This window comes from Pseudomonas sp. RW3S2, assembly GCF_014268955.1.
In the GTDB taxonomy this organism is placed as follows: domain Bacteria; phylum Pseudomonadota; class Gammaproteobacteria; order Pseudomonadales; family Pseudomonadaceae; genus Aquipseudomonas; species Aquipseudomonas wayambapalatensis.
On sequence record NZ_JABWRM010000023.1, the window covers coordinates 1 to 57,494 of the forward strand.

General features: G+C 64.2%; 49 protein-coding genes (1 of these 49 running past the window's edge). 28 read left to right on the plus strand and 21 right to left on the minus strand.

Annotated elements, in window-relative coordinates; genetic code table 11:
- Positions 1-128 precede the first annotated feature (128 nt).
- On the plus strand, positions 129-1,562 hold the full coding sequence (locus tag HU748_RS23655; protein ID WP_186722172.1) for a PLP-dependent aminotransferase family protein: 1,434 nt from the start codon (positions 129-131) through the stop codon (positions 1,560-1,562).
- On the opposite strand, the gene HU748_RS23660 is transcribed toward HU748_RS23655, so the two are convergent.
- Together HU748_RS23660 and HU748_RS23665 are read right to left on the minus strand one after the other, a co-directional pair.
- Positions 1,555-2,751: a cyanate transporter gene (locus tag HU748_RS23660; protein ID WP_186664372.1), complete on the minus strand. Its 1,197-nt coding sequence runs from the start codon at positions 2,749-2,751 to the stop codon at positions 1,555-1,557. The genes HU748_RS23655 and HU748_RS23660 overlap by 8 nt on opposite strands.
- The gene (locus HU748_RS23665) at positions 2,748-3,206 is read right to left on the minus strand and encodes a nucleoside deaminase (RefSeq protein WP_186664370.1); all 459 of its coding nucleotides are present in this window, start codon (positions 3,204-3,206) and stop codon (positions 2,748-2,750) included. Before HU748_RS23665 ends, HU748_RS23660 begins: the two co-directional genes overlap by 4 nt.
- Before the next feature lie 207 nt (positions 3,207-3,413).
- Here HU748_RS23665 and HU748_RS23670 point away from each other — a divergent pair, with 207 nt between their 5' ends.
- The gene (locus HU748_RS23670; RefSeq protein WP_186711473.1) at positions 3,414-3,851 is read left to right on the plus strand and encodes a carboxymuconolactone decarboxylase family protein; all 438 of its coding nucleotides are present in this window, start codon (positions 3,414-3,416) and stop codon (positions 3,849-3,851) included.
- Between the two features lie 37 nt (positions 3,852-3,888).
- Here the strand turns inward: HU748_RS23670 and HU748_RS23675 are convergent, their stop codons facing one another.
- Positions 3,889-4,902 (minus strand): AraC family transcriptional regulator, encoded by a 1,014-nt coding sequence (locus HU748_RS23675; RefSeq protein ID WP_186722173.1) that lies wholly within the window; start codon positions 4,900-4,902, stop codon positions 3,889-3,891.
- Between the two features lie 169 nt (positions 4,903-5,071).
- Here HU748_RS23675 and HU748_RS23680 point away from each other — a divergent pair, with 169 nt between their 5' ends.
- Genes HU748_RS23680 through HU748_RS23690 form a run of 3 tightly spaced genes read left to right on the plus strand, consistent with a single transcriptional unit; the run spans position 5,072 to position 7,715 of the window.
- Positions 5,072-6,256, plus strand: coding sequence for an acetyl-CoA C-acyltransferase family protein (locus tag HU748_RS23680; protein ID WP_186664364.1), 1,185 nt, complete (start codon positions 5,072-5,074; stop codon positions 6,254-6,256).
- A gap of 13 nt (positions 6,257-6,269) precedes the next feature.
- Complete coding sequence (locus tag HU748_RS23685) at positions 6,270-7,118, plus strand: 3-hydroxybutyryl-CoA dehydrogenase (protein WP_186722174.1); 849 nt, start codon at positions 6,270-6,272, stop codon at positions 7,116-7,118.
- 12 nt (positions 7,119-7,130) lie between these two features.
- Positions 7,131-7,715 (plus strand): TetR/AcrR family transcriptional regulator, encoded by a 585-nt coding sequence (locus HU748_RS23690; protein WP_186664362.1) that lies wholly within the window; start codon positions 7,131-7,133, stop codon positions 7,713-7,715.
- A gap of 40 nt (positions 7,716-7,755) precedes the next feature.
- On the opposite strand, the gene HU748_RS23695 is transcribed toward HU748_RS23690, so the two are convergent.
- Positions 7,756-8,748: a bile acid:sodium symporter family protein gene (locus HU748_RS23695; protein WP_186664360.1), complete on the minus strand. Its 993-nt coding sequence runs from the start codon at positions 8,746-8,748 to the stop codon at positions 7,756-7,758.
- A gap of 127 nt (positions 8,749-8,875) precedes the next feature.
- Here HU748_RS23695 and ampC point away from each other — a divergent pair, with 127 nt between their 5' ends.
- Both ampC and HU748_RS23705 read left to right on the plus strand, forming a co-directional pair.
- On the plus strand, positions 8,876-10,015 hold the full coding sequence (ampC, locus tag HU748_RS23700) for a class C beta-lactamase (RefSeq protein ID WP_186722175.1): 1,140 nt from the start codon (positions 8,876-8,878) through the stop codon (positions 10,013-10,015).
- A gap of 492 nt (positions 10,016-10,507) precedes the next feature.
- A complete protein-coding gene (locus HU748_RS23705) occupies positions 10,508-10,843 on the plus strand; it encodes a hypothetical protein (RefSeq protein ID WP_186664356.1) in 336 nt (111 codons plus the stop codon).
- 86 nt (positions 10,844-10,929) lie between these two features.
- Here the strand turns inward: HU748_RS23705 and HU748_RS23710 are convergent, their stop codons facing one another.
- The 3 genes from HU748_RS23710 to HU748_RS23720 form a co-directional block, all read right to left on the minus strand.
- A complete protein-coding gene (locus tag HU748_RS23710; protein WP_186664354.1) occupies positions 10,930-11,124 on the minus strand; it encodes a hypothetical protein in 195 nt (64 codons plus the stop codon).
- A gap of 141 nt (positions 11,125-11,265) precedes the next feature.
- Entirely contained in the window at positions 11,266-11,586 is a 321-nt protein-coding gene (locus HU748_RS23715) for a YbjQ family protein (protein ID WP_186708985.1), read from the minus strand.
- Between the two features lie 60 nt (positions 11,587-11,646).
- Positions 11,647-12,534 carry an EamA family transporter gene (locus HU748_RS23720; RefSeq protein ID WP_186722177.1) on the minus strand — a complete coding sequence of 296 codons (888 nt, stop codon included), beginning with the start codon at positions 12,532-12,534 and terminating at the stop codon, positions 11,647-11,649.
- A gap of 269 nt (positions 12,535-12,803) precedes the next feature.
- Between HU748_RS23720 and HU748_RS23725 the strand changes: the two genes are divergently transcribed.
- Positions 12,804-14,201, plus strand: a complete 1,398-nt coding sequence (locus HU748_RS23725) for a cytosine permease (RefSeq protein ID WP_186664349.1) — start codon at positions 12,804-12,806, stop codon at positions 14,199-14,201.
- A gap of 58 nt (positions 14,202-14,259) precedes the next feature.
- Here HU748_RS23725 and HU748_RS23730 read toward each other — a convergent pair whose 3' ends face one another.
- Complete coding sequence (locus HU748_RS23730; RefSeq protein ID WP_272979759.1) at positions 14,260-15,027, minus strand: class II aldolase/adducin family protein; 768 nt, start codon at positions 15,025-15,027, stop codon at positions 14,260-14,262.
- A gap of 144 nt (positions 15,028-15,171) precedes the next feature.
- Here HU748_RS23730 and HU748_RS23735 point away from each other — a divergent pair, with 144 nt between their 5' ends.
- From HU748_RS23735 to HU748_RS23760, 6 genes are all read left to right on the plus strand, one after another.
- A complete protein-coding gene (locus HU748_RS23735) occupies positions 15,172-17,124 on the plus strand; it encodes an FAD-dependent oxidoreductase (RefSeq protein WP_186722179.1) in 1,953 nt (650 codons plus the stop codon).
- Between the two features lie 42 nt (positions 17,125-17,166).
- Entirely contained in the window at positions 17,167-17,769 is a 603-nt protein-coding gene (locus HU748_RS23740) for a cupin domain-containing protein (RefSeq protein WP_186722181.1), read from the plus strand.
- A gap of 84 nt (positions 17,770-17,853) precedes the next feature.
- On the plus strand, positions 17,854-19,161 hold the full coding sequence (locus HU748_RS23745) for a phosphate ABC transporter substrate-binding/OmpA family protein (protein WP_186722183.1): 1,308 nt from the start codon (positions 17,854-17,856) through the stop codon (positions 19,159-19,161).
- A 73-nt stretch (positions 19,162-19,234) separates the two neighbouring features.
- Entirely contained in the window at positions 19,235-20,098 is an 864-nt protein-coding gene (locus HU748_RS23750) for a LysR substrate-binding domain-containing protein (protein ID WP_186722185.1), read from the plus strand.
- A gap of 117 nt (positions 20,099-20,215) precedes the next feature.
- Entirely contained in the window at positions 20,216-21,133 is a 918-nt protein-coding gene (locus tag HU748_RS23755; protein WP_186664339.1) for an AEC family transporter, read from the plus strand.
- 47 nt (positions 21,134-21,180) lie between these two features.
- Positions 21,181-21,792, plus strand: a complete 612-nt coding sequence (locus HU748_RS23760; protein WP_186722188.1) for a cell wall hydrolase — start codon at positions 21,181-21,183, stop codon at positions 21,790-21,792.
- Positions 21,793-21,807: 15 nt separating this feature from the next.
- On the opposite strand, the gene HU748_RS23765 is transcribed toward HU748_RS23760, so the two are convergent.
- A complete protein-coding gene (locus HU748_RS23765) occupies positions 21,808-23,976 on the minus strand; it encodes a TonB-dependent siderophore receptor (protein WP_186722190.1) in 2,169 nt (722 codons plus the stop codon).
- 256 nt (positions 23,977-24,232) lie between these two features.
- Here HU748_RS23765 and HU748_RS23770 point away from each other — a divergent pair, with 256 nt between their 5' ends.
- The 3 genes from HU748_RS23770 to HU748_RS23780 all read left to right on the plus strand — a co-directional run bounded on the left by HU748_RS23770 (position 24,233) and on the right by HU748_RS23780 (position 26,331).
- Positions 24,233-25,093, plus strand: coding sequence for a CAP domain-containing protein (locus HU748_RS23770; RefSeq protein WP_186722192.1), 861 nt, complete (start codon positions 24,233-24,235; stop codon positions 25,091-25,093).
- A 164-nt stretch (positions 25,094-25,257) separates the two neighbouring features.
- Complete coding sequence (locus HU748_RS23775; RefSeq protein WP_186664331.1) at positions 25,258-25,644, plus strand: VOC family protein; 387 nt, start codon at positions 25,258-25,260, stop codon at positions 25,642-25,644.
- A gap of 90 nt (positions 25,645-25,734) precedes the next feature.
- Complete coding sequence (locus HU748_RS23780) at positions 25,735-26,331, plus strand: hypothetical protein (RefSeq protein WP_186722194.1); 597 nt, start codon at positions 25,735-25,737, stop codon at positions 26,329-26,331.
- Between the two features lie 8 nt (positions 26,332-26,339).
- On the opposite strand, the gene HU748_RS23785 is transcribed toward HU748_RS23780, so the two are convergent.
- A complete protein-coding gene (locus HU748_RS23785) occupies positions 26,340-26,936 on the minus strand; it encodes a lytic transglycosylase domain-containing protein (RefSeq protein WP_186664327.1) in 597 nt (198 codons plus the stop codon).
- 175 nt (positions 26,937-27,111) lie between these two features.
- Between HU748_RS23785 and gspG the strand changes: the two genes are divergently transcribed.
- The gene (gspG, locus tag HU748_RS23790) at positions 27,112-27,537 is read left to right on the plus strand and encodes a type II secretion system major pseudopilin GspG (RefSeq protein WP_186664325.1); all 426 of its coding nucleotides are present in this window, start codon (positions 27,112-27,114) and stop codon (positions 27,535-27,537) included.
- A gap of 11 nt (positions 27,538-27,548) precedes the next feature.
- Complete coding sequence (locus HU748_RS23795; RefSeq protein ID WP_186708943.1) at positions 27,549-28,739, plus strand: type II secretion system F family protein; 1,191 nt, start codon at positions 27,549-27,551, stop codon at positions 28,737-28,739.
- A gap of 19 nt (positions 28,740-28,758) precedes the next feature.
- Here HU748_RS23795 and HU748_RS23800 read toward each other — a convergent pair whose 3' ends face one another.
- On the minus strand, positions 28,759-29,673 hold the full coding sequence (locus HU748_RS23800) for a tyrosine-type recombinase/integrase (RefSeq protein ID WP_186708941.1): 915 nt from the start codon (positions 29,671-29,673) through the stop codon (positions 28,759-28,761).
- 169 nt (positions 29,674-29,842) lie between these two features.
- Between HU748_RS23800 and HU748_RS23805 the strand changes: the two genes are divergently transcribed.
- Both HU748_RS23805 and HU748_RS23810 read left to right on the plus strand, forming a co-directional pair.
- Positions 29,843-30,490, plus strand: a complete 648-nt coding sequence (locus tag HU748_RS23805; RefSeq protein ID WP_186708991.1) for a DUF1345 domain-containing protein — start codon at positions 29,843-29,845, stop codon at positions 30,488-30,490.
- 269 nt (positions 30,491-30,759) lie between these two features.
- Positions 30,760-31,020 carry a DUF1652 domain-containing protein gene (locus HU748_RS23810; RefSeq protein ID WP_186664320.1) on the plus strand — a complete coding sequence of 87 codons (261 nt, stop codon included), beginning with the start codon at positions 30,760-30,762 and terminating at the stop codon, positions 31,018-31,020.
- On the opposite strand, the gene HU748_RS23815 is transcribed toward HU748_RS23810, so the two are convergent.
- From HU748_RS23815 to HU748_RS23850, 8 genes are all read right to left on the minus strand, one after another.
- Entirely contained in the window at positions 31,017-33,089 is a 2,073-nt protein-coding gene (locus HU748_RS23815; protein ID WP_186722196.1) for an EAL domain-containing protein, read from the minus strand. The genes HU748_RS23810 and HU748_RS23815 overlap by 4 nt on opposite strands.
- 175 nt (positions 33,090-33,264) lie before the next feature.
- Complete coding sequence (locus tag HU748_RS23820; RefSeq protein WP_186722198.1) at positions 33,265-34,758, minus strand: efflux transporter outer membrane subunit; 1,494 nt, start codon at positions 34,756-34,758, stop codon at positions 33,265-33,267.
- A complete protein-coding gene (locus tag HU748_RS23825) occupies positions 34,755-37,865 on the minus strand; it encodes an efflux RND transporter permease subunit (RefSeq protein ID WP_186708926.1) in 3,111 nt (1,036 codons plus the stop codon). The genes HU748_RS23820 and HU748_RS23825 overlap by 4 nt, the downstream gene beginning before the upstream one ends.
- Positions 37,862-40,960, minus strand: coding sequence for an MdtB/MuxB family multidrug efflux RND transporter permease subunit (locus HU748_RS23830; protein WP_186722199.1), 3,099 nt, complete (start codon positions 40,958-40,960; stop codon positions 37,862-37,864). Before HU748_RS23830 ends, HU748_RS23825 begins: the two co-directional genes overlap by 4 nt.
- Positions 40,957-42,228, minus strand: a complete 1,272-nt coding sequence (locus tag HU748_RS23835) for an MdtA/MuxA family multidrug efflux RND transporter periplasmic adaptor subunit (protein ID WP_186722200.1) — start codon at positions 42,226-42,228, stop codon at positions 40,957-40,959. The genes HU748_RS23830 and HU748_RS23835 overlap by 4 nt, the downstream gene beginning before the upstream one ends.
- Positions 42,229-42,439: 211 nt before the next feature.
- Positions 42,440-42,940, minus strand: a complete 501-nt coding sequence (tpx, locus tag HU748_RS23840) for a thiol peroxidase (protein WP_186664309.1) — start codon at positions 42,938-42,940, stop codon at positions 42,440-42,442.
- Between the two features lie 123 nt (positions 42,941-43,063).
- The gene (locus HU748_RS23845; RefSeq protein ID WP_186664307.1) at positions 43,064-44,344 is read right to left on the minus strand and encodes a serine/threonine transporter; all 1,281 of its coding nucleotides are present in this window, start codon (positions 44,342-44,344) and stop codon (positions 43,064-43,066) included.
- 280 nt (positions 44,345-44,624) lie between these two features.
- Positions 44,625-45,824, minus strand: coding sequence for an amino acid aminotransferase (locus tag HU748_RS23850; RefSeq protein WP_186664305.1), 1,200 nt, complete (start codon positions 45,822-45,824; stop codon positions 44,625-44,627).
- A 322-nt stretch (positions 45,825-46,146) separates the two neighbouring features.
- On the opposite strand from HU748_RS23850, the gene HU748_RS23855 reads away from it, so the two are divergent.
- The gene (locus HU748_RS23855; RefSeq protein WP_186722201.1) at positions 46,147-46,644 is read left to right on the plus strand and encodes a hypothetical protein; all 498 of its coding nucleotides are present in this window, start codon (positions 46,147-46,149) and stop codon (positions 46,642-46,644) included.
- Positions 46,645-47,663: 1,019 nt separating this feature from the next.
- Here the strand turns inward: HU748_RS23855 and HU748_RS23860 are convergent.
- The gene (locus HU748_RS23860) at positions 47,664-48,689 is read right to left on the minus strand and encodes an Ldh family oxidoreductase (protein WP_186722202.1); all 1,026 of its coding nucleotides are present in this window, start codon (positions 48,687-48,689) and stop codon (positions 47,664-47,666) included.
- Between HU748_RS23860 and HU748_RS23865 the strand changes: the two genes are divergently transcribed.
- From HU748_RS23865 to HU748_RS23890, 6 genes are all read left to right on the plus strand, one after another.
- Positions 48,677-48,946, plus strand: coding sequence for a hypothetical protein (locus HU748_RS23865; RefSeq protein ID WP_186722203.1), 270 nt, complete (start codon positions 48,677-48,679; stop codon positions 48,944-48,946). The genes HU748_RS23860 and HU748_RS23865 overlap by 13 nt on opposite strands.
- A gap of 157 nt (positions 48,947-49,103) precedes the next feature.
- Complete coding sequence (locus HU748_RS23870; protein WP_186664299.1) at positions 49,104-49,916, plus strand: type 1 glutamine amidotransferase; 813 nt, start codon at positions 49,104-49,106, stop codon at positions 49,914-49,916.
- Between the two features lie 403 nt (positions 49,917-50,319).
- A complete protein-coding gene (gene kdgD, locus HU748_RS23875; RefSeq protein WP_186664298.1) occupies positions 50,320-51,231 on the plus strand; it encodes a 5-dehydro-4-deoxyglucarate dehydratase in 912 nt (303 codons plus the stop codon).
- A gap of 102 nt (positions 51,232-51,333) precedes the next feature.
- Positions 51,334-52,689, plus strand: a complete 1,356-nt coding sequence (locus tag HU748_RS23880) for an MFS transporter (RefSeq protein WP_186722205.1) — start codon at positions 51,334-51,336, stop codon at positions 52,687-52,689.
- Positions 52,690-52,768: 79 nt separating this feature from the next.
- The gene (gene garD / locus HU748_RS23885; RefSeq protein WP_125930023.1) at positions 52,769-54,322 is read left to right on the plus strand and encodes a galactarate dehydratase; all 1,554 of its coding nucleotides are present in this window, start codon (positions 52,769-52,771) and stop codon (positions 54,320-54,322) included.
- A gap of 57 nt (positions 54,323-54,379) precedes the next feature.
- Complete coding sequence (locus tag HU748_RS23890) at positions 54,380-55,960, plus strand: aldehyde dehydrogenase (NADP(+)) (RefSeq protein ID WP_186722207.1); 1,581 nt, start codon at positions 54,380-54,382, stop codon at positions 55,958-55,960.
- A 182-nt stretch (positions 55,961-56,142) separates the two neighbouring features.
- Here the strand turns inward: HU748_RS23890 and HU748_RS23895 are convergent, their stop codons facing one another.
- Positions 56,143-57,494 carry the 3' portion of a pyridoxamine 5'-phosphate oxidase family protein gene (locus HU748_RS23895; protein ID WP_186722209.1) on the minus strand. The gene runs 703 nt beyond the window's last position, so 1,352 of the gene's 2,055 nt are visible here — the last part of the coding sequence; its start codon lies beyond the right edge, outside the window — the gene reads right to left on this strand; the stop codon is at positions 56,143-56,145.

Genomic DNA, 57,494 nt, shown 5'->3' on the forward strand with positions numbered 1-57,494 from the left:
GGGCAAGTCGGAGCGCCGCGCGGGCGGCGCTCGATCTCACAGGCGCAAAAGAACCCCCGCCGAACAACAAAACTTGCGAGCCGCCACCCGAAATCGGAAGCTAGGCCGTCCCCCATCCGGATAGCCCCATGGAACTACACATTCGCCTGGAGGGCCGCAAGGGCCTGGCCGAGCAGCTCTACCAGCAGCTGCGCAGCGCCATTGACAGCGGCCACCTGGCAGTCGGCACCCAGCTGCCTCCCACGCGCCTGCTGGCCGAGCAGTTGCGGATATCGCGCAAGACCGTGGCCGAAGCCTACTCGCGGCTGACCTACGACAACCTGCTCAGCGGCGTGGTCGGACGTGGCACCTTCGTCAGCCCACGCCGGGCCCTGCAAGCCAGCGACGTCGAGCCGATTGCCCTGGCCGCCGCCAGCAGCCTGGAACGCTGGCAGCAACGCGCCACCGTGCTCGGCCGCTCCGCGCTCGAGGCGCCCTCGCGTTACGACTTCGTCGGCGGCGTATCGGCCAAGAGCCAGTTTCCCTTCGATCAATGGCGCGCCTGCCTGCAGTACGCCCTGCGCTGCAGCCAGCGCCACAGCGAGCGCCAGTTCCCGGCCCAGGGCCTGCCCGAGCTGCGCGAAGCCATCGCCCATCACATTGCCTTCGCCCGCGGCGTACATTGCAGCGCCGCCGATGTGTTGGTGTGCAACGGCGCCCAGCAGGCGCTGGACCTGATCGCCCGGGTATTTATCGAACCCGGTACACGCGTGGCCATGGAGGATCCCGGCTACCCGCCGGCACGCCAGCTGTTTCTGGCGATGGGCGCCGATTTGCAGTCGGTGCCGGTGGACGATGAAGGGCTGTGCGTCGAGCAGATCGCTGACGGCACCCGGCTGATCTACGTGACGCCGTCACACCAGTTCCCGCTGGGCATGCCGATGAGCGAGCGGCGCCGACACGTCCTGCTCGCCCGCGCAGCCGAGTTGGGAGCACTGATCATCGAGGACGACTACGACTGCGAGTTTCGCTATCAGGGCCCGGCCAGCGATGCGTTGCAACGCCTGGATCGACATGGGCTGGTGGCCTATGTCGGCACCTTTTCCAAGACCTTGCTGCCGGAGCTGCGCCTGGGCTATGCCGTACTGCCACCCAACGTCCTGCGCGCCGCCTGCGTGGCCAAGCACCTCAGCGACTGGCACAGCCCGAGCCTGCAGCAGTGGGCGCTGGCGCGTTTCATCGGCGAAGGGCACCTGAACCGCCATATTCGCCGCTGCCACGACATCTATGCCGCGCGGCGCGAACGAATCCTCGCACGCCTGGACAGCGACCTGGCGCCCTGGCTGAGCGCCGTACCGGCCAGCGCCGGCTTTCACCTCAGCGCCCTGGCCGCACCTGGAGTCGATGTGGAGTTGCTGGTCCGGCTGACACGTCGGGTCGAAGTCGGCGTCTATTCACTGGCGCCGTTCTTCAACGACGTGCCGGTGCGTCCGGGGCTGCTGATGGGCTTCGGCGCCATCGAGCGGCTGGACATCGACCCGGCGCTGGACCGCGTGCGCGACGCCCTGCAGCAGCTCAGTTGAGCGTCGTCGCCTGCAGCGAGCGCCCCCGCCGGGCCATGGCAGCGGCGTAGCCTTGGGGGGCAAAGCGTACGGTCACCAGCAGCATTGCCACCACGGTCAGCGTCAGCAGCGTCCAGGCAGCCTGGAAATCGCCGGTGAACGCGCGCAGCCAGCCGGTCACATAAGGCACGGTGCCGGTGACGATGAAGCCGACACCCTGCACGAAAGCAGCCAGACTCCCCGCCTCGCCCGGTGTTTTCAGATGCTCGAGAGTCAGGGTAAGGCTCAGGCTGAAGCACGCACCCAGCCCCAGGCCGATCATCGCCACCCAAAGCCCCATCGCCTGGGTAGGCGCCCACAGCAAGCCGAGAAAGCCACCCAACTGGATTGCCAGCGCCAGCCACAGACCAGGCCGCCGGTCATGCAGGCGCCTCAGCAGCAAGGGTAGCCCCAGCGCGCCACTGACCTGGAAGATGGTCATCAACCCCACCAACTCACCACCCCCCTGAGCTGTACCGCCGTGCTCCAGGTGATAGGCCGGCAACCAGGCGACCATGCTGGTGTAGCCACCGTTGATCAGGCCGAAATACAGCGCCAACAACCAGGCACGGCGATTACCGAACCAGTGACCGCCGCTGGCACCGGCCAGGTGAGGCGTGTCGTGGCGCGGGCGTAGCCAGGCCCAGCCGCACAGCGCAAGCAGCGCTGGCACTGCCCAGATGCCCAGCCCCGCCTGCCAGCGCCCCGCTGCCTCGCTGACGGCCGGGCCGAGCACCGCAGCCAGGCCGCCGCCGCTCATCAAGGCCGCCGAATACAACCCCATCGACGCCGCCAGACGGGTCGGAAACCAGCGATTGACCAGCCCGGGCATCATGCCCTGTACCACCGCCACTCCAACCCCGGCAACTGCCGCACTGGCGATCAAAGCCCAAGCGCTGTCCAACTGCAGGCGCCACAGGCAGGCCACGGCAATCGCCAAAAGCCCTCCCAGCATCCCGCCGTGCTCGCTGATCCAACGCCGCAGCCAAGGCTGCAGCAAAGGCACCAGCCCCATGCACAGCACCGGTAGCGCCGTGAGCAACGCCGCTTGCTGGTAGCCAAGCCCGGTGCTGTTGCGCATGGGTTCGAGCAAGGGACCAATGCTGGTCAGGATCGGCCGCAGGTTAAGGGCCAGCAGGATCACCAGCAGCAGGTTCAACGCGCCTCTCATGCCGGGTTCGCCTGCCGCCACTGCTGGTACAGGCCGCCCTCGCCCTCGGGCTTGAGCGCCCGCAGTGGCAGGCTCTGCTGCTGCGGCGCACGTGCCATCTGCGCGTAGACCGCCGCCGTGGACAGCCCGTAAGGCTCGCCCTCGTCGTTGTCATAGGCAAACCATGCCCGCTCGATGCCGCACAGGTGCATGGCAGCAAGGCACATCGGGCACGGGTGGCCGCTGGCATAGACTTCAGCGCCGTCCAGACGCGACCGGCCCAAGGCCTGGGCGGCTTTGCGGATCGCCTGCAATTCGGCATGGGCGGTCGGGTCCTGGGTGCTGTGAATCTCGTTGACCGCACGGGCCACGACCTGGCCCTGATACACCAGTACTGCACCGAACGGGCGGCCACCCGCCTCGATATTGGCGCGGGCCAGCGCCAATGCTTCACGCATGAAGGTTTCGTTGGACATGAATCGATACTCCTCGAACAACAGGCAGCCATTATCCCGGCTGCTGGCGCGCGGCAGAAATGAAGAGATTGGATGCAGGTCAGTGGCCGCACGAATGCCGGCATTGGCCTCCCGGCAAATAGCGGGATTGGCTATCGGGCCCTGCAGGCAACGGCGCTACGCTGGCACCACGAATCACCCCTGACTTGAACTGACTGGAGAATCACCATGCACGATCGAATCGAATGGGCCAGGCACGCCCCTGAAGCCTACAAGGCCATGGTCGGCCTGGAGCAGGTCCTGGCCAAGTGCGGCCTGGAGCATTCACTGCTCGAACTTGTGCGCCTGCGCGCCTCGCAGATCAACGGCTGCGCCTATTGCGTGAACCTGCACGCCAACGATGCGCGCAAGGCGGGCGAAACCGAGGCACGCTTGCAGACCTTGAGCGTCTGGCAGGAAACCCGTTTCTTCACGCCCCGTGAGCGCGCCGCGCTGGCCTGGCTGGAAAGCCTCACCCGTTTGCCTGAACGCGGTGCACCGCAGGCCGAATACGAAGCGCTGCTGGAGCATTTCGAAGCGGGCGAAGTCGCCAACCTGACCCTGGCGATCGCTACCATCAATGCCTGGAACCGCTTTGGTGTCGGCTTTGCCATGGTGCCGGCTTGAGGTGGAGCCTTTGGGGCCGCCATGCGGCCCAGGCCATCTATGGGTTCACGCCCAGCCGGGTCCGATAACTCCCCGGACTCTGCCCCGTCCACTTCTTGAATGCACGATGAAAGGCGCTGGGCTCCTGGAACCCGGTCTGCTCGGCGATCTCGGCAATGCTCAACTGCCCCTCGCGCAATCGCTCGAACGCCATGGCCCGGCGCACTTCGTCCTTGATCTGCTGGTACGAGCGCCCCTCGCGCTCCAGTTGCCGGCGAAAGGTACTGGCGCTCAGGCCCTGGCGCTCGGCCATGGCAGTCAGGGTCGGCCACTGTCCGTAGCCACGGCTGCGCAGGTGGCGATAAACCTCCGCCACCAGGTCGCCTTGGTTGCGAAAACGGATCACCAGGCCCTGTGGCGCGCTGCGCAGGAAGGTCTTGAGCGCGGCCAGGTCCTGCACCACCGGCAGGCGCAACCAGACACTGTCGAACTCCACTTCGGTCCGCCCGCTGCCCAAGCGCAGGTCCGGTCCCCACAGCAGCGTGTCGTCGTCCTGTGCGGGGCGCGCCACGGCCAGCTCGGTGCGGTCGATGCTGATGCGTCTTCCAGCCAGCCAGCACAGCAGGCCGACGACCAGCACCAGAAAGGTTTCCTCGGCATAGACCCGGGTCAGAGGATCGCCGATGTTCGATTGCACGCTGATCACCGCACGCCCGCCGCGCACCGCAAAACTGCCGCGCAAATCGCGCAGGAACAGTGCGAAATTGCCCAGGCACTGGCGCAGGGCCTTTTCCAGGGTCAGCTCCTGGATCAAGCCACGGCAGATCAGGGCAAAGCTACCCATCGGCATGCCATGGCTGTCGAGACGGAAAAACTCGTCGTCCAGGTCTTCGATCAGCGCCAGCCACAGCCGGGCAAACGCCTTGGCCGGCACCCGCGCCTGGGGCTGGGCCAGCAGCGCCGGGTCGATGCCGACCGCACGCAGTTGCGCATCGCGCGCCTCGGGGCGATCGCGCAGGGCGTGGAGCATGGCATTGAGAAAGTACACCGCGACCGAATCGCTTTCGCGCATGACGGATATCCGCTGTCTATGCTGAGTGGCAAAAAATGCCAGGTTGACTGAGCAGTTTCGGCATAGGCCCTTTCTCGGCCTTTGCCTAGACTCGGAGCCCATCCGCAACGGTCGCCATTCTCGCAGAGCCCGGCACCGTCCCGCCACGCCTTCGCAATCGGAGCTATATATGAGCAGCGCAGAAATCTACGTCGTCAGTGCAGTGCGTTCGGCCATCGGTGGTTTTGGTGGTTCACTCAAGGACCTGCCGCTGGCCGACCTCGCCACCGCCGTAACGCGCGCTGCCATCGAGCGCTCGGGCGTGGCCGCCGAGCAGATCGGCCATGTGGTGATGGGCAACGTGATTCCGACCGAGCCCCGCGACGCCTACCTGGGCCGAGTGGCGGCGATGAACGCCGGCATTCCCAAGGAAACCCCGGCATTCAACGTCAACCGCCTGTGCGGGTCGGGCCTGCAGGCTATCGTATCCGCCGCCCAGGGCCTGCTGCTGGGCGATACCGACATTGCCCTGGCGGCTGGCGCCGAGTCCATGAGCCGCGGCCCTTACCTGCTCCCGCAAGCCCGTTGGGGTGCGCGCATGGGTGACCTGCAGGGCATCGACTACATGGTCGGCATCCTGCAGGATCCATTCGAAGGCTTCCACATGGGTATCACCGCCGAGAACGTCGCCGCCAAGCACGGCATCACCCGTGAAATGCAGGACGAACTGGCGTTGACCAGTCAGCGTCGCGCCGCCCGCGCCATCGCCGAAGGCCGCTTCGACAGCCAGATCGTGCCGATCGAACTGAAAACCCGCAAAGGCAGCGTGCAGTTCGCCATCGATGAGCACGTGCGCGGGGATGTCAGTGCCGAACAGTTGGCGGGGATGCGCACCGCGTTCAAGAAAGACGGCAGCGTCACCGCTGGCAATGCCAGCGGGATCAACGACGGCGCCGCTGGCCTGGTCCTGGCTACTGGCGATGCGGTGCGCCGCCTGGGTCTCAAGCCGCTGGCACGGCTGGTGGCCTACGCCCATGCCGGGGTCGAACCTGAGCTGATGGGCCTGGGCCCGATCCCGGCCACGCGCAAGGTGCTGGAAAAAGCCGGCCTGTCGGTCAACGACCTGGACGTGATCGAATCCAACGAAGCCTTCGCCGCCCAGGCCTGCGCCGTGGCCCAGGCATTGGGCTTCGATCCGGAAAAGGTCAACCCCAACGGTTCGGGCATCTCGCTGGGCCACCCGGTCGGCGCCACCGGCGCGATCATCGCCACCAAGGCCATTCACGAGTTGCAGCGTATCCAGGGCCGCTATGCGCTGGCCACCATGTGCATCGGCGGCGGCCAAGGCATCGCCGTGGTCTTTGAGCGCGTGTGACGGGAGCATCGACATGACCATTCAGCAGATTGCCGTGATCGGCGCCGGTACCATGGGCAACGGCATCGCCCAGGTGTGCGCGATAGCCGGTTTCCAAGTGTTGCTCATCGATGTCAGTGACGCTGCGCTGGAGCGCGGTGTCACCACACTGAGCAAGAACCTGGAGCGCCAGGTCAGCAAGGGCACCCTTGAGGCGGACAAAGCCGAAGCAGCCAGGACACGCATCCGCACCAGTACCGACTACGCACAGCTGTCGAGCGCGCAACTGGTGATCGAGGCCGCCACCGAAAACCTGGCGCTCAAGCAGCGCATCCTCCAGCAGGTGGCCGCCAGTGTCGCTGCACAGTGCCTGATCGCCACCAATACCTCCTCGCTGTCGGTCACTCAGCTGGCCGCCAGCATCGAGCACCCTGAGCGGTTCATCGGCGTGCATTTCTTCAACCCGGTGCCGATGATGGCCCTGGTCGAGGTCATCCGTGGCCTGCAGACCAGCGACACGACCTACGCCCAGGCGCTGCTGGTCACCGAGAAACTGGGCAAGACACCGATCACTGCGGGCAATCGCCCGGGCTTCGTGGTCAACCGCATCCTGGTGCCGATGATCAATGAAGCGATCTTCGTGCGTCAGGAGGGACTGGCCAGCGCCGAGGATATCGACACGGGCATGCGCCTGGGCTGCAACCAACCGATTGGCCCGCTGGCCCTGGCCGACCTGATCGGCCTGGACACCCTGCTGGCGATCATGGAGGCCTTCCACGAGGGCTTCAACGACAGCAAGTACCGCCCTGCACCGCTGCTCAAGGAGATGGTTGCCGCCGGATACCTCGGGCGCAAGAGCGGCCGTGGTTTCTTCACCTACTGAGGAGCGCGCGCCATGCCAGTCACTGCTGCCCTGCGCTGCGCCAATTTCGAGGAACGCCGCGACAGGGCCATGGCGCTGTTCGCCGAAAAAGGCTTCGGCCAGGTCAGCATGCGCGAGCTGGCCGCGCATGTCGGGCTGACGGCGGGCTCGCTGTACCACCATTTCCCGAGCAAGCAGGACTTGTTGTTCGACCTGATCGAGGAACTGTACGAAGAACTGCTGGCTACGCTCGACCAGGGCCGCCGGGCACTGGCCCGGGGCAAGCCGGCACTGCCTGGCCTGATTGCCGCACACTGGCAACTGCATGCAGAACGGCCTTTGCAGTTTCGTCTGGCAGAGCGGGATTTCTGCTGCCTGAGCGAGGCTCAGCAGAGACGCCTGGGCGAGCTGCGCCAGGACTACGAAACCGGGCTGTTGCAACTGGTCGCGCCCAAGGCGCGGCATGGCGGCGAGGTGCTGGCAGCGGCCGGCCATGTGCTGGGCAGCTTGCTGAACCAGCTGCCGGGCGTTCTGCAAGCGCGTGGCGTGCCCGAGCTGCAAGGCGTCGGGCTGATGGAGAGCCTGGTGGCGGGCGGGATAGAGCGAGCGTTGGTGTGAACGGTACGCGCTTCGCGTCCCGCTCACACCACCCTCTGCGTCAGGACGCCGCCGAAGCTTCCTCGCCCACCACTTCACGCGCTGCGTAGCGCTGCGCCAGCACCGCACACACCATCAGCTGGATCTGGTGGAACAGCATCAGCGGCAGGATCATCGCGCCGATCCCGCTCCCCACGAACAATACCTGAGCCATCGGCACCCCGGTGGCCAGGCTCTTCTTCGAGCCGGCAAACAGGATGGTGATGCGGTCTTCGACGCTGAAGCCCAGCACGCGCCCCAGCAAGCGGGTACCGAGCAGCACCACTGCCAGCAACACGCCGCAGGCGACGAACAGACCCAGCAAGTGCTGCGGCGAGACGGTACTCCACAAGCCCGTCACCACCGCTTCACTGAACGCGGTATAGACCACCAGCAGGATCGAACCCTGGTCGACGATCTTCAGCCAGCGTGCATTCTTCTTGACCCAGGCGCCGATCCAGCGACGGGCGATCTGCCCGGCCACGAAGGGCACCAGCAACTGCAAGGTGATCTTCAGTACTGCATCGAGCCCCGAACCGGTATCGCCGTCAGCACCCAGCAACAGCATCACCAGCAACGGCGTAAGGAAGATACCCAGCAGGCTGGAGGCCGCCGCGCTGCAGATCGCTGCCGGGACATTCCCACGTGCCAACGAAGTGAAGGCGATGGCCGATTGCACGGTCGCCGGCAAGGCACAAAGGTACAGCAAGCCCAGGTACAGCTCGTTGCCCACCAGCGGCACGAACAGGGGCTTGAACGCCAGGCCCAGCAACGGGAACAGGACGAAGGTGCACGAGAACACCAGGATGTGCAGGCGCCAGTGGCCGGCCCCGGCGATGATCGCCTCGCGGGACAGCTTGGCGCCGTGCAGGAAGAACAGCAGGGCAATCGCCAGGTTGGTCAGCCAGCCAAAGGCGACCGCGCCGTCACCCGAGCAGGGCAGCAAGGTGGCAAGCAGGACCACCGAGAGCAGGGTCAGGGTGAATTTATCGAAAAGCATGCGCAGGTACTTCATGAAGTGTCCGTCTTGTCATGGTGCAAGGCCTGACGATAAGGTCTGCGCTCTCTCGGCGCTAACGCCGGAACCCCCGCCAGTGTCGCTGAACGGACATTGGCCCTCTTCCAGGCAAGGAAACCTATCGATGTACAGCCTACGCCCCGTCCTGCTCACCCTGGCCCTGGCGGTGTCCGCCCCCCCTGCGCTGGCCGACGACCTGCAACGCCAGGTCGACGCCATCGTCCAGCCACTGATGCAGGCACAACACATTCCCGGCATGGCCGTGGCGGTCTACGCCAACGGCCAGGCGCACTACTTCAGCTACGGCGTGGCCGACAAGGACGACAACCGGCCTGTGACCCACGACACGCTTTTCGAGGTCGGCTCGGTGAGCAAGACCTACACCGCCACCCTCGTCGCCCTGTCCAGCGCCCAAGGCAAGCTCGACCTCGATGCCCCGGCCAGCCGCTACCAGCCAGCGCTGGCGAAGTCGGACCTGGGTACGGCGAGCGTGCTGGAGCTGGGCGCCTACAGTGCCGACTGCCTGCCCTTGCAGTTCCCCGACGCGGTGGCCAACGACGCGCAGGCGTTGGTGTTCCTCCAGCAATGGCAGCAGAAAACCGAGCGCGGCACCCGCCGTTGCTATTCCAATCCGAGCCTGGGACTGTTCGGCAACCTCGCGGCGCAGGCGCAGAAGCGCCCGTTCGCCGAACTGATGCAGCAAGGCCTGCTCCCGAGCCTGGGCCTGAAGCACACCTACCTGCAGGTCCCGGCAGCAGAACGCGGCCACTACGCCCAGGGCTACGACGCCAATGAGCGCCCGATTCGCGTAAGCCCTGGCGCCTTCGCCGACGAAGCCTATGGCATCAAGACCAGCGCTACCGACATGCTCACCTACCTGCGCGCGCAACTCGATCCACAGGGATTGTCGGCGGATATGGCCAAGGCGATCGCCATCACCCACGGCGGCTACTTCCAGGTGGGCGACATGACCCAGGGCCTGGGCTGGGAACGCTACCCCTACCCGGTCGCACTCGACACCCTGATCAAGGGCAATGGTGTGCAGATGATCCGTGAGCCGCAAATCGCTACACGGCTGCAACCCGCACAACCGGCCGGCCCGGCGTACTGGTACAACAAGACCGGGGCCACTACCGGGTTCGGTGCCTACGTCGCCTTTGTGCCTGCCAAGGGGGTCGCCATCGCGCTGCTCGCCAATCGCAATTACCCCAACGATGAACGGGTCCGTGCAGCCCACGCGATCCTGTCTGCCGTAGCGCCTTGAGTGCCATGCATTTCAAGGTGTTTGCGTAGAGGCTGAGAGGGGTTCGCCGAAAGATTTTCAGCGTCTATGAGATCGAGCGCCGCGCGGGCGGCGCTCGATCTCATAGGCACTAAAAAACTTTCGGCAAGCCCCTGCCAGCCCTCACACAATCGCACGCGAACATCTTGAAAGGGATGACCTTGAGTGCGCGCTATTCCCCTGAAAAAGCAGGATTGTCCGACAAGATGTAGTGACTAAAAATTTTCACTACAAACCCATTGACGCCCTTCCCCAGCCTTGTGCATGATGAGGCCGTCTCCCTGATCGGGAGCGGTGGCAAGGGTGTTCCAGACGGCCTGCGCGGTAACGCAGGCCGTCCGTGGAGAGGGAAACTGTCCAAAAGGCAGCGTGAGAAAGCCCCTGTTGCGATGCTGCTGTAGCAGCCTTGGTAGAGCGCTACACCGCTGTGGCGCCAACTGTGAAAATCACCAACGAATGGGTAATGGGGGCTTTATGATGAACTTGAACAACAATCCTACGATCGACCAATTGGCTCAGCTGTTCGCCGCACGCAAGGACAGCCTCGACGACCACCTGCTGTGGGTCAGCCAGACTGGCGAGGTCCGCCTCGACCGCCTGCCGGCCAACACCGTCGAAGACGAATCCGACCTGCATATGCCCGACAGCATGTGCGCCCGTTTCAAGGTCTACCGCCGTGGCCAGGGCTACGTCGGCAAGAAGGCCGCCGCCGACACTCAGTTCGTCGAACGCGTACTCATGACCCTGCAACAAGAATGGCCTGCCGCCCGTGAGCAGCAGACCGTCAAGGTGATCGACCCACTCAACTGAGTTGTACACCGCTACTTGAGCCCGGCCCGCAAGGCCGGGCTTTTTCATGCCCGGAGCAGGCCCCTGCGATGGGCATCAATGAGGCGTCAGGATGACTTTTTGGCGGGCACCCGTGGCGTGAAGCGCCCTTTCTTGCTGCGCTGCAAGTGGGCCGGCTGAAGCTGCTCGGATTCGTCCAGGGTCATGTTGGCAAAACCCAGGTGAAAGGCCGTCTGGCCGCAACGTACCTGGCTGTTGATCGGGAATGCGTCGTTCAGGTCTTCGATATAGGACTCGCTCATACCCTGTCTCCCCTCCAAAGGCGACCGCGTCGGCAAGCAGCCTGCTTGCCCAGAGAAACACGGCTCGTTGAACTGAGACTAGCCGGTCATTTGCAGACCACCCGGACGAAAGACCTTTGCCCGACCAGTGGCACCTCGCCGCTATTTAAGACGCACAGCCGTCCCGGTGGCGAACACCACGACCATCCCACCCTGCACGGACGGCATGCTGATTTCGAAGTCCACGCCCACCACTGCATCGGCCTGCAAGCGACGTGCCCGCTCCAGCAGTTCCTCGGTGGCCTGCTCGCGCGCCTGGCGCAATGCGCTTTCCAGGGTTTGCGAGCGACCGCCGAAGAAGTCGCGCCAGCGTGCGAAGAAATCGCGCACGAAGTTGACGCCCTGCACCGATTCGGCGCTGACCACGCCGAGGTACTCGCTGATCGGGCGACCTTCGAGCTGGCTGGTAGTGGAAATGATCATGGGCGCGGCTCCGTGGTTCTGGAAAACCCCAGATGCTAACAGAGCCTCGCGTTCGACAGGTTACTGCGCGCTGGCAGCTCGCAGGCGTTGGCTCAGGCGGGGCCCGAAGACATTGATCAGCAGCCCCAGCATCACCAGCAGCGCCCCCCAACCCTGTGCGGCGCTCAGGCGCTCGTCGAGCAGCCAGGCCGAGGAGCTCAGGCCGATCACCGGCACCAGCAGCGAAAATGGCGCGACCTTGCCGGCCGGGTGACGCGAGAGCAATGTGCTCCACAGGCTGTAGCCGAGCATGGTGGCGACCAGCGCCAGGTAGAGCAACGCCAGCACCGAACTCATGCCGATGTTGGCCAGCGCATGACCGATGCGCTCCGGCCCCTCCAACCACCACGACAGCGCCAGGAACGGCAGCGGCGGGATCAACCCGCCCCAGATCACCAGGGCCACCAGGTCCACCGAGCCAAAGCGCCGGGTAATGATATTGCCCATGCCCCACATGGCGCCGGCGCACAGGGTCAACAGCAGCGCCACCAATGGCACATGACTGCTGTCTTCGCTGCCGATCACCGCAAGGCCGCCGGCCGCCACCAGCAACCCGAGCACACTGGCCGGGCGCAACCGCTCCCCCAGAAACAGCGCAGCGAAACCCAAGGTGAAGAACGCCTGCGATTGCAGTACCAACGAAGCCAGCCCCGGAGGCATGCCGCTGTACATGGCCTGGAACAGGAAGGCGAACTGCCCGAGGGAGATGGTCGCGCCATAGGCGATCAGCCAGCGCCAGGGCAGGTTCGGGCGCTTGATGAAGAGGATCGCCGGAAAGGCCACCAGCATGAAACGCAAGGCGCCGAGCAGCATGGGCGGAAGGCCGTCGAGCCCGACCTTGATGACCACGAAGTTGACGCCCCAGGCAATGATCACCAACAGGGCGATCAGCAGGTCCTTGACTGGCATTGTGGTGTTCCTTCTATCAGGCATTTCACGACATATTTCGTTACAGCATAAGGGTATTCCTTCGCCAGCGACCAGCACAGTTGCGGCCTAGGGTTGCGCAACAGTCAGCTGTTTATGCAAGTGGTGGATGGTTTTGCAGTGACCTTTTCGCTATCCCAAAAGTCGATGCCAGCGCATTGACCATCTTGTATATACATGATGATATAAGAGCAGAGTCATCCCTCAGGATGCCCTCCCCGCCCTACAACAACAAACCAGCGGAGCACCACATGTCCAGCAAGCCCGTGATCGAGCGGCGCTCGATCGACTACATTCCCGAAGCTGAACGCCACGGACGCGTGTACAGCCAGTTCACCCTGTGGCTGGGAGCCAATCTGCAGATCACCGCCATCGTGACCGGCGCCCTCGCCGTCGTGCTTGGCGGTGATGTGTTCTGGTCGCTGATCGGCCTGCTGCTGGGCCAAGTGATTGGCGGAGCGGTCATGGCCTTGCACGCCGCCCAGGGGCCGCGACTGGGGCTGCCGCAGATGATCTCCAGCCGCGTGCAGTTCGGCGTCTATGGCGCGGCCATCCCGATGGTGCTGGTGTGCTTGATGTACCTGGGGTTCACTGCCACCGGCACAGTGCTGTCGGGCCAGGCTATCGGCCAGTTGCTCAGTGTCAGCGACAGTGCCGGTATCCTGATCTTCGCTGGCGTGATCGTGCTGGCCACCCTCGCCGGCTACCGCGTGATCCACTGGATCGGCCGTGTCGCCAGCGTGCTGGGGATCATTGCGTTCGTCTATCTGTTCAGCCGTATCCTGATGCTCGCCGATATCGGCCAACTGCTCGACAACCGCCACTTCAGCTGGGCCTCGTTCCTGTTGGCGGTGTCGCTGGCCGCCTCGTGGCAGATCGCCTTCGGCCCCTACGTCGCCGATTATTCACGCTACCTGCCCAGCAACACGTCGCCGCTCAAGACCTTCCTCGCCGCCGGCCTGGGCTCGGTGATCGGCGCCCAGGCATCGATGATCCTCGGCGTGTTCGCCGCAGCGATTGCCGGCGGTCAGTTTTCGGGGCGTGAAGTGGCCTACATCGTCGGCCTGGGTGGCGCCGGCACCACCGCGGCGCTGCTGTACTTCGCCATCGCCTTCGGCAAGGTGACCATCTCAACCCTGAACAGCTACGGCAGCTTCATGTGCATCGCCACGATCATCAGCGGTTTTCGCGGCAGCCTGCAGATCAGTCGCTTGCAGCGCTTGTTGTTCGTGCTCGGCATCGTGGGGGCTGCGACGCTGGTGGCCCTGCTCGGTCAGCATTCGTTCCTGAGTGCGTTCAAGTCGTTCATCCTGTTCCTGCTGACCTTCTTCGTGCCCTGGAGCGCGGTCAACCTGGTGGACTACTACTTCATTACCCGCGAGCGTTACGACATCCCTGCCCTGGCCGATCCCGACGGGCGCTATGGCCGCTGGAACTGGCCCGGCATCATCGTCTACAGCATCGGCGTGCTGATCCAGATGCCCTTCATTGACACCAAGCTGTACACCGGGCCCATGGTTGCGCACCTGGGCGGTGTCGATGTGTCGTGGCTGATCGGGTTGGTGGTACCCAGCGTGCTGTATTACTGGGTTGCCCGGGGCAAGGCCAGGCAAGCGCCGGCGCAGTTGATCGAACCCCAGGCACATTGACCGACGACACCGGTCTTTTGCAGAAGCGGCCTTTCGCTACAAAAAGCCGCTTCTGCCGTCAGTCCCGATAATCCGGCGCCACTTTCTCCAGCAAGCGCAACAGCGCACCCCAGGCCAGCCCCATGGCATCCGGGTCCGCCAGCTCACCGGGCTTGAGCGGCCTCGCCGGAGCATTGAACTGCTGCTCGGTATGCGCGCAGACCTCGGGCGATGGCAGCACCACCTTCCCGGCACTCTGCGCCGCCAACTGGATCTCGCAGGCCTTCTCCAGGTAGAACATGCGCAGAAACGCCTCGCCGGCCGTGCGCCCCACCGTCAGCAGCCCATGATTGCGCAGGATCATCACCGGCTTGTCCCCGAGGTCGGCGACCAGTCGCTGCTGCTCGTCCATGTCCAGGGCGACACCCTCATAGTCGTGGTAAGCGACCTTGCCGTAGAACTCCATGGAGATCTGGTTGACCGGCAGCAGCCCGCACTCGAGCGCCGCCACCGCGCACCCGGCACGGGTGTGGGTGTGCAACACGCACTGGGCATCCTCGCGTGCGCCGTGGATGGCGCTGTGGATGACGAAGCCAGCCGGATTGACCGGGTACGGCGACGCCTCCACGGCACGCCCTTGCAGGTCGATTTTCACCAGGTTGGACGCGGTGATTTCCTCGAACAGCAGGCCATAGGGGTTGATCAGAAAATGATGCTCGGGGCCGGGCACGCGCACCGAGATGTGGGTGAAGATCAGGTCCGTCATGCGGAAATGCGCAATCAGCCGATAACAGGCGGCCAGTTCCTCACGCAGGGTACGTTCGCTGGGGTGCATGGTGTCATCCAGGGTTGTTCTTGTGGGGACGAGCTTATCCCAGTACGAGGGGATGAGCCGAACGCTAGTCCTGCCAAAGTAAAAAAACAAGTTGATTTTTTACTTAAGGTACACTTCCATGAAAAAAAACAAGAACGCACGCTGGAGCTCGTACGCATGTCGACTGCCTTCGCTCACCTGTTCGAACCCTTGCAGATCCGTGGCAAACGCCTGAAGAACCGCATCATGTCCAGTGGTCACGACACCTGCCTGCCCACCGACAACCTGGTCAACGACAAGCTCGTCGCCTATCAGCGCGCCCGCGCCGAGGGCGGCGCCGGCCTGATCGTGCTGCAGGTCGCCGGGGTTCACGACAGCGCGCGCTACACCTCGCATGTGCTGATGGCCACCGACGATGCCTGCATCGACGGTTACCGACGTATCGCCCAGGCCTGCCACGCACACGGCACCGTGGTGCTGTCGCAGCTGTTCCATCCCGGCCGGGAGATCATGGAATCGGCCGATGGCCTGCTGGCAGTGGCCTACTCGGCCTCGGCGGTGCCCAACGAGCGCTTTCGCGTGATGCCGCGCGCCCTGGAGCAGCCCATGATCGACGAAATCGTCCAGGGCTACGCCAGTGCAGCCCGGCGCCTGCACCAGGCCGGGCTGGACGGCGTTGAAGTGGTGGCCAGCCACGGTTACCTGCCCGCGCAGTTTCTCAATCCACGTGTCAACCGTCGTACCGATGGCTACAACGGCGACCTCGAAGCACGCCTGCGTTTTCTGCGCGAAGTGCTGGCAGCGGTGCGTGCAGCCACTGACGAACAGTTCATCGTCGGCCTGCGCATCAGTGCCGACGAGCGTGACAGCGAAGGCTTGAGCGAAGACGAATCACTGGCGGCCGCCATCGCGGTGCAGAATCAGGTCGATTACCTGCACATCGTCGCCGGCACCTCGGCGACCCTGGGTGGCGCGGTGCATATCGTCCCACCGATGGCCATCGAACCGGCCTACCTGGCCCGCGAAGCCGGCAGTTTCAAGGCGCGCCTGGACATCCCGCTGTTCGTCACTGGCCGTATCAACCAGCCGCAGGAAGCCGAACTGATTCTCGCCCGTGGCCAGGCCGATGTGTGCGGCATGACCCGTGCGCTGATCTGCGACCCGCAGATGCCGACCAAGACCGAACAAGGCCGTGTCGAAGACGTGCGCGCCTGCATCGCCTGCAACCAGGCCTGCATCGGCCACTTCCATCGGGGCCTGCCGATCTCCTGTATCCAGCACCCGGAAACCGGTCGTGAACTGCAGTACGGCACCGTCACACCTGCCTCCCGGCGCAAGCGTATCCTGGTGGCTGGCGGTGGTCCGGCAGGCATGAAGGCGGCCATCGTCGCCGCCGCCCGAGGCAATGAAGTGACGCTGTACGAAGCGGGCCCGCAGCTCGGCGGCCAGGTGCTGCTGGCGCAACTGCTGCCACGGCGCAGCGAGTTCGGCGGCGCCAGCACCAACTTGCAGCGCGAACTGGCACTGGCAGGGGTGCAGGTGGTACGCAATACCCGTGTAGACCGCGCGCTGGTCGAGCGCGAACGGCCAGACCTGGTGATCGCGGCCACCGGTGCCACCCCCTACTGGCCTGCATTTGAGCGCAGCGGCGAGCTGCAGGTGGTGGATGCCTGGCAGGTGCTGCGCAACGAGCACGCCCTGGGGCGCTCGGTGCTGGTGCTGGACTGGCGCTGCGACTGGATCGCCCCAGGCATCGCCGAACGCCTGGTGCGCGAAGGTCATCAGGTGCAACTGGCTGTCAATGGCACTCACTGCGGCGAAAGCCTGCCGCTCTACGTGCGTGACCAGATGGCCGGCGAACTGCACCGCCTGGGTATCCCCATCACCCCCTACGCCCGCCTCTATGGCACCGACGACAACACCGTGTACTTGCAGCACACCGCCAGTGGCGAACCCATGATCTTCGAACAGATCGACACCCTGGTGCTGTGCCTCGGTCACCAGCCTGTCGACACCCTGGCCCAGGAACTGGCCGGGCTGGTCGAAGTACGGCGCATCGGCGATTGCCTGGCTCCACGAACCGCTGAAGAGGCAATCCATGACGGCCTGGCGGTTGCCTGGTCGCTCTGAGGCTGGTCATACTCCCGGTTTTTACCGATGGACCGACCCTCGATGAGCCAGCGCCCCCTCGTCCCGCAACTCGCCGAAGGCGGTGCCGCCGCGCCGCAGTTCCTCGGCACCCGCATCCGCGGCCTGCGCAAGCGCCGCGGCATGACCCTGGCGGAACTGGCCCGCCTCAGCGAGTTGACCGCTGGCTACATCAGCCAGCTGGAACGCAACCTGTCGTACCCCTCGATCCCGGCGCTGTTCAACATCGCCCGCAGCCTGGGGGTGACCATCCAGTGGTTCTTCGCCAGCGAAGCCAGCACCGCGCCCGAGGACCAGGGCTTCGTGGTGCGCAGGCAAAGCCGTCTGAGCGTGCATTACGAAGATGGCGTGGTCGACCAGTTGCTCACCCCGCAGCCCAACCGCCAGCTGGAGATGCTGCATTCGCGCTTCCCGCCGGGCGCCTACAGCCAGGAGAGCTACAGCCACGAAGGCGAGGAAGCCGGGTATGTGTTGTCAGGGCGTTTCGAGCTGTGGGTGGGAAAGCGCCACTTCCTGCTCGATGAAGGCGACAGCTTCAGTTTTCCCAGCCAGGAGCCGCACCGCTATGGCAACCCTGGCGAGGTGGACACGGTGGTCATCTGGGTGATCACGCCGCCCACCTTCTGACCGCTGGCCTGCGCCTGACCGTCATTTTTCATTCACACCGCTGTCGTAATCTGCCGGACATATCTGTGCCTCAAGGATCCCGGCATGCCCCGCCCGCTCGCTCTTCTGCTCTGCCTGCTGCCCCTGCTGGCTCAGGCGGAGCCAGCCACACTGCGTATCCAGGGCTCCAACACCATCGGCGCGGCGCTGGGCCCTGCGCTGGTGCGTGGGCTGCTGCAAAGCCAAGGTGCGCAAGACATCCGCAGCGAGCGCGGGAAACAGCCCAACGAGACTGATATCCGTGCCCGCGACGCCCAGGGTCAGCCATTGCTGATCACGATCGCCGCCCATGGTTCCAGCACCGGCTTCAGTGCCCTGGACAGTGGCGAAGCCGACCTTGCCGCCGCCTCGCGCCCGATTTCCGACCAGGAAGTGCTGCGACTGCAGCGCCTGGGCGACCTGCGCAGCGCGGCCAGCGAGCAGGTGATCGGCCTGGACGGCGTTGCGGTCATGGTGCACCCCGACAACCGCCTGCAGCAGTTGAGTACCGCGCAACTGGCCCAGGTCTTCTCCGGCCAGATCCAACGCTGGGAACAACTCGGTGTAGCGGGCGGCCCCATTCACCTGTACGCCCGTGACGATCGCTCCGGCACCTTCGAAACCTTTCGCGCGCTGGTACTGCAACCACGGGCACTGGAGCTCTCGCCACGGGCCGAACGCTTCGAATCCGGCGATGCCTTGGCCGAACGGGTCAAGGCCGATCCCGCGGCCATCGGTTTCAGCAGCCTGACCACAGTGCATGGCGCCAAGCTGCTGGCCATCGCCGAAGGCGATGCACCGGCCCTGTTGCCAACCGCCGCAGGCGTGGCCAGCGAAGACTATCCGCTGTCGCGGCGGTTGTTCTTCTACCTGCCGGCCCAAGCGACCGACCAGGCCAGGGCGCTGGCCGAATTCACCCAGGGCCCTGCCGGGCAGGCCATTGTCGCCGCTCAGGGTTTCGTCTCGCAGCAGGTCAAGGCATTGCCGGTCGCGGTGCAGGCCGAGATGCCCGCGCAATACCGTGCCCTGGCTGCGGAGGCCCGGCGCCTGAGCGTCAACTTCCGCTTCCAGGAGGGCAGCGCCAGCCTCGACAACAAGGCCCTGCGCGATGTGCAGCGGGTCAGCGACTATCTGCGCCAGGTCGGCAAGCTGCATGACAAAACGGTACTGGTGGGCTTTAGCGACCCCAAGGAAACGCCCGGCCGCGCCGCCCTGCTCTCGCGCCTGCGGGCCATGGCCGTGCGCCGTGAACTGGCGCGCAGCGGCGTGGAGATCCGGGATGTCACCGGCATGGGTGATGAACTGCCGGTAGCCGACAACGACCTGGAACAGGGGCGCCTGCGCAATCGCCGGGTGGAGGTGTGGGTCTACTGACCTGCCTGGCGCTTGCCCCGAGAGGCGCGATACGCGTACCGTGCCGGGCATTCCCGTGCAGGAGAACCGTCGCGTGTCCCTCAAAGCCCTGCGTACCCTGGTCACCATCGCCCGCCACGGCACCTTCGCCCGCGCCGCCGACCTGCTGAGCCTGACCCCTTCGGCGGTAAGCCTGCACATCAAGACACTCGAAGACGAACTGCAAGTGCCGCTGTTCGACCGCAGCCGTCGCCAGGTGATACTCACCGAAGCCGGGCAACTGGCCGTAGCGCGCGCCGAAAGCATTCTCGCCGCCTACGACGAGCTGGCCGATACCCTGGCCAGCGGCCCGAGCCTGCGTGGACGCCTGCGTATCGGTGCGATCCATACCGTGCTCGCCCGGCGCCTGCCGAAGGCGCTGGTGTGGATCAAGGCGCACCATCCGCAACTGCACATCAGCGTGGTCTCGGGCATGTCCGCGGAACTTGCGCGGCGGATCGAGGACGGTGAGCTGGACGCCGCCATTACCACCGAACCGGTCAGCCCCTACCCGCAGAGCCTGCAGTTCAGCCCGCTGTTCTCCGACCGTTTCTGGGCCGTCGCCAGCCCAGACCTGGCCGGGCAAAGCCTGGCGCAACTGCTCGCCAACCAGCCGTTCCTGCGCTTCGACAAACGCGCCTGGGCCGGTCGGCAGATCGAACAGGAACTGCGCCGTCAGCATTTGCAGGTCAGCGAGCAGATGGAGCTGGACAGCCAGGAAGCCCTTGCACGCATGGCTGCAATGGGCCTCGGGGTGGCGATCATCCCGATGAGCGACGACGACCTGCAACGGCTGCCGCCCGCCACGGTGCTGCCTTTTGGCGAGCCGCAACTGAGCCGCCACGTGGTGTTGCTGGAACATGAAAAGAGCCAGCGCCGTCACCTGAGCGCGGTACTCAAGACCGCCCTGGGCAGTTGATCAGGCAACTGCTTACGACCATGCAGTTTTTCTCAACGGTGAATGCAGAAAACAACGTTTTTTTCTGCTGACTCACCTCGCTAACCTGTGCCGGTACCCGACCACGGAACCGCGACCATGCTGCCTCTGCTCCTCACCACCCTGGTGCCAATCATCCTGCTGATCGCCCTGGGCACTCTGTTGCGGGTGCGCGGTTTTCTCGCGGAGGGTTTCTGGCCCGGCGCCGAGCGCCTGAGCTACTACGTGCTGCTGCCCTCACTGTTCCTGCATGGCCTGGCCACCGCCAACCTGGATGGAGTACCGGTGTTGGGCATGGTTGGGGTGCTGATGCTCTCGACCCTCGCGGGCGCGCTGCTGCTGGTGCTCTACCAGGGCGCGGCAGCCCACGATGGTGCTGATTTCACCTCGGTGTTCCAGGGTGGCATACGCTTCAACAACTACATTGGCGCGACCCTGGCGGCGGGCATCTACGGCAGCGCCGGCATCGCCCTGGCGGCCGTGGCCAACGCGGCGATCGTGCCGCTGGTCAATCTGCTTTGCGTACTGGTATTCGCCCGTTTCAGTGCTCGCCACAGCTCACCACTGACCGTGCTGCGGGCGATCTTCGCCAATCCGTTGATCGTAGGTTGCGCGGGTGGCCTGCTGCTGCGGGTCACCGGGCTTGGCCTGCCGGCGGGGCTGGAGCCGACGGTCAAGGCCCTTGGCCAGGCCGCCCTGCCCCTCGGCTTGCTGTGCGTCGGAGCGGCATTGGGCGGCGCGCGGATGGGCCAGCAGGTCAAGCCCCTGGTGGCCGCCTCGGCGTTCAAGTTCCTGGTCATGCCACTGACCACCTTCGGCCTGTGTCGCCTGCTCGGTCTCAGCGGCCAGGCCGCCGTGGTGGCCGTGCTGTTCCAGGCGCTGCCCACCGCATCATCGTCCTACGTCATGGCCCGGCAGATGGGGGGCAATGCGCCGCTGATGGCGACCATCATCGCCTTGCAGACCGTCGCCGCAGCCGTCACCCTGCCATTGATGCTGAGCCTCACGCTAAGTTGAAACCACTGGCTAGAATGTAATCAGCTCACTGACGCGGAAGCCCGATCATGCGCCACCCGTGGATGGTCATCAGCCTGTTCCTGGCCCTGCCCGCAGGCCCGTTGCATGCCGCCGACAGCGCCAAGGCCGCAGTCGCTGAAGACAAGGCCCAGGCGCTGGAACAGAAAGTGGTAAACGACTCCCCGCCACCCAAGGCGCCGGAGAAGATCACCCCCACCGAGGTGCAGGCCGTGGATCCGGCCGGGCAAGCGCCGCTGGACGACAGCATCACCTGCCTTGCCCGCACCCTCTACTGGGAGGCCAAGGGCGCTGACGAGCAAGACATGAGCGCAGTGGCCAGTGTAGTGCTCAACCGCCTGGGCAAGGACGGCTTCCCCGACACCATCTGCGGCGTGGTCAAGCAAGGCGTCGAGAGCAAGAGCTGCCAGTTCTCCTGGTGGTGTGACGGGCGCCCTGACCAGGTCGAGGAAAAGGAGCGCTACGAGGTCGCCAAGGAAATCGCGCGCAAGGCATTGAACCAGCAGCTGGAGGACAGCACCGCGGGGGCGCTGTACTTCCATGATCGCTCTGTGCGGCCAGATTGGGCCAAGGCCTATCGGCGCACAGCGCAGACCACGCATTTCATCTTCTACAAGCCCAACCAGGCACTGGCGCGATAGCGAGGCGACGGGCCATCAGAAATCGATGGTCCCGGAGAACTTGACCAGCCGTGGGTCGCCCTGGGTCAGGTAACCGCCGTTGGCCGAGGCCCAATAGTTCTTGTCGGTCAGGTTTTCCACGTTCATGCGCAAGGTGATGTCTTTTTCCTGCACCTTGAAGCGATAGCGCGCGCCCACGTCGAAGCGGTTCCAGGTCGGCAGGCTAAGGGTGTTGGCCGGGTTGGCGTACTGCCCGCCGGTGCGCAGCATGCGTGCATTGAGCGCCACGCCGTCGAGCCCAGGCACGTCCCAATCGACGCTGGCATTGAGCTGGAAGGTCGGGACCCCCACCGCTTTGTTGCCATCGTTGGTGCCGTTCTGGGTGTTCTTCAGCTCCGTGTCCATGCGCGTGCCACCGGCCATCAGGCGCAGGCCCGGCACCGGCTCGCCAAATACGCTGAGCTCGATCCCCTTGTTGACCTGCTCGCCTTCCTGCACATAGAGGTTGCCCTGCACATAGCCATCGGTGGGCCGCTCGATACGGAACACCGCCAGGTTGGCACCGTAGGTCTGGCGGTCGAACTTGATGCCCGCCTCGATCTGCTTGGTCTTGGCCGGTGGGAACACCTCACCGACGTTGACCACCTGGCCCGACGCCGTGGCGCCCTGGGCCAGGCCCTGGATGCTGTTGGCGTACAACGAGACCGACGGGTTGAGCTTGTAGACGATGCCATACACCGGTGTGGTGACCGCTTCGTCGTAGAACGCAGTGCGCCCGGCGTCCACACCCGTGCCGCGGTAGGCATAGCCTTCGACACGCAGTTGCTGGCGGCGTACGCCAGCGGTGAGCAGCAGCGTGTCGTCGAACAGCCCCACGGTATCGGACAGCGCCAGGCTGCGGTTGCGGGTCTTGCCGGTCACACCTGGGTCGTCGAGCATGCCGCCGACCAGCGTAGGCGTTGTCGGTTTGGGCAGTGGGCTGGTGTTGTAGATATTCGTGTTCTGCGAACTGTAGAAGACGTAGGCGTTTTCCTGCTGGGTCCAGATGCTCGCGGCGCCGAGATTCAACTGGTGGCTCACCGGGCCCGTCTGGAAGCGGCCATTGATCCCGGCCATCAGGCTGGTGTTGTCTTCGTTGTGCGGGATCTGCGAACCACCGATGGTCGCGGCGCCCGTGGCAGCGTTGGTGAGGACCGGCGTGCCATAGAAACCGTTCTCGCGGGTGTGCTTGACGCCCCCGCTGATGTAGCCGCTCCAGTTCTCGTTGAAGTCGTAGTCGCCGCGCAGCATGCCGAAGGTATCCTCGGTCTCGGTCCACGACCAATCCTGGCCGTAGTTGTGATCGGCGCTCGGAGCACGCGGGATGCTGGTCACCGCCGAGCCCAGGCGCACCGAGTTGCGCAGGTGATTGACGCGCTGCTTCTGGTAACCGATGTCGGCCGACAGGCGCAGTTGGTCACCACGATAGTCCAGGCCTGCAACGAACAGCTTGCTGCGTTGGTCCTGGTCGTCCACGGCGGTTTCGCCTTCACGCTGGGACAGGTTCAGGCGCGCGCCGAAACGGTTGTCTTCACCGAAACGCTGGCCGATGTCCAGGTGCTCGCCGATGCGCCCATCGCTGCTGATGTCCTGGGTATAACGACGAGTCGGCGTGTCGCCGGCGCGCTTGGGCTGCAGGTTGACGTTGCCACCAAGGCCGGTGCCAGTGGGGCTGGCGCCGTTGAGGAACGCATTGGGGCCCTTGAACAGCTCGACCCGCTCTACCGCGTCGGTGGAGATCATCTGCCGTGGCAGCACGCCGTACAGGCCATTGAACGAGACGTCGTCGCCGCTCAACGGCAGGCCGCGGATCACGAAGACCTGGGACTGGTTGCCAAAGCCGAACGACTGGCGCACCGAGGGGTCATTGAGCAGCACATCTCCAATATCCTCGGCCTGTTGATCCTCGATCAACTGCGAGGTGTAGCTGGTCATGGTGAACGGCACGTCCATCATGTCCTGGTTGCCCAGCACGCCCATCTGCCCGCCACGGGCCAGCTGCCCACCTGCGAAGGCCTCCGGCAACTGGGTGCGAGGCGCCTTGACGGCATCGGCGTTGATCGCGGTGGCGTCGAGCTCCAGCGGCGGATCAGCGGCATGGGCGGCTACGCCAAGGGAACAGCAGAGGGCGAGCAGGGTCGGACGAAAAGGACAGGAACGTGCCATGAAAGGCTCCCGATAAAGTGAATGGAGCGCCTTCCTGGCATGCGTGATTGCGATTGAGTCGTGTTTATAATAGATATTGCGAATTATTTCCAACCAATTGCACTTTTTCGCCCTTCGCCGGTCTACTGCCTCTTTTGCCGCAACAATCGGTTGTCGGTGGTTTACTGCAACGCACAAGACGAGGCCAAAAGCCTGCAGCTTGTGTAGGATGGGCAGCGCCAACACGAGGTCGCTGCCAGTCATAGGGAGATTCTTGATGCGCGTCCTGTCATCTGTTGCCTGCCTTGGCGCCCTGACACTCGGCCTGGTCATTTCCACCAGTGCCCTGGCGATCAGCGGCGACGAAGCGCAACTGATCGAGTCGATCAATGCCTACCGCAGCCAGGCCCAGCGCTGCGGCGACGCAGGTTCGCTGGAGTTGCCGCCGCTCAATAGCGACACCCGCCTGGCGCTGTCGCCGGAAGGCACCCGCGACCTGCAGCAGGCCATGACCCGTGCCGCCTACCCCATGGTCAATGTCCAGGCCATCAGCTTGTCCGGGCCACGGGATGCCAAGGCGGCGATGAGCGCCATCGAAGAAAGCTTCTGCCAGGTGGTGCTCGACCCGCAGTTCGTGGATATCGGTGTCAGCCAGGAAGGCCGCGACTGGCGCATCGTGCTGGCACGCCCGCTGCTCAGCGGGCGCCTCGGCGACTGGCAAGCCGAAGGCCAGAAACTGCTGCAGGAGGTCAACGCCGCGCGCAAGATACCGCGCCAATGCGGTGGGCAGCCTTTCGCAGCAGCAGCGGCCCTGAGTTGGAATACCACGCTGGCCGGTGTCGCCGCCAACCACACCCGGGCGATGGCCAACCAGAACTTCTTCGACCACATCGACCGCGACGGCCGCACGCCGGGTGATCGGGCCGAGCTTGCCGGCTATCTGTATCAGCAGATCGGCGAAAACATCGCTGCCGGCCGCGATACGCCACGCAAGGTGGTCGATGGCTGGCTGGCCAGCCCTGGCCACTGCGCAACGCTGATGAACCCGGATTACCGCGAATTGGGCGCAGCCTATGCCGTAGATCCCAAGAGCGATGCGGGGATCTACTGGACGGCATTGTTCGGGTCGCCGCAGTAAGGCGGATGCATGGGGCCGCTGCGCGCCCCATCGCGGGTCAAGTCGGAGCGCCGAACCGCCGCTCCTGCAGATAAGATCAAGGGTGCCTCGTCCCGCCATCAGACTGGTCAAATGGCGCGCAGCGTCTTTACTTAACGCTACGACCCTCAGGAACGGTGCAGCCTATGAAGATCGTAGTCACCAGCATCCTCGTCGACGACCAGGCCAAGGCTCTGGCTTTCTATCATCACGTTCTGGGCTTCCAGCCCAAACACGACATCCCGATGGGCCAGTACCGCTGGCTCACCCTCACCTCCCCCAACGACCCCAATGGTGTCGAGCTGCTGCTCGAGCGCGACGCTCATCCGGCTGCCAAAACCTACAAGGCCGCGCTCAAGGCCGACGGCATCCCGGCCACCTCCTTCGCCGTGCGTGACATCCAGGCCGAGTACACGCGCCTGTGCGCCGGCGGCGTGCAGTTCACCCAGCCGCCTACGCCAATGGGGCCTGTCACCGTGGCGGTGTTCGACGATACCTGTGGCAACCTGATCCAGATCGCCCAACGCCATTGATCACAGCGGACTGCCGGCAGAGGCGACAGCCCTCACGGCATCCGCTACATTCTGTTTACCCGCCAGCGCACATAGAACAAGGAAAATCCGATGCGCTACGAATTCAGCGAAGTCCTGAACGACCTGGTCGACTATTTCCTCGTCGGCGACATACAGCGCCTGGCGCGTTTCAAGGATGACAACGCGCTACCCGACGACCTTGCCCACGAATTCACCCACCCCCGCACCGACACCGACAGCGGCGACCGCGCCGTGCTCGAAGGCGTGGTACTGCCCCTGGCAGGCATCGATAACCTGCCCTACCGCATCATCTTCAGCCTCGACGAACGAACCCCGGCCCTGCTCGAAGCCGGCAGTCGCGTGGCACACCGCCGCGCAGGCTACGTGCTGCACGTGGAGAACCGCGCGCTGATGCTGTTCACCTGGCGCATGCTGCAGCACTTCACCAACAAAACCCTTGGCGACTTCATGGCCCGCTACCAGGTGCCGGGCCGACCGATGATCGAACTCGACAACGGCTGGTACCAGGTCGAGGTCCTTGCCGGCGCAGTAGTACGTGACGGGCTGTACGAGCCGGCGTTCGAGTTCCTGCTCAGTCGCACCCACTGCCACCGGCCAGCCCCCGATATCGACATTGGCTATCGCTTTTCGCTGGGCGGCGAAGTGCCCTCCGTCATCCCGCACTGATCCACCGCTCACCACGCCCCACCCTCGGCGAGCCCCTGCAGGCGCCGGTAGTCGCGCAGCACGTTGGGCACATAGCGCCGGGTTTCGGCAAAGGGCGGCACCACGCGACCACGGCTGATCACCGCGTCAGGCCCGGCGTTGTAGGCTGCCACGGCCAGGGTGATGTCGTTGTCGAACAGCCTGAGCATGCGCTTCAGGTAGCGCGCCCCGCCCTGCACATTGTCTTTGGGGTCGAGGACGTCCTTGACCCCCATCTCCCGGGCAGTATCGGGCATCAACTGCATCAATCCGGCAGCCCCCTTGGCCGAGCGGGCCTTGGGGTTGTAGCCGGACTCGGCCTTGATCACGGCATGCAGCAACGCTTGGGGCACTTCATGCAGGCGGGCCGCATCCGCTACCAGGTCAGCGTAGGGGCGCCCCGTCAACAGTTGCGCCTCCAGAGGGCCGGCCTGGGGGCGGGTCTCGCTGATGACCCGCTCATACTGGCGCCCCGGTCGATGCACGTTGGACAGCACGTAGGTGCCACCCGCGCCGATGGAGATGTACACGTCAGCCTGGGCCGCACCTGCCAGCAGCCCGATCAAGCCAAGGATGAGTCCACGCATGTCGCTCGTCTCCCCGCCGTGCCCCCCGATGTGGGGGAAATGCCCCGAAAAACCTGGGCCCTGCAGCTCTCACGCAAGCAGCGTGCCGCTTGCCTGAGCCGCATGCCACAAGGCCGCAAGGCAGACGTGCACGGCTGTTGCATGGGGGCCTGTACACGCATCGGAGGGCATCGCCATGCAGCGCCGCATTCGCACACAACGTGGTTTCACCCTGCTCGAACTTCTGGTGGTGCTGGTGGTGCTCGGCCTGCTGGCCGGCATCGTCGCGCCCAAGTACTTCAGCCAGCTCGGCCGCTCCGAAGCCAAGGTTGCCCGAGCGCAGATCGAAGGGCTGGGCAAGGCACTGGACCTGTACCGCCTCGAGGTGGGCCACTACCCCAGCAGCGAGCAGGGTTTGCAGGCGCTGGTCACCGCCCCCGGTGGCGAGGCGCGCTGGTCCGGCCCTTATCTGCAGAAGGCCGTGCCCCAGGACCCTTGGGGCCGCCCTTACATCTATCGTCAGCCGGGTGAGAACGGTGGCGAGTACGATCTGCTGTCGATGGGCAAGGACGGCCAGCCCGGTGGTGACGGCGAAAACGCCGAAGTCACCAGTTGGCAGTGAGGGCATTCGCCATGCGCTACAGCCTCAAGGCCCTCGGCAGGCAGGGTATCGTGCAAATGCAGGTCGAAGCTGAGGATGCCGAGCATGCCCGGCGCCAGGTTCAGGACCAGGGGCTGCGGGTAGTGAGCCTGCAACGCCAGGGGTTGTCCTGGTCGCATGGCAACTGGCGGCGCGCTCAGCCCTTCGACCTGGTGCTGTTCAGCCAGGAGCTGGGGACTCTGCTCGACGCCGGCCTGCCCCTGATCGACGCCCTGGAAAGCCTGGCGCAAAAGGCGCCGAACGCCCCGGCGCGCAAGGTGCTTGGCCAACTGGTGAGCCAGCTGTACGAAGGCCGTTCGCTGTCCCAGGCGCTGGCCCAGCAGCCCCGGATCTTCCCCGGGCTCTATGTGGCGCTGGTGCAATCCAGCGAGCGCACCGGAGCCCTGGGTGATGCCCTCGGCCGCTATATCAGTTATCGCCAGCGCCTGGACCTGGTGCGCCAGAAGCTTGTGGGCGCGTCGGTCTATCCCTTGTTGCTGTTGTTGGTCGGCGGGGGGGTCGTATTGTTTCTGCTCGGCTATGTGGTGCCGCGCTTCAGCCTGGTGTTCGAGGGCATGGGCAGCGAACTTCCGTGGCTGTCGCGGGTGCTGATGAAGGTCGGCCTGTTTCTGCATGCCCAGCAACTGCCCTTGGGGCTCGGCACACTGACAGGCATCCTCACCCTGGTGCTGCTGCGCCGCCACCCGCGTGTGCGCCGCGTTGCCAACCGCCAACTGCAGCGCCTGCCGGCCTTGCACCAGCGCTTGCTGATGTACGAGCTGGCGAGGTTCTATCGTTCGCTGGGGATCCTGCTGCAGGGTGGCATTCCGATCCTGACCGCAATGGGGATGGCGCGCGGACTGCTCGGCAGCGTTGCAGGCGAAGGGCTGGAGCGTGCGGCGCGGCAGGTGGGCGAAGGGCTAGCCTTGTCGGCGGCGCTGGAGGCTGGCGGGCTGGTCACGCCGGTGTCGCTGCGTCTGCTGCGGGCGGGGGAGCAATCAGGGAACCTGGGGCAGATGCTCGAACGTTGCGCCGATTTCCATGACCAGGAGATCGGTCGTTGGGTCGAGTGGTTCGTGCGCTTGTTCGAACCACTGCTGATGACCTTCATCGGGCTGCTGATCGGGCTGATCGTGATCCTGATGTACATGCCGATCTTCGAGTTGGCCTCGAGCATTCATTGAGCGGGGCACAACGCCGATCTCAATAGTCGAAGCGCTCCACCGCCCGCCGCCGCTCGTTGTCGTCACGTCGGTCGTACCCTGCGGTGGTCTGGATGTTCACATGGTGGGCAAGCTTCTGGGCAATCGACAGGTCGTGCTCCTCGATCACCCGGGTAATGAACGCCCTGCGAAAATCGTGCGGCATGATCTTCGCCCCCACCTGCGCGCCACGCTGGCGGGCGATGTAGTAGATCGCATGCTTGGTGATGCGCGCACGGGTGATATGGCTGCCCCGGCGAATCCGGTTGAAGAGGAAGGGATCGTCCGCCGCGCCCTCCGGCAACTGCGCGCGGCGCAGGTCGAGCCAGGCCTGCAGCTTGTCGAAGGCCCAGGCCGGGGCGTACTTGACCAGTTGCCGATTGCCCTTGCCCAGCACCTGCAGGCTGTGTTCGTGGAAGTCGACATCGCACAAGTCGATGTCCACCGACTCGGACTTGCGCATCCCGGTGCCGTACAGCAAGGCGATGATCGCCGCATCGCGCACACCTTGCGGCCGCGGATCGGCAGCGCAGACTTCCATCAGCTCACGGATCAGGCTGCGTCGCAGGTTGCGCCCGGGTGGCAGGCGCGTGCCGCTCGCAGGCTTGACCTCGCGAATCCTGAGTAGATGCTCGTGGTCGATCAGCCCCTGGCGCCAGGCCTCATTCATCACCCCGCGCACCGCGTTGACGTACAGCGAAGAGGTATTGGGTGCAAAACCATCGGCACGCAAGGCTGCCACCAGGGCAATGACGTGGCCAGGTTCGATCAGGTGCCAGGGCACCGCGGCGATGTCGCAATCGGCGAACCCCAGCCGGTCGGCGGCATCCTGGAGGATATAGCGCATGGTCAACTGGCTGGAGGGCGCCAGGCGTGCCAGGTACTGCAGCAAGGGATTGTGCAGGGAATCGGTCAAAACGTGGATCCTGTAGCGTGAAACGAGTCATCACCTTGATACACAAGGCTTTTATCGATGGCGAACGCGGATGGTACCTGATGATCGACCACGGATCGAACGCGCGGCGACACAACACCACCTGGTGCAGGCTAAAGTGGAAGACAACCCAGACTACCGCCGAGCGCCCATGGCTTTCCACCGCCTGACCCGAACCCACCCACGCCTGACCCTTGCCACGCTTGTTGGCCTGCTCGGCGGCTGGCTGATCCCCGCAGACGACTGGACGCAGCGTTTTCTCGCAGGCTGGAACCTAGGTGTCTGGCTGTACCTAACGCTGGTGCTGTGGCTGACCTGGCGCGCTACATCCCAAACCGTGCGCAAGGTCGCCAATGTCGAGGACGAAAACGCAGGCCTGGTCCTGTTCACCGTCTGCATTGCAGCCATTGCCAGCCTGGTCGCCGTGACCCTGCAACTGGCGTCCAGTCGCGGCCTGCACGGCAGCGCGCAGGCCCTGCACTACCTGTATACCGGCCTGACCGTGGCCGGATCCTGGCTGTTGATCGGCTGTATCTTCAGCCTGCACTACGCGCGGCTGTTCTACACCGACAGCCACAAGGAGCCCCCTCTGCGCTTCGCCGATGGCGAACGCAACCCCGATTACTGGGACTTCCACTATTTCTCCTTCACCCTCAGTGTCGCGGTCCAGACCTCGGACATAGGCGTGGCCAGCCGAGCCATGCGCCGGGTGGTGCTGGCCCACTCCCTGGTCAGTTTCGTGTTCAACACCGCGATCCTGGGTTTCACCATCAATATCGCCGCCGGCCTGCTCAGTTGACCGCTGGTCCGAAAGCGCAGGTCGGTCAGGTTCGCGCCCGTTGCTCGCCAAGCCACGCGGAAAACGTTTGCCCCCATGGACGCCCGTGATTTGCCGGAGCCACGTGGATGTGACCTGTGTCATGCATTCGCCGATTTGTCATCTTCGCTGCGCGATACTGGCGCCGTAGCTGCTATGTTTAAATTTCGCTGTCCCCTCTGCCCTTCACGACAAGGCCAGGCACAGGGTTCAGCGACCAGGCGCCCGAACACCCGGAAATGGAGGCTGGCATGAACAAGATGACGTTCCCCAACGCCTGCCAGGTGATGCGCTGGCATTTCCACCCGCTGGGCTTCGAGGCCAGCATGGATGCACCACGCAGCATGGTCGCGCGCTTGTTCGACCGGGCCACTGGCGAAACCCTGCTGGCCATCGCCGGCATTCCCTGCGCCGCGATCATGGCCGCGGCAGATGTGGAGCGCATCATCGAGGCAGTCGAAGCCGAGATGGACGCCTTCAACCCCTTCCCTACCCTGCGCGACGCGGGTTAGCCGTTCTCGCCCTGCGTCAGCCGTTGCATGAACTGCTCGGCCGGTACCGGCTGACCCAGCAAGTAGCCCTGCAGCGAATCGCAGCCCAGGCGGGTCAGGAAGTCCTGCTGACGATCGGTTTCAACGCCCTCGGCAACGATCCGCAAACCCAATGCCTGCCCCAACGCAACGATCGCCGAAACGATCGCGGCATCGTCGCTGTCATGTTCGAGGTCGCGGACAAAACCGCGGTCGATCTTCAGCTCGTTCGCCGGCAGGCGCTTGAGGTACATCAGGCTGGAATAGCCCGTCCCGAAGTCGTCGATGGACAGATCGACGCCCATGTCCGACAAGCGCTGCAACACCGTCAGGCTGGCATCGGCATCGCGCATGGCGGTGGTTTCGGTGATTTCCAGGGTCAGGCGGTTGGCAGGCAGGCCGTTGTCGGCCAAGGCTCGCGAGACACTGTCAACCAACCCTGAATGGCAGAACTGGATGGCCGACAGGTTCACCGCGATGCGCCAGTGTCCATGGCCCTGATCCAGCCACAGGCGCATCTGCCGGCAGGCTTCGCCCAGCACCCATTCGCCGATGGGGATGATCAGGCCGGTCTTCTCCGCCAGGCCGATGAAACGGTCCGGCAGCAACAGCCCTTGCTGCGGGTGCTCCCAACGCAACAAGGCCTCGGCACCGATCGGCGTACATTGGTGCGCTTCGAACTTGGGTTGGTAATACAGCCGGAACTGGTCATGCTCGAGCGCCGCGCGCAGGTCCTGCAGCAATTGCAGCTGCTGGCGGGCGTTACTGTTCATCGAGGTGTCGAAAAAACTGTAGCCGTTCTTGCCCGCGCTCTTGGCGTGATACATGGCCGCATCGGCATTGCGCAGCAGTTCGTGCTGGTCCTGGCCATTACCCGGGTAGAGCACGATACCCAGGCTTGCCGACAATTGCAGGTCGTGCTCTGCAACACGAAATGGCCTGGCTACCAGGTTGACCTGTTTGTCCGCCACGCCCACAGCATCGTCCGGTTCCTGCAACTCGACCAGCAGGACGAACTCGTCACCACCAATCCGCGCCAAGGTGTCCTGGCTATGCAGATGTCCACGCAGCCGCGCAGCCACCGCCTTGAGCAACTGGTCGCCAACATGGTGACCAAAGGCATCGTTGACCGGCTTGAACCCGTCCAGGTCGATGAACATCAGCGCAAAGCAACCACCTTGCTCTGCCACCTTGGCCATGGCCTGCTCGATACGGTCGGCCAGCAAGGTGCGGTTCGGCAGCCCGGTCAGGGTGTCGTGCAGGGCCAGTTGCGTCAGCTCCTGGTTGGCCTGGGTCAATGAGCGCGCAAGTTCCGCGGTGCGGGATTCGAGGCGCGCGTCCAGCACCGACGTCAGCAAGGCCACCGCCAGCACCGCCAGGGTGGTGATCAGTACTGCATAGTCCAGCCAGTCACCAGACAACCCGCCGACCAGCGCACCGCAGTAACTACCCTCGGGGAAGTTGGCCGCCGCCATGCCGGTGTAGTGCATGCCGACGATGGCAACCCCCATCAGCACCGCTGCGGCACCGCGGATCTGCCGAACGTACGGCGTCTGCCTGCGCAGGCGGAAGGCAATCCATAAGGCTGCCGCCGAGGCGCCCACGGCGATGGCCAGCGAAGCACCGAACAGCGCCGGGTCGTAGTCGATCCCGGGCAGCATCTGCAAGGCAGCCATGCCGGTGTAGTGCATGCAGGCAATCCCGGTGCCCATGAACAGCGCACCCAAGCCCACCTGCGGGCAACTCAACCGCGGCTGGCTGACCAACCACAAGGCAAAGCCTGCAGATAACACGGCGATCAGCAGTGACAACGCGGTCAAGCCCAGGTCGTAGCCCAGCTCGATGGGCAACTCGAAGGCCAACATGCCGATGAAATGCATCGACCAGATGCCGATTCCCATCGCCAGCGCCCCGCCGCCCATCCACAGATACACCGCGCGTCCCTTGGCGGTGGCGATGCGGCCTGCGAGGTCGAGTGCGGTGTAGGACGCCAGGATGGCCACACACAGCGAGATCAACACCAGCGAAGAGGAGTAGCTACCTGTCAGCATTTCAAGTTCCGGCAGAGGGCGAGGAAGGGCCCGGAAAAGGCGGAGGATTTTACGCGAACAGGGAGGAAAGGCACGGGATTTTGCGGGGACTACAGGGTGGAAGATCCCGCGGTCGGTTACGCACGGTGCCGGCGTTATCGCGGGCTTGCCCCGCGATAACGCCGGCACTGCAACCTTACTGTTTGTCAGCCTCTGCGAACGCCGGCCCCGCTTCCCAGCCGCCGCCCAATGCCGCGATCAACTGCACGCTGGCCACCAGGCGCCCCTGCAGCAGATTCAGCACACTGCGTTCGTTGCTCAGCGCCGTGGTCTGCACGTTCACCACATCCAGATAGCCGATCAATCCGGCACGGTACTGGTTCTCGGTCAGGCGCAACGATTCACGGGCAGCATCCAGCGCTTCCTGGCGTACCACCGCTTCGTCGGCATACACCTTCAACTGCACCAGGTAGTTCTCGACCTCCTTGAAGCCATCGAGCACCGTCTGGCGATACTGCGCTACGGTCTGGTCGTAGACCGCCACGGTGCGGTCCACCTCGGCGCTACGCTTGCCAGCGTCGAACAGGGTCAATGCCAGTTGTGGCCCCACCGACCAGTAGCGATTCGGCAGCTCGATCCAGTTGTTGAAGCTGCTGCTCGAATAGCCGCCATTCATGCTCAACGACAGATCGGGGAAATAGGCCGCGCGCGAGACGCCGATGTTCGAGTTGGCGGCCATGACCTTGCGTTCGGCCGAGGCGATATCCGGACGACGCTCCAGCAACTGCGACGGCAAGCTCACCGGGATCGGCGGCAGCGCAGGGATATCGTTGCTGGCGGCCAGCGAGAACTCCGCCGGCGCCTTGCCCATGAGCACGGCGATGGCATTTTCATACTGGGCGCGCTGCCAGGCCAGGTCGATCAGGTCGGCCTGGGTGCTCTTGAGCTGGGTACGTGCCTGGGCGACGGCGTCCGGGCCGGCGACGCCGGCGCGGTACTGGTTCTCGTTCATCCGCAGCGAGCGCTCGTAAGCGGCCACAGTGGCTTCGAGCAAGCGTTTCTGTTCGTCGATGACCCGCAGCTGCAGGTAGTTCTGTACCAGTTCCGACTGCTGGCTCAGGCGAATCGCCGCCATGTCGGCGAGGCTGGCCTGGGCGCTGGACTCGTTGGCATTCATGGTCTCGCGCAGTTTGCCCCAGAGGTCGATTTCCCAGCTCACGCCCAACTGCGCGTTGTAGGTGTCGCGAATGCCGCTGCTGTTGTTCGACAGGCTCGAGCTGGAACTGCCAGTGCCCTGGGCTGAACGGTTCTTGCTGGTGGTGAGGTTCAGCGACGGGAACAGCGACGCCCGGCTGCTGCGTACCAGGGCCTGGGCCTGACGGTACTGCGCTTCATACTGGGCGACCGTCTGGTTGCTGAGGTTGAGTTCCTCGACCAGGGCGTTCAGGCCCTTGTCGCCATACAGCTCCCACCAGGCACCGCGGGCGATGGCATCCGAGGGGTTGGCCTGGGTCCAGCCCTCGGCCTGCTTGAACTGCGTCGGGGTGCTGACCTCGGGGCGGTGATAATCGGGGCTCAGGGTGCAGGCACTGAGCATCGCCACGCACAGGCCGGCGCCAAGCAGGCGCGATCCACGGCCACGGGTCAGCAATTGCAGGGCGCGGTGCAGCGGGGTCTGGGCAAAGTTCATAGCGGGGTTTCCAGGGCGGCGTCGGTGCGCACGCCGCGCCAACGGTTGAAACGGTGGCGCGCGCGGTCCAGGTACAGGTAGACCACGGGCGTGGTGTAAAGGGTGAGGATCTGGCTGAAGACCAGGCCACCGATGATCGTCAGGCCCAGCGGCTGGCGCATTTCCGCGCCTTCGGCCTGGCTGAGCAGCAACGGCAATGCGCCGAGGATGGCGGCGATGGTGGTCATCAGGATCGGTCGCAGGCGCAGCAGGCAGGCGCGACGGATCGACTCTTCCGGCGACAGGCCTTCATTGCGCTCCAGTTGCAGGGCCAGGTCGATCATCAGGATGGCGTTCTTCTTAACCACCCCGATCAGCAGGAACAGCCCCAGCAACGAGATCAGGCTGAACTCCCCGCCGGTCACGTAAAGCGTGAGCAATGCACCAACCCCCGCCGACGGCAGGGTCGAGAGGATGGTCAGCGGGTGGATGTAGCTCTCGTAGAGGATGCCCAGCACCAGGTACACCAGAACCAGCGCACCGAGGATCATCAACGGCTGACCCTGGGCGGTCTTGGTGAAGGCGTCGGCACTGCCACCGAGCTTGGCGATCACCGACTCCGGCAGGCCCAGCTTGGCCACCTCGCGCTCCAGCGCCGCCAGGGCCTGGTCGACGCTGTAGCCCTCGGCAACGTCGAAGGAGATGTCTTCGGAGGCGAACTGCCCCTCATGGCTGACCCGATCATTGGCCAGGCTGTTCTCGTAACGGGCGATGGTCGACAGCGGCACCCGCGCACCCTCGGCCGTGATCACCTGCACCTGCTCCAGGGTGCTCGGGTCCCAGGCGTATTTGGGGTTGATCTCCATTACCACCTGGTATTGGTTGAGGCTGTCGTAGATGGTCGAAATCTGCCGCTGGCTGTAGGCGTTGTTCAGCACGGCAGTGACCATGTCCATGTCAATGCCCAGGCGCTTGGCCTGGTCGCGATCGACCACCAGGGTCACTTGCTGGGTGCCGGCACCATCGCGGGCGTCGATGGCCGTCAGCTCGGGCAATTTGCGCAAGGCCGCGGCCACCTTGGGGAACCACTCGCGCAGGGCTGCCAGATCCCCGCTTTGCAGGGTGTAGAGGTATTGCGAGGTGCTTTGATCACGCCCGCCACCGCCCAGTTGCAGGTCCTGGTCGGCCATCAGGTACAGGCGCCCGCCCGGCACCTTCGGCAACTCCTTGCGCAGACGCTCGATGACCTTCTGCGCATTCTCCTTGCGCTCGGCGATCGGTTTCAGCCGTACCAGGACGAAGGCGTTGTTGGTGCCGCTGTTACCGCCAATGAAACCAGCGACGCTCTGCACGGCCGGGTCCTTGAGCAGCGCCCGGCGGTAGATTTCCATCTTAGGCTGCATCACGGTGAACGACAGCCCGTCATCGCCCCGCACGAAGCCCTGCAACTGACCGGTATCCTGCTGCGGCATCAGGGTCTTGGGCACAATCACGTACAGGGCGACGTTGAGCACGATGGTCGCCAACAGGCTGATCAGCGTCAGCCGGCGATGACGCACGGCCCAGCCCAGGCTCTTGTCGTACCCCTCGACCATGCGTTGGTGCACCCGGTCGCTCCAGCGCTGCAAACGCGTCTGGTGTTGTGGGGCATGGGGTTTGAGCCAGCGCGAGCAGAGCATCGGCGTGAGGGTCAGCGACACCAGCAGCGACACCAGGATTGCTGCGGCCAGGGTGATCGAAAATTCCTGGAACAGCCCGCGCACGATACCGCCCATGAACAGGATCGAGACGAACACCGCCACCAGCGAAACGTTCATCGACAGCAGGGTGAACCCCACTTCCTTGGCACCCAGAAACGCAGCGCGCATGGGCTTGGCGCCATTCTCGATGTGCCGGGAAATGTTCTCCAGCACCACGATGGCATCGTCCACCACCAGCCCTGTGGCCAGGATCAATGCCATCAGCGACAGGTTGTTCAGCGAAAAGCCACACAGGTACATGACCGCAAAAGTGCCCACCAGCGACACCGGCACGGCAAGGCTCGGAATCAACGAGGCACGCAGATTACCCAGGAACAGGTAGACCACCAGGATCACCAGCACCACGGCAATCAGAAGCGTGTGCTCGGCTTCCTTGAGCGTGGCCTTGATCACCGGCGAGCGGTCCATGGCGACGTTGAGCTTGACGCTGGCCGGCAGCAGCGACTGCAGGGCCGGAAGCTGGTCCTTGATCTGTTGCACGGTCTGGATGATGTTGGCGTTGGTCTGGCGGTTGACCACCAGCAGCACCGCCGCATCGTCGTTGAAGAAACCGCTGTTGTAGCGGTTCTCGACACCGTCGCTGACCTTGGCCACATCGGCCAGGCGCAGGATGGCACCGTTCTGCTGGCGGATCACCAGCGGCTTGTAGTCATCGGCCTTTTCCAGCTGGTCGTTGGCGCGTACCTGCCAGTTGCGCTCGGCATCCTCGACGAAACCCATGGGGCGGCGCTGGTTGGCGTTGGCCACGGCGGTGCGTACATCGTCCAGCGCCAGGCCATACTGGTTGAGCAACTGGGGCTCAAGCTCGATGCGCACCGCCGGCAGCGAACTGCCGCCGATCTGCACTTCCCCTACCCCACTGACCTGCGACAGGCTCTGCGAGAGGATGGTGTCGGCCAGGTCGTACAACTGCCCTTTGGACAGCACGTCCGAGGTCAGCGACAGCACCATGATCGGCGCCTGCGACGGGTTGACCTTCTTGTAGGTGGGCATGCTGCGCATGCCGCTGGGCAGCAGGTTGCGGGTGGCGTTGATTGCAGCCTGCACCTCGCGCGCCGCGCCGTCGATGTCGCGCCCCAGGTCGAAGCCGATGATCACCCGTGTCGAGCCTTGGCTTGAGCTGCTGGTCAGGGTGCTGACCCCGGCGATGCTGCCCAGCTTGCGCTCCAGCGGCGTTGCCACGGTCGAGGCCATCACCTCCGGGCTTGCGCCTGGCAGGCTGGCCTGCACCACGATGACCGGGAAGTCCATCTGCGGCAGCGGCGAGACCGGCAGCAGGCCGAAACTGACGCCACCGAGCAGCATGATCGCCAGGCTCAGCAGCATGGTCGCCACGGGCCGGCGAATGAACGGTCCGGACAGGTTCATGCCTCGGCCTGCGCGGTATCAGCGGCCGGGCGCCAGCGGCGCGCCAGGCGGTCGAAGTAGAGGTAGATGACAGGCGTGGTGAACAGCGTCAGCACCTGGCTGACCAGCAGCCCGCCGACCATCACCAGGCCCAGCGGTTGGCGCAGTTCGGCGCCGGAGCCGGTGGCGAGCATCAACGGCAAGGCACCGAACAGCGCCGCCAGGGTGGTCATCAGGATCGGCCGGAAGCGCAGCAGCGCGGCCTGGTAGATCGCCTCGCGCGGGCTCATGCCCTGGTGACGCTCCGCCTCCAGGGCGAAGTCGATCATCATGATCGCGTTCTTCTTGACGATACCGATCAGCAGGATGATACCGATGATGGCGATCATCCCAAGGTCGTTGCCACTGAGCAGCAGCGCCAGCAAGGCACCCACGGCCGCCGACGGCAGGGTCGAGAGGATGGTCACCGGGTGGATGTAGCTCTCGTAGAGCACGCCGAGCACGATGTACATGGTCACCACGGCGGCGAGGATCAACAGCAAGGTGCTCGACAGCGAGGCCTGGAAGGCTTCGGCGGCGCCCTGGAAGCGGGTCTGCACGCCCAGCGGCATGCCGATGTCCTGCTGCACCTGCTCGATCACCTGCACCGCTTCGCCCAACGACACGCCCGACCCGAGGTTGAAGGACATCATCACGGCGGGGAACTGGCCGATGTGCGAAATGGCCAACTGCGCCTGGCGCTGTTCGATGCGCGCCAGCGCCGAGAGGCGAACCTGGCCGCCATCGGTGGCCTTGACATGAATCGACTCCAGCGCCTGCGGGCCAATGCTGGCCGCCGCCTGCGACTGCAGCACCACGCGGTACTGGCTGGCCTGGGTGTAGATGGTCGAGATCTGCCGCTGCCCGAAGGCGTCGTACAAGGCGTTGGTGATCTGCGCGACGGTGATGCCCAGGCGGCTGGCCATGTCGCGGTCGATCACCAGATACACCTGCAGGCCTTTGTCCTGCAGGTCGCTGGCAACGTCGGTGAGCTCAGGGCGCTGTTGCAGGGCATGGACCAGCTTGCCGCTCCACTCGGCGAGCATGTCCGGGTCAGGCGAGGACAGGCTGAACTGGTACTGGGTGCGGCTGACCCGGTCCTCGATGCTCAGGTCCTGTACCGGCTGCATGAACAGGCGAATACCCACCAGCCGGTCGAGCTGCGGCTGCAGGCGGCTGATCACCTGGCTGGCCGTGACATCGCGCTCGGCATGGGGCTTGAGGTTGATCAGCAGGCGCCCGCTGTTGAGCGTAGCGTTGTCCCCGTCCACACCAATGTACGAAGACAGGCTCTGTACCGCCGGGTCCTGCAGGATCACCTTGCTCAGCGCCTGCTGGCGCTCGCTCATGGCGCTGAACGAGATGGACTGGGGGGCTTCGGAAATGCCCTGGATCACCCCGGTGTCCTGCACCGGGAAGAAGCCCTTGGGCACGATGATGTAGAGGAACACCGTCAGCGCCAGCGAGCCCACCGCCACCAGCAAGGTCAGCGGCTGGTGCTTGAGCACCCACGTCAGGGCGTGGCTGTAGCGTTCGATCAGCCAGTCGATCCAGGCACCACTGGCGCGGTAGAAGCGGCTCTGCTCTTCTTCCTTGGGTTCGCGCTTGAGCAAACGCGCGCACATCATCGGCGTGAGCGTGAGCGATACCACCAGCGAGATCAGGATCGCCACCGCCAGGGTGATGGCGAACTCACGGAACAGCCGGCCGACGACATCGGCCATGAACAGCAGCGGGATCAGCACCGCGATCAGCGAGAAGGTCAGCGAAATCAGGGTGAAGCCGATCTGCCGGGCGCCTTTGAGCGCTGCCTGCATCGGCGTTTCGCCTTCTTCGATGTGCCGGGAGATGTTCTCCAGCATGACGATGGCATCGTCCACCACGAAACCCGTGGCGATGGTCAGGGCCATCAAGGTCAGGTTGTTGATCGAAAAGCCGGCCAGGTACATCACACCGAAGGTGCCGATCAGCGACAGCGGTACGGCGATCGACGGAATGATCGTGGCGCTGACCCGCCGCAGGAAGACGAAGGTGACCATGACCACCAGGGCGATGGCGAACAGCAGCTCGTGCTGCACATCGCGCACCGCGGCGCGGATGGTCTGGGTTCGGTCGGTGAGCACGCTGACGTCGAGGCCGGCGGGCAGGTTGTCGGTGATCGACGGCAGCATCTCCTTGATGCGGTCGACCACTTCGATGACATTGGCCCCGGGCTGGCGCTGGATGTTCAGCAGCACCGCGTGGTTTTCATTGGCCCAGGCCGCCAGGCGCTCGTTTTCGGCACCGTCGACGATCTCGGCGACGTCCTTCAGGCGCAGCGGCGCGCCGTTGTTGTACTTGAGGATGAGGTTGGCGTATTCGTCGGGCGAACGCAGCTGGTCGTTGGCATCGAGCATCGACACCCGGGTCGGGCCATCGAAGTTGCCCTTGGGCTGGTTGACGTTGGAGGCGCCGATCAAGGTGCGCACATCGTCCAGGTTCAGGCCGTTGGCGGCCAGGGCATCGACGTTGACCTTGATCCGCACCGCCTGGCGCTGGCCGCCGGCGATGCTGACCATGCCGACGCCGCCGATCTGGGCGATTTTCTGCGCTACACGGGTGTCGACCAGGTCGTTGAGCTTGGGCAGCGGCATGGTGCCGGAACTGATGGCCAGGGTCAGCACCGGGGTATCGGCCGGGTTGACCTTGTTGTACACCGGCGGGGCCGGCAGGTCGCTGGGCAGCAGGTTGCTGGCGGCGTTGATCGCAGCCTGGACCTGCTGCTCGGCAACGTCCATGTTCATGTCCAGGTTGAAGCGCAGGGTCAGCACCGAGGCGCCGCCCGAACTGGTCGAGGCCATCTGGCTAAGGCCCGGCATCTGGCCGAACTGGCGTTCCAGCGGCGCAGTGACCGCGCTGGTCATCACCTGGGGGCTGGCGCCCGGGTAGAGGGTCATGACACGGATGGTCGGGTAATCGACCTGGGGCAAGGCTGCCACCGGCAGCATCTTGTAGGCGATCAGGCCGGCCAGGACGATGGCCAGCATGCTCAGCGTGGTGGCGACCGGGCGCAGGATGAACAGCCGCGAGATGTTCATGCGCCCGCCTTGCTCGACTCACCGGTCTGGGCCGAGCCCTTGGCTTCCTGGCCTTGCAGGTGCTGGCCAGGGGTGGTCGGCACTTGCGAGCTGTCGTCGACCACCTCGACCTGGGTGCCCTCGCGCAGGCGGTCGGTGCCTTCGAGCACCAGGCGCTCGCCGGCCTTCAGGCCCTCCAGGATCACGCTGTTCTCGCCGTCGCTGGCACCAACCTTGAGCTTGCGGACATTGACCTTGTTCTCGGCGTTGACCACATAGGCGAAGGTGCCGTCGTTGCCGAACTGGATCGCCGCCGCCGGGGCCAGCACCACCTGCTTGAGGGTATCGGCCAGCAGGCGCACGTTGACGAACTGGTTGGGGAACAGGGCGAGGTCCTTGTTCTCGAAGAAACCCTTGAACTTCAGGGTGCCAGTGGTGGTGTCGATCTGGTTGTCGAAACTGCCCAGCACACCGGTGGACTGCAGCTTGCGGTCACCGCGGTCCCAGGCCTCGACCGGCAGGCGCGCGCCACTGCGGTAGCGCTCGAGCACGGTGGCCAGTTCGGTTTCCGGGAGGGTGAAGGCGACGTTGATCGGTTCGGTCTGGGTGATCACCACCAGCGCGGTGGTGTCGTTGGCCGCCACCAGGTTGCCCAGATCGAGCTGGCGCAGGCCCAGGCGACCGCTGATGGGGGCACGAATCTGGGTGAACTCCAGGTTCAGGCGTGCGTCGTTCACCGCAGCCTGGTTGGTCTTGACCAGCCCCTGGAACTGCCCGACCTGGGCTTCGGCGGTGTCCAGTGTCTGCTTGGCGATGCTGTCTTCGGCGTACAGGCCTTTATAGCGGGCCAGATCGACCTGGGCGTTCTTCAGCTGCGCCTGGTTCTGCGCCAGGGTGCCCTCTGCCTGCTGCAGGGCAATCCGGTACGAGCGCGGGTCGATCTCGGCCAGCAGGTCGCCAGCCTTGACCTGCTGCCCTTCCTTGAAGTGGATCTTGACCAGCTCACCCGCCACCCGGCTGCGAACATTGACCGTATTAGCCGCCGTGACCGTACCCAGTGCCTTGTAGTAGAGCGGGAAGTCGCCGACCCGCACAGGTTCGACGCGCACCGGCACCGGGTCGCTGGAGGCCCCGAAGCCTGGGCGCCCGCCTTTGCCCATGCGCACGCCCTGCTCCTTGTGCGTCGGGGCAGCGGCAGGCCACAGCCACCAGGCCAGCAAGGCCACCAGCAGCATGATCAGCAGGCCGAACAGCCAGCGACGGGGAGAACGGGAGGCAGAAGCTTGCATGGGTTGAACGAACCTTGTTCAGAGAGTGGCGACCGGGGAGATTGAACGATAAGCACTGGCATCGCTTTAGCAAAGGGCCTTTACCAGGCATTTACCATTGGCTGACGTTGCTAAAACGATGAACTTTAAATGAAAACGGCCCGGAATGGCTTCCGGGCCGGCGTAACAGTGTGTAAACCGCTGGGGCCGCACTGCGGCCCTCTGCCCGCGTTTACTTCAGAACAGCCAGAGCGGCGTCGTAGTTCGGCTCGTCGGCGATTTCCCCGACCAGTTCGGCGTGCAGCACCTTGTCGTTCTCGTCCAGTACCACAACGGCGCGGGCGGTCAGGCCGGCCAGCGGGCCGTCGGCGATGGCAACGCCGTAGTTCTCGATGAACTCACGACCACGCAGGGTCGACAGGTTCTTTACATTCTCCAGGCCTTCGGCGCCGCAGAAGCGCGCCTGGGCGAACGGCAGGTCGGCGGAGATGCACAGCACCACAGTGTTGGCCAGGTCATTGGCCTGGGCATTGAACTTGCGCACCGAGGTAGCGCAGGTCGGAGTGTCGACGCTCGGGAAGATGTTCAGCACCTTGCGTTTGCCGGCATAGTCCTTCAGCGACTTGTCGGCCAGGCCTTCGCCGACCAGGGAAAAGGCAGGCGCCTGGGCACCGACCTTGGGCAGCTCGCCCTTGACCTGAACCGGGTTGCCTTTGAGAGTCACTTGAGCCATGGCAGAAATCCTTATAGGGGTTTGAAAAGGATTCCGAGTTAATCGCTTTTAGCGTCGGGCTGCAAGCTTCGAGCAACAGGCAGGCGCGGATTACCGCGCGCCCGCCTGCTCTGTGCGACGGCCTCAGTTCAGCAGGCCGTAGACCACCGAACTCAGGGCCACCAGGCCGATCGCCACGACGAAGAGGTTGGACATCGCACCGCTGTACTTGCGCATCGACGGCACACGACGGATGGCGTACATCGGCATCAGGAACAGCAGCACCGCGAGGATCGGGCCGCCCAGCGACTCGATCATGCCCAGAATGCTCGGATTGAGCGTGGCGACGATCCAGCACACCACCAGCATCAGCGCCGCGACCACACGATCCAGGGCCTTGGCACCCGGGCGCAGGCCGGTCTTGACGATGATCCCCTTGAGGCCTTCGCTGGCACCGATGTAGTGGCCCAGGAACGACTTGGCGATGGCGACGAACGCGATCAGCGGCGCGGCGAAGGCAATGGCCGGATTGCTGAAGTGGTTGGCCAGGTACGACAGGATCGACAGGTTCTGCGCCTTGGCCTCGGCCAGTTGCGCGCTGCTCAGGGTCAGCACGCAGCTGAACACGAAGAACAGCACCATCACCACCATCAGCAGATGGGCACGGGCCAGGATCTGCCCACTGCGCGCGTCGGCATGCTCGCCATAACGGCGCTTCTGATCAACCGCGAAGGCCGAGATGATCGGCGAGTGGTTGAACGAGAACACCATTACCGGGATCGCCAGCCACAGGGTGTGGAGGAAGGCCGAACCAGACGGCAACTGGCCAGCAGTATCGAGAATGCCACCATTCCAGTGCGGCACCAGGTACAGGGCCAGCAGCGCCAGGGCGACGATAAAGGGATACACCAGCAGGCTCATGACCTTGACCGTGGCCTGCTCACCGCAGCGCACAATGGCCAGCAGGCCGAGGATCAGCACGAACGAGAGGATCGCGCGGGGGGGTGGCGTCATGTGCAACTGATGCTCCATGAAGCTTGCGACCGTGTTGGTCAGCGCCACGCTGTAGATCAGCAGGATCGGGAAGATGGCGAAGAAGTACAGCACGGTGATCAGCGCACCGGCGGTGATGCCGAAATGCTCCTCGACCACCTCGGTGATATCGCCGCCCTTGCTGCCGGACAGCACGAAACGGGTCAGCGCACGGTGGGCGTAGTAGGTCATGGGGAAGGCCAGCACGGCCAGGATCAGCAGCGGCCAGAAGCCGCCGAGGCCGGCGTTGATCGGCAGGAACAGCGTGCCTGCGCCGATGGCCGTGCCGAACAGGCCCAGCATCCAGGTGGTGTCTTGACGCGACCAGCTACCGAGGGTGGCTTGTTGGGTCGATTCGAAGCGTTGTTCGACGCTTTGGGCCTGCTCATTCATTCCGGGTGCAACTCCACTCGCAAGACTGCAACAGGCTGAGAGTGGCGAAATAGAAGCCTCACGCCACCTCAACCGAAAAAGAGGGGCGCGATTGTGCACTGAATAGGTGCGATTGCGAAGCCCCGTCCGAGGGACGGCACCTGTTTTGGGAAAAGGAAGCGGAACATTGTGGGAGCGGCGGTTCGCCGCTGCGACTTGCCCGCGAAGGCGTCGGTAATCTCACCTCTTTGTTTCGCGGGCAAGCCCGCTCCCACAGGCCAGGCATGCCTGGCCCGGCGGATCAGCCCTGCTGCACCGCCGCAAACGCCTCGGCGACACGCTGCAGGTTGTCCGGACGCAAGCCAGCCATGCACACCCGGCCGCTGTCGATGATGTAGACACCGAATTCGTCACGCAGGCGGCGCGCCTGCTCGGCACTGAAGCCGGTGTAGCTGAACATGCCACGCTGGCGCAGGAAGAACTGGAAGTCCTGGCCTGGCAACTGCTTGGCCAGTGCATCGACCAGCCCCTGGCGCATGTCGAGGATACGCTTGCGCATGGTCTCGACTTCCGCCTGCCACTGGGCGTTCAGGCCGGCATCGCCGAGCACGCCGGCGACCAGCAGCGCACCATGGCTGGGTGGGCTGGAGTAGTTGCGGCGCACCGTGGCCTTGAGCTGACCCAGCACGCTCTGGGCGCTCTGGGCATCATCGCTGACCACCGACAGGCCCCCTACCCGCTCGCCATACAGCGAGAAGATCTTGGAGAACGAGTTGCTGACCAGGCACGGCACACCGGCACGGGCCATTTCACGGATAGCGTAGGCGTCTTCGGCCAGACCTTCGCCGAAGCCCTGGTAGGCGATGTCGAGGAACGGAATCAGCTCGCGAGCCTTGACCACCTCAACCACTTGCTGCCACTGGCTCTGGCTCAGGTCGACGCCGGTAGGGTTGTGGCAGCACGGGTGCAGCAGGACGATGCTGTGCTTGGCCAGGGTCTGCAGGCTCGCCAGCATGCCGTCGAAGTCCAGGCCGCGGGTGGCCTGGTCGAAGTACGGGTAGGTGTGCACCTTGAAGCCCGCGCCTTCGAAGATCGCGCGATGGTTGTCCCAGGTCGGATTGCTCACCCACACCTCGGACTGCGGGAAGTAGCGCTTGAGGAAGTCGGCACCGACTTTCAGTGCACCCGAGCCGCCCACGGTCTGCACGGTGGCGACACGTCCGCCGGTCACTGCCGGATGGTCGGCACCGAACAGCAGCGCCTGGATCGCCTGGCGGTAGCTGGCCAGGCCTTCCATGGGCAGGTAAAGCGAAGCCTCATGCGGCTGGCCGGCCAGACGCTCCTCGACCTTGCCCACCGACGGCAGCTGCGGCACCACGCCAGCTTCGTCGTAGTACAGACCGATACTCAGGTTGACCTTGTCGGCGCGGGGATCGACCTTGAAGGCTTCCATCAACGAGAGAATCGGGTCGCCGGCATAGGCATCGACATGTTTGAACACAGCGTGCAGCTCCTTGGATCAGGACAGTTCGGAAAGGCTTCCCCGAGCATACCTGCAGTGACGCGCAAGGAACATCACTGAATGTGCAAGGTGTGAATGCAGGTTTGCATAGCATTGCCGATAGTGCACATCTGTTGATTTTTGCAGCAGCCACTGTCTTGCTGAAAATCCGAAAACTGGCGCGGCTCCCGTGGGAGCGAGCCGTTTGCAAGATCGCGGGAGATATCCCACAGAAAAGCCAGATCAAGCCGGCAGACTCCTGCATCTCCATCACGGCATCGTTCGCAGCTCGTCGGGCCAGCCCATCAGCTGAAGAGCGCGCATGCGAGCTGAAAAGACTCATCACTATGTCGGACGCTACGGGATCGCATTCGACATCAGCGAATTCATCATCCAACCGGGTCAATGCTGTGACCTCCCCAAGCTGAGCCTGCCATCCGTTCATGGAGCGCACTACAAGGTGACTATCAAGGCACGGGAACTGTACGACCGGATGCTCCCGGGGAAACTGCCCTGTCATATCAAGATCCTCGTATCTAGACCACTTACGAGGGAGCAGGCCGACCAGCTCAACGAAAACCGGATAACAGTGGCGGCGTTGGTTAGCGCGGCGATCTCCGCTGCTACAGGAGCGGGAGTTGCGGGAGCCTTCGGGAAACTTGCAGGCAAGATTGCTGGAGGAACAACCGGGGCTGCGGCGACAATCGCGATCAGGAACCAGCTCCCCACCTTCCATTCCTCGGATGTACTGGTTTCACTTGAGGCTCAGGTCAAAGGCGGAATTGGCCCTCAAGTCTCAGCTTTGACGCTTATTCTCTGAGACGCTTGCGATGCCGGAAATTTATCTCACCATCGCCCTGCTAACGATCACTGTCCTACTTGAGTGGCTGTGCAAATCCGCAACCATCCGCCGCGTTTTGGGGCTATCACTCATCACACTGGGTATCACGACTTGCTCCCAACTGGGAACAGAGCAAGTACTGGCATTGGACGGTGGGTGGTGGGGATGGTTCTTTTCCAGCCTCGGGTATTTTCTCCTGTGGAAACGCTCCTCGTTCTTTGATCGTCAAAAGAACTGATCGGGGCCGCCCTGGCAAGAGTCGATGCCATTTCAAGGCACTGGACATACAGGTGACTAACATCATGATAATTCTATAAGCGCACGATGCCTGAAATAATCCAGATAGCGTGCATTATCGTCACCAGCCTGTTGCTCGACTGACTATGCAAGCCTGTGGCGCTACGCAGACTCCTGTATTTATTTTTCCTGACAACAGGCATTGCGACCTGCACTCATATAGGCAGTCGCGAAGTCCTCTATTGGAGCGGCGGAGAATGGAGCGTCTTTCTTATATTGGCAGGCTTTCCTCTGCTCTTCGAGCGCAGTCGCTGGTTCGACCGTGAGCCCTGACAGCCCCCGGGCGTCAGGGGAACGCTCAAAGGCAGATTATCTACAACTCACGCTGGAGACGTGATTATTTCCATCAGCGCCCAGGTCAATGGCGGTATTGGCCCGCAAACTTCATCAATTCCCTCTTGATAGCACGGGAGTAGTACGTATGCCCCTGCTCTACGCCACGATTGGCTGTTTGGTCCTTTTCATAACTCTCAATTATTTGTGCAAACGCACGTCCGTCCGACTGGGCCTGTGCCTTGTATTCATGATCCTCGGGATGACCTCATGCACCACCATTGGACGTCATGAATTCCTGCAAGTGGATGGAGTGACATGGGGCTCCTTGCTATGGGTTACCGGGATCAGCATGCTTTACCAACTCGTTCATCTATCGCGTCATGACGAAAGCTGAGATTGAAAGCAACCTGCAAATCAGGCCCTGTTCATTCCAACATCGCCTGAAGTTCTCGCCAGTCATGCCCATCAACCGCCACCCCTTCCCGCTCCGAAACCGCCCGCTCCCTGAAACGCCGCTCCCCAGGCAGGCGCGACAACCCTGCCGCCTGCATCTGCTCCACCAACGCCCGACTGCGCTCGGCAAAGCGTTCACCTTCAGCCTTGCTCGGGTCGATGACGATGATCAACTGTCCGGTCCAGGGTGTCTTGGCGCCTGGATGCTGCGACCAGTCGAACTCCCAGGAAAAATGCCCGCCCGTCAGCGCCGCCGCGAGCAGCTCGACCATCATCGACAGCGCAGAGCCCTTGTGCCCACCGAACGGCAGCAAGGCGCCGCCTTCGAGGATGGCCTTGGGATCGGTGGTCGGTTTACCCTCGGCATCGACGCCAACACCGGGCGGCAACTGCTCACCCTCGCGCGCGGCGATCTGTACATCACCATGGGCCATGGCACTGGTGGCCATGTCGAAGACGATCGGGGCGAGTCCCTGACAAGGTGCGGCGAACGCGATGGGGTTGGTGCCGAACAACGGTTTGCAGGCGCCATGGGGCACCACGCAGGTCATGCTGTTGACCACGCTCAATGCAACCAGGCCCTCTTCGGCAAAGGGTTCCACATCCGGCCAAAGCGCCGCGAAATGGTGGGAGTTATGAATAGCCAGCACGGCAATACCCGCCTGCCGCACCTTCTCCACCAACAACGTGCGTGCCGCAGCCAGGGCTGGCTGGGCGAAACCGCCCTTGGCATCGACCCGCACGAAGGCCGGGGCGACATCCGTGACCTCGGGCACCGCAGCGCCATCGACCCAGCCGCTGGTCAGCGTCGAGACATAACCCGGCATGCGGAACACACCATGGCTGTGAGCACCATCGCGCTGGGCGCTGGCGCAGTTGGCGGCCAGCACTGCGGCCACTGACTCGCTGCATCCATGACGCTGGAAGATCTGCTGCAACCGCTCCTGCAACTGCGCAAGAGGCACACGTACGACGGGATCGGTGGATGGTGCAGACATCTGAAACTCCCTTTATTGGATTTGGAATGGCGATAGCCCAGGGCAATGTCTGCCACTCTTCCCTCGGCAAGGGTGTGCTGTCAAATCCGGCAAGCGCGCAAACGCCAGGTTTATTGCAGCGCTGCAATGACCCGACTGCGTCGTTAAATATTATTGACCGACTGCCCTACCAAAGCCTTGTCGGCTCGGGCTTCCAGCAGGCGAAGCCCCCAAAAACAGGCAGATCGCCCCCTGAAACCGACGCGCCAGTCGTTTGACATATTAAACGGCTCTGGCAAGCTATGAAGCATGTCCCGACCGGTCCGCAGCCTTCAGGCCGCGCCGGCAGTGCTCGGGACCACAGGTCACGCATCAAGGGCCAAAGGCCGCGGACCTGCACAACAACGACAGGTAAAACCTGTCCCAAGGTGACATATGTCCAACAGCAACATTGGCAACAAGCAACCCGCCCTGCGCAAACCCGTCGTCCTGATGACCATGGGTACCCAAGAGCGCAAAGGTCACGACTATCAAGTCATGACCCATAAATACATCACTCCCCTGGTCGATTTCGCCGACTGCGTACCGGTTCTGGTCCCTACCTGCTGCGGCACCGACGCCCTCGAGGCGTACCTGGACATGGCCGACGGCGTCTACCTGACCGGCGCCGGCAGCAATATCGATCCGGCCCTCTATGGCCAGGAGAACGAAACCCCCGGCAAGGCCCAGGACAAGGATCGCGACCTGTTCGACATCCCCCTGGTACAACTGGCCATCGCCCGCGGCCTGCCGATCTTCGGCATCTGCCGTGGCATGCAGGAAATCAACGTGGCCCTGGGTGGTGACATCTACCAGAAGGTCTACGCCGAACCTGGCTTCAACGACCACCGCGAAAACCCTGAAGACCCGGTCGATGTGCAATACGCCGCCTCCCACGGCGTGAAGATCAAGCCCGGTAGCTGGCTGCGCGACACCCTTGGCACCGACGAGATCCGCGTGAACTCGCTGCACGGTCAGGGCCTGCGCAACCTGGGTGAAGGCATCGAGCCGATCGCCCACGCCGAAGACGGCCTGGTCGAGGCAATTCATGCACCGAGCATTTCGCCCTTCCTGTTCGCGGTGCAGTGGCACCCCGAGTGGCAAGCGGCGAAGAACCCTGATTCGATCAAGATGTTCCAAGCCTTCGGCGACGCCTGCCGCGCCCAGGTCCGCAAGTCCCAGGCCAGCAAGCGCCACCAGGCGGCCTGACCCCTCTTCGTTAGCTTTGATCGCGGGGCGGCGCAAGGTCGCCCCTGCTTCCCCGGTCACCCTCTGCTGGTCCCAGAACACTTCCCGTGGAAGCGGGCGGCGGGCTTGTGCCTGTCTCCGCGATCTTTTTTCCCTCAAGACATACGATGACTGATCGGCCGTAGTGCAGGATCAGCCGTTTCGGCTGGCTGTTACAGCTCTATCGCGGGACGAGCCCGCTCCCACAAAAGCACAGTTCTGGCTGATCCGCTTCGAGCTGACGCGCACCGCAGCATGGCCCTGCGGATAGAAGTGGCTTAAAAAATTTTCTCAGGCAGGGCTAGTCATCGTGCAGGTTGTACGATAACTTACCTCTCACCTTGGTACACCTTCTTACCCAAGCGCCCCCAGGATGCCTACAACAATGAATCCACAAGAACTGAAATCCATCCTCTCCCACGGCCTGTTGTCGTTCCCCGTCACCGACTTCAACGCCCAGGGCGACTTCAATCCCGCCGGCTACATCAAGCGTCTGGAATGGCTGGCCCCCTACGGCGCCAGCGCGCTGTTCGCCGCCGGAGGCACCGGTGAGTTCTTCTCCCTCGCTGCCAGCGAATATAGCCAGGTGATCAAGACTGCCGTTGACACCTGCGCCACCTCCGTACCGATCCTGGCTGGTGTAGGCGGTGCCACCCGCCAGGCCATCGAGTACGCCCAGGAAGCCGAGCGTCTGGGTGCCAAGGGCTTGCTGCTGCTGCCGCACTACCTCACCGAAGCCAGCCAGGACGGCGTAGCCGCCCACGTGGAAGCCGTGTGCAAGTCGGTGAAGATCGGTGTGGTGGTGTACAACCGCAACGTCTGCCGCCTGAACGCTGCACAGCTCGAAAAACTGGCAGAGCGCTGCCCGAACCTGATCGGCTACAAGGATGGCCTGGGTGATATCGAGCTGATGGTGTCGATTCGTCGCCGCCTGGGCGATCGCTTCAGCTACCTGGGTGGCCTGCCGACCGCCGAGGTGTATGCTGCGGCTTACAAGGCACTGGGCGTGCCGGTCTACTCCTCGGCCGTGTTCAACTTCGTACCCAAGACCGCAATGGACTTCTACAACGCCATCGCCCGCGACGACCACGCCACGGTCGGCAAGTTGATCGATGACTTCTTCCTGCCGTACCTGGACATCCGCAACCGCAAGGCCGGTTACGCGGTGAGCATCGTCAAGGCCGGCGCCAAACTCGCGGGCTACGACGCAGGCCCGGTACGCACCCCGCTGACCGACCTGACCGGCGAAGAGTACGAAATGCTCGCCGCCCTGATGGACAAGATGGGCCCGCAATAAGCGACCCCCGCGGCCTGCCAATGCCGCTGCCGGAGCGCCAGCCGCGCTCCGGCCCACAATCCGAATGCCCCGCACAACAATAAATAGTGGGAGAACACCAGCATGCAAGCGACGAAAAAGACGCATGTACGCTACCTGATCCTGTTCATGCTGTTCCTGGTGACCACGATCAACTACGCCGACCGCGCCACCATCGCCATCGCCGGTTCAAGCCTGCAGAAGGATCTGGGCATCGACGCGGTCACCCTCGGTTATATCTTCTCCGCCTTCGGCTGGGCCTACGTGGCCGGGCAGATTCCCGGCGGCTGGTTGCTGGACCGCTTCGGTTCGAAGAACGTCTACGCATTCAGCATCTTCACCTGGTCGCTGTTCACCCTGCTGCAAGGTTTCGTCGGCGGCCTGCCGGTGGCCTGGGCAGTCGTCACCCTGTTCACCCTGCGCTTTCTGGTCGGGTTCGCCGAAGCCCCGTCGTTCCCGGGCAACGCCCGGATCGTTGCGGCCTGGTTCCCCACCGCCGAACGCGGCACGGCCTCGGCGATCTTCAACTCGGCGCAGTACTTCGCCACCGCGCTGTTCGCACCGCTGATGGGCTGGATCGTGTTCAGCTTCGGCTGGGAACACGTGTTCGTGGTCATGGGTGGCCTGGGCATCCTGTTCTCGATGGTGTGGATGAAGACCATCTACAACCCTCGCCAGCACCCACGCATCAGCCAGGCCGAATTCGAGCACATCGAGCAGAACGGCGGCCTGGTGGACATGGACCAGAAACGCGGAAACGACGGCCCGAAGTGGGGCTACATCAAGCAACTGCTGACCAGCCGCATGCTGCTGGGCGTGTACCTGGGCCAGTACTGCATCAACGCCATCACCTACTTCTTCCTGACCTGGTTTCCGGTGTACCTGGTGCAGGAGCGCGGCATGACCATCCTCAAGGCCGGCTTCATCGCCTCCTTGCCGGCCATCTGCGGCTTCATCGGTGGGGTGCTGGGCGGTGTGCTGTCGGACTGGCTGCTGCGCCGCGGCAACTCGCTGACCTTCTCGCGCAAGCTGCCCATCGTCTGTGGCCTGTTGCTGTCCACCACCATGGTGTTCTGCAACTACGTGGACGCCGAATGGATGGTGGTCGGCTTCATGACTCTGGCCTTCTTTGGCAAAGGCATCGGCGCCCTGGGCTGGGCAGTGGTCGCCGACACCTCGCCCAAACAGATCGCAGGGCTCTCGGGCGGCCTGTTCAATACCTTCGGCAACATCGCTTCGATCACCACGCCGATCGTCATCGGCTACATCATCAGTGCCACCGGCTCGTTCAAATGGGCACTGGTGTACGTGGGTGCCAATGCGCTGGTAGCGGTATTCAGCTACCTGGTGATCGTCGGCCCGATCAAGCGCATCGAGCTCAAGGACGAAGCCACACCGCAAGCGGCGCCCAACGCCGAACTGGCCGGCTCGCGCCAGTAACCTGAAGTACGCCGGCGCCCCGGGATGGGCGTCGGTGGCCGTATAAAAGCCTGAAAGAAATCACAAGAAGGGCCTGACCATGCAGTTGATCGAACATTCCGAGTCGCCCCGGTACGTCCGCCTGCACGATGACGACAATGTCGTGGTGGTGGTCAATGACGGTGGCCTGGGCGAAGGTGCGCGCTTCGCCGATGGCCTGACCCTGGTCGAGGGCGTGCCGCAAAGCCACAAGGTCGCCACCGTCGATATCCACCAGGGCGAGCCTGTACGCCGCTATGGACAGATCATCGGTTATGCCCTGCAAGACCTGCGTCAGGGCAGTTGGGTTCAGGAAACCCAGCTATCGATGCCCGCTGCCCCCGAACTCGACAGCCTGCCGCGCTGCGACGCGGTTCCCGCGGCCCTGCCACCTCTTGAAGGCTTTACTTTCGAAGGCTATCGCAACGCCGACGGCACCGTCGGTACCCGCAACATCCTCGGCATCACCACCACCGTGCAATGCGTGACCGGCGTGCTCGACCACGCGGTCAAACGCATCCGCGACGAGCTGCTGCCCAAGTATCCCAACGTCGACGACGTGGTCGCCCTCACCCACAGCTACGGCTGTGGCGTGGCGATCAACGCGCGTGACGCCTATATCCCCATTCGCACCGTGCGCAACCTGGCGCGCAACCCCAACCTGGGCGGCGAAGCCCTGGTCATCAGCCTGGGTTGCGAAAAGCTGCAGGCCGGCCAGGTGATGCACGAAGACGACCCGTCCGTGGACCTCAGCGAGCCCTGGCTGTATCGCCTGCAGGACGCTTCGCTGGGTTTCGTCGAGATGATCGAACAGATCATGCAACTGGCTGAAACCCGCCTGAAGAAGCTCGACCAGCGCCGTCGCGAAACGGTGCCGGCCAGTGAGCTGATCCTGGGCATGCAGTGCGGCGGCAGCGATGCTTTCTCCGGCATCACCGCCAACCCGGCGCTGGGCTATGCCGCCGACCTGCTGGTGCGCGCCGGTGCCACGGTGATGTTCTCGGAGGTCACCGAGGTCCGCGATGCCATCTACATGCTCACCTCCCGTGCCGAAACCCCGGAAGTGGCCGAAGCGCTGGTGCGCGAAATGGACTGGTACGACCGCTACCTGCAACAGGGTGCAGCCGACCGCAGCGCCAACACCACGCCGGGCAACAAGAAAGGCGGGCTGTCGAACATCGTCGAAAAGTCCCTGGGCTCGATCGTCAAGTCCGGCAGCGCTGCGATCCAGGGCGTGGTCGGCCCGGGCGAGCGCGTCGCACGCAAAGGCCTGATCTTCTGCGCGACGCCGGCCAGCGACTTCGTCTGCGGCACCCTGCAACTGGCTGCGGGCATGAACCTGCACGTGTTCACCACGGGTCGCGGCACACCATACGGGCTGGCCATGGCCCCCGTGGTCAAGGTCTGCACCCGCAGCGAACTGGCCCAGCGCTGGCCCGACCTGATCGACATCGATGCCGGGCGTATCGCCAGCGGCCGCGCAAGCATCGAGGAGCTGGGCTGGGAGCTCTTCCACTACTACCTGGACGTTGCCAGCGGCCGCAAGCAGACCTGGGCCGAGCGGCACAAGTTGCATAACGACATCACCCTGTTCAACCCGGCACCGATTACCTGACAGCCTTCCCTCCATGGGGGATGGATGGACCTTGCACTTTACCTACAGGAGCACCTCATGCCTGAGATCCTCGGCCATAACTTCATCGCCGGCCAGCGCAGTGCCGCCGGCCAGCAGCGCCTGCAGAGCCTGGACGCCACCACTGGCGAGGCCTTGCCCTACAGCTTCATGCAAGCCACCGAAGACGAAGTCGATCAAGCTGCCAAAGCCGCTGCCACCGCCTTCGCCGAATTCCGCCAGTTGCCGCCAACCCGTCGCGCCGAGTTCCTCGACGCCATTGCCGCCGAACTGGATGAGCTGGACGACAGCTTCGTCGCTATCGTTTGCCGCGAAACCGCCCTGCCCGCCGCCCGCATTCAGGGCGAGCGCGGCCGTACCAGCGGGCAAATGCGCCTGTTCGCCCAAGTGCTGCGCCGGGGCGATTTCCTCGGTGCCCGTATCGACCTGGCGCTGCCGGACCGTCAACCCCTGCCGCGAGTGGACTTGCGCCAGATGCGCATCGGCGTAGGCCCGGTGGCGGTGTTCGGCGCCAGCAACTTCCCACTGGCGTTTTCCACCGCAGGCGGCGATACCGCGGCTGCGCTGGCTGCCGGCTGCCCGGTAGTGTTCAAGGCGCACAGCGGCCACATGGCCACCGCCGACCTGGTGGGCTGCGCCATCGTCCGTGCCGCTGAACGCACCGGCATGCCCAAGGGCGTGTTCAACATGGTCTTCGGCGGTGGCGTGGGGGAGTGGCTGGTCAAGCACCCGGCCATCCAGGCGGTCGGCTTCACCGGCTCGCTCAAGGGCGGCGATGCCTTGTGCCGCATGGCCGCCGAACGTCCGCAGCCGATCCCGGTATTCGCCGAGATGTCGAGCATCAACCCGGTAATCGTGCTGCCTGGCGCATTGGCCAAACGCGGCGACGCCATCGCCCGTGAACTGGCAGGCTCCGTGTGCCTGGGGGCCGGTCAGTTCTGTACCAACCCAGGGCTGGTGATCGGCTTGCAGTCGGCACAGTTCAGCCAGTTGCTCACAGACCTCGGCCAACACCTGGCGCAGCAGGCGGGGCAGACCCTGCTTAATGCCGGCGGCTTGCGCAGCTATGTGGGCGGGTTGGAACACCTGCACGCGCACGCCGGCATCGAGCACCTGGCCGGCCAGGCGCAGGAAGGCAGCCAGGCCCGCGCCCAACTGTTCAAGGCCGACGCACGCCTGCTGGTGGATGCCGATCCGCTGCTGCAGGAAGAAGTGTTCGGCCCCACCACCGTGGCGGTCGAAGTCTGTGACGATGAGCAGTTGCGCGCCGCGCTGCTGGGCCTGCGCGGCCAGCTCACGGCCACCCTGATCAGCGAGCCCGAAGACTTCGACGCCTATGCCTGGCTGGTGCCGCTGCTGGAAGAAAAGGTCGGACGGATTCTGGTCAACGGCTATCCGACCGGTGTTGAGGTATGCGATGCCATGGTGCACGGCGGCCCCTACCCGGCCACCTCCGACGCCCGCGGCACCTCGGTCGGCACCCTGGCCATCGATCGCTTCCTACGTCCGGTGTGCTACCAGAACTACCCGCAAGCCTTGTTGCCAAAGGCCCTGCAGGACGGCAACCCACTGGGGTTGCGGCGCCTGGTCAATGGTCAGTGGAGCGACGGGGCGCTCTGACGCGCGCTTGTAGGAGCGGCGGTTCGCCGCTGCGACTTGCCCGCGAAAAAGATACCGCGCTGCCTGGCACGGGCTACGCCCGTGTTCGCGGGCAAGCCTGCTCCCACAGGGTGGACTGCCCCCAAGGGTTGGATTTGTGTCCAACTTGTTGGGGGCAGTCCAATCGAAGAGACAGTTTGCTATCACAACGCCAGATGCAAGGGGCCGGATCCGTCGGCCGGCATGGCGCAGCAGATCAACGCCTCGTACTGCGCCACGGCGAACTCCGGTGCCTCGGCATAGGTAACCGCCCCTTTGAGCACGCGGGTCCGACAGCTTCCGCACGACCCGCCACGGCAGCCAAAAGGCGGCTCAAGGCCACGCTGCTCGGCCAGCTCCAGCAGCGAGCCATCTCCCGGGTTCCAGCGCGCCTCTTTCGCCGAGTCCATGAACATCACCGCAACCGACTCAGCGGCCACCGCCGGCAAGGCCGGCGCGGCCTGCTGCTCGTTGCGCGTGCGGCGCAGGCTCGATGGGCCGAAGGCTTCGGCGTGGATCCGTGCATCGTTGATATCCAGTGCGCGCAGGCCGTCGTACATCTGTTGCATGAAACCCTGCGGCCCGCACAGGTAGAAGTCGTAGTCATCGAAAGGCAGCACCTCGCGCAGCAGATCGACGCCCAGGCGCCCCTCGCGCTCATAGTCCTCACCTGCGACCGCACCGCGGGCATCGCTGAGCAGGCGCATATGCCTGAGTTTGCCTTCGGAGGCTGCCACCAACGCGGCAAACTCGCTGGCAAAGGCCAGTTGCGCCCGGTTCGACGCCGATTGGAACACCCAGGCAGGCCGGGCGTAGCGTGTACGCCGTCCCTCATTGACCAGGTGCCTGGCCATGGCCAATGCCGGGGTCACCCCCACGCCCGCAGCCAGCAGCACCACGGGCCGGCGTACCGCAGCATCGAGGGTGAAGGCTCCAGCCGGCGCACGCGCCTCGATCAGGTCACCGACCCTGACCTGCTCATGCAGGTGCCGAGAGACCACACCCTCACGCTTGACGCTGATGCGCAGCGCATCGTCCGCCGGCGCGCCAGACAAGGTGTAGGTGCGCACCAATGGCGCCTCCTCTCCAGGCAACCGTACTCGGATCGGCAGGTGCTGCCCCGCCTGGCGCACCGGCAAGCCCAAACCATCGTCGGGCGCCAGGTGGAACGAACGGATGTGCTCGCTCTCGTCGACGATCTGCGTTACCCGGTACGGACGCCAGCTTTGCTGCAATGCCGCGGCTTTCAGGCGCGCCTGCATGTCCTCCCAACTACCGGTCATCAACACATTGGGCGAGATGCCGTCATCCATGTCGACCCAGCGCAGCGCCAACCCTCCCGGTCGGCGCACGACCCGCTCGGGGTAAAACCGCCACATGCGCTCGGCGCCGATGAAGGCCAGTGTCTGTGGATCGTCGACGATCACCTCGGTACGCCCGGTCATCTGCAGCAGGTCGCCGCTGCGCATGTCGACGAACACCAGCCCGGCACGGGGGTTGAGCAGCATGTTGCCCA

Coding starts and splice junctions, on each gene's coding strand:
- HU748_RS23655 (WP_186722172.1), top strand. CDS start 129: ATGGAACTACACATTCGCCTGGAGGGCCGCAAGGGCCTGGCCGAGCAG.
- HU748_RS23660 (WP_186664372.1), bottom strand. CDS start 2,751: ATGAGAGGCGCGTTGAACCTGCTGCTGGTGATCCTGCTGGCCCTTAAC.
- HU748_RS23665 (WP_186664370.1), bottom strand. CDS start 3,206: ATGTCCAACGAAACCTTCATGCGTGAAGCATTGGCGCTGGCCCGCGCC.
- HU748_RS23670 (WP_186711473.1), top strand. CDS start 3,414: ATGCACGATCGAATCGAATGGGCCAGGCACGCCCCTGAAGCCTACAAG.
- HU748_RS23675 (WP_186722173.1), bottom strand. CDS start 4,902: ATGCGCGAAAGCGATTCGGTCGCGGTGTACTTTCTCAATGCCATGCTC.
- HU748_RS23680 (WP_186664364.1), top strand. CDS start 5,072: ATGAGCAGCGCAGAAATCTACGTCGTCAGTGCAGTGCGTTCGGCCATC.
- HU748_RS23685 (WP_186722174.1), top strand. CDS start 6,270: ATGACCATTCAGCAGATTGCCGTGATCGGCGCCGGTACCATGGGCAAC.
- HU748_RS23690 (WP_186664362.1), top strand. CDS start 7,131: ATGCCAGTCACTGCTGCCCTGCGCTGCGCCAATTTCGAGGAACGCCGC.
- HU748_RS23695 (WP_186664360.1), bottom strand. CDS start 8,748: ATGAAGTACCTGCGCATGCTTTTCGATAAATTCACCCTGACCCTGCTC.
- ampC (WP_186722175.1), top strand. CDS start 8,876: ATGTACAGCCTACGCCCCGTCCTGCTCACCCTGGCCCTGGCGGTGTCC.
- HU748_RS23705 (WP_186664356.1), top strand. CDS start 10,508: ATGATGAACTTGAACAACAATCCTACGATCGACCAATTGGCTCAGCTG.
- HU748_RS23710 (WP_186664354.1), bottom strand. CDS start 11,124: ATGAGCGAGTCCTATATCGAAGACCTGAACGACGCATTCCCGATCAAC.
- HU748_RS23715 (WP_186708985.1), bottom strand. CDS start 11,586: ATGATCATTTCCACTACCAGCCAGCTCGAAGGTCGCCCGATCAGCGAG.
- HU748_RS23720 (WP_186722177.1), bottom strand. CDS start 12,534: ATGCCAGTCAAGGACCTGCTGATCGCCCTGTTGGTGATCATTGCCTGG.
- HU748_RS23725 (WP_186664349.1), top strand. CDS start 12,804: ATGTCCAGCAAGCCCGTGATCGAGCGGCGCTCGATCGACTACATTCCC.
- HU748_RS23735 (WP_186722179.1), top strand. CDS start 15,172: ATGTCGACTGCCTTCGCTCACCTGTTCGAACCCTTGCAGATCCGTGGC.
- HU748_RS23740 (WP_186722181.1), top strand. CDS start 17,167: ATGAGCCAGCGCCCCCTCGTCCCGCAACTCGCCGAAGGCGGTGCCGCC.
- HU748_RS23745 (WP_186722183.1), top strand. CDS start 17,854: ATGCCCCGCCCGCTCGCTCTTCTGCTCTGCCTGCTGCCCCTGCTGGCT.
- HU748_RS23755 (WP_186664339.1), top strand. CDS start 20,216: ATGCTGCCTCTGCTCCTCACCACCCTGGTGCCAATCATCCTGCTGATC.
- HU748_RS23760 (WP_186722188.1), top strand. CDS start 21,181: ATGCGCCACCCGTGGATGGTCATCAGCCTGTTCCTGGCCCTGCCCGCA.
- HU748_RS23765 (WP_186722190.1), bottom strand. CDS start 23,976: ATGGCACGTTCCTGTCCTTTTCGTCCGACCCTGCTCGCCCTCTGCTGT.
- HU748_RS23770 (WP_186722192.1), top strand. CDS start 24,233: ATGCGCGTCCTGTCATCTGTTGCCTGCCTTGGCGCCCTGACACTCGGC.
- HU748_RS23775 (WP_186664331.1), top strand. CDS start 25,258: ATGAAGATCGTAGTCACCAGCATCCTCGTCGACGACCAGGCCAAGGCT.
- HU748_RS23780 (WP_186722194.1), top strand. CDS start 25,735: ATGCGCTACGAATTCAGCGAAGTCCTGAACGACCTGGTCGACTATTTC.
- HU748_RS23785 (WP_186664327.1), bottom strand. CDS start 26,936: ATGCGTGGACTCATCCTTGGCTTGATCGGGCTGCTGGCAGGTGCGGCC.
- gspG (WP_186664325.1), top strand. CDS start 27,112: ATGCAGCGCCGCATTCGCACACAACGTGGTTTCACCCTGCTCGAACTT.
- HU748_RS23795 (WP_186708943.1), top strand. CDS start 27,549: ATGCGCTACAGCCTCAAGGCCCTCGGCAGGCAGGGTATCGTGCAAATG.
- HU748_RS23805 (WP_186708991.1), top strand. CDS start 29,843: ATGGCTTTCCACCGCCTGACCCGAACCCACCCACGCCTGACCCTTGCC.
- HU748_RS23810 (WP_186664320.1), top strand. CDS start 30,760: ATGAACAAGATGACGTTCCCCAACGCCTGCCAGGTGATGCGCTGGCAT.
- HU748_RS23815 (WP_186722196.1), bottom strand. CDS start 33,089: ATGCTGACAGGTAGCTACTCCTCTTCGCTGGTGTTGATCTCGCTGTGT.
- HU748_RS23820 (WP_186722198.1), bottom strand. CDS start 34,758: ATGAACTTTGCCCAGACCCCGCTGCACCGCGCCCTGCAATTGCTGACC.
- HU748_RS23825 (WP_186708926.1), bottom strand. CDS start 37,865: ATGAACCTGTCCGGACCGTTCATTCGCCGGCCCGTGGCGACCATGCTG.
- HU748_RS23830 (WP_186722199.1), bottom strand. CDS start 40,960: ATGAACATCTCGCGGCTGTTCATCCTGCGCCCGGTCGCCACCACGCTG.
- HU748_RS23835 (WP_186722200.1), bottom strand. CDS start 42,228: ATGCAAGCTTCTGCCTCCCGTTCTCCCCGTCGCTGGCTGTTCGGCCTG.
- tpx (WP_186664309.1), bottom strand. CDS start 42,940: ATGGCTCAAGTGACTCTCAAAGGCAACCCGGTTCAGGTCAAGGGCGAG.
- HU748_RS23845 (WP_186664307.1), bottom strand. CDS start 44,344: ATGAATGAGCAGGCCCAAAGCGTCGAACAACGCTTCGAATCGACCCAA.
- HU748_RS23855 (WP_186722201.1), top strand. CDS start 46,147: ATGCGAGCTGAAAAGACTCATCACTATGTCGGACGCTACGGGATCGCA.
- HU748_RS23865 (WP_186722203.1), top strand. CDS start 48,677: ATGGTGCAGACATCTGAAACTCCCTTTATTGGATTTGGAATGGCGATA.
- HU748_RS23860 (WP_186722202.1), bottom strand. CDS start 48,689: ATGTCTGCACCATCCACCGATCCCGTCGTACGTGTGCCTCTTGCGCAG.
- HU748_RS23870 (WP_186664299.1), top strand. CDS start 49,104: ATGTCCAACAGCAACATTGGCAACAAGCAACCCGCCCTGCGCAAACCC.
- kdgD (WP_186664298.1), top strand. CDS start 50,320: ATGAATCCACAAGAACTGAAATCCATCCTCTCCCACGGCCTGTTGTCG.
- HU748_RS23880 (WP_186722205.1), top strand. CDS start 51,334: ATGCAAGCGACGAAAAAGACGCATGTACGCTACCTGATCCTGTTCATG.
- garD (WP_125930023.1), top strand. CDS start 52,769: ATGCAGTTGATCGAACATTCCGAGTCGCCCCGGTACGTCCGCCTGCAC.
- HU748_RS23890 (WP_186722207.1), top strand. CDS start 54,380: ATGCCTGAGATCCTCGGCCATAACTTCATCGCCGGCCAGCGCAGTGCC.